15 protein-coding genes are annotated in these 44045 nt (G+C 67.8%); 12 read left to right on the forward strand and 3 right to left on the reverse strand.

Features of this window, described 5'->3' with window-relative positions; translation table 11 throughout:
* Window positions 1-38: 38 nt before the first annotated feature.
* From CEK69_RS10615 to CEK69_RS10650, 8 genes are all read left to right on the forward strand, one after another.
* Window positions 39-10328: a non-ribosomal peptide synthetase gene (locus tag CEK69_RS10615; RefSeq protein WP_152245471.1), complete on the forward strand. Its 10290-nt coding sequence runs from the start codon at window positions 39-41 to the stop codon at window positions 10326-10328.
* Entirely contained in the window at window positions 10325-23968 is a 13644-nt protein-coding gene (locus tag CEK69_RS10620; RefSeq protein ID WP_152245473.1) for a non-ribosomal peptide synthetase, read from the forward strand. The genes CEK69_RS10615 and CEK69_RS10620 overlap by 4 nt, the downstream gene beginning before the upstream one ends.
* 156 nt (window positions 23969-24124) lie before the next feature.
* Complete coding sequence (locus tag CEK69_RS10625) at window positions 24125-25369, forward strand: HlyD family efflux transporter periplasmic adaptor subunit (protein ID WP_152245475.1); 1245 nt, start codon at window positions 24125-24127, stop codon at window positions 25367-25369.
* A 1-nt stretch (window position 25370) separates the two neighbouring features.
* Window positions 25371-26096: an ABC transporter ATP-binding protein gene (locus CEK69_RS10630; protein WP_152245477.1), complete on the forward strand. Its 726-nt coding sequence runs from the start codon at window positions 25371-25373 to the stop codon at window positions 26094-26096.
* Complete coding sequence (locus CEK69_RS10635; RefSeq protein ID WP_152245479.1) at window positions 26093-28519, forward strand: ABC transporter permease; 2427 nt, start codon at window positions 26093-26095, stop codon at window positions 28517-28519. The genes CEK69_RS10630 and CEK69_RS10635 overlap by 4 nt, the downstream gene beginning before the upstream one ends.
* A 69-nt stretch (window positions 28520-28588) precedes the next feature.
* Window positions 28589-29590, forward strand: coding sequence for a TauD/TfdA family dioxygenase (locus CEK69_RS10640; RefSeq protein WP_152245481.1), 1002 nt, complete (start codon window positions 28589-28591; stop codon window positions 29588-29590).
* On the forward strand, window positions 29587-30357 hold the full coding sequence (locus CEK69_RS10645; RefSeq protein WP_193313957.1) for an alpha/beta fold hydrolase: 771 nt from the start codon (window positions 29587-29589) through the stop codon (window positions 30355-30357). Before CEK69_RS10640 ends, CEK69_RS10645 begins: the two co-directional genes overlap by 4 nt.
* 79 nt (window positions 30358-30436) lie before the next feature.
* Complete coding sequence (locus CEK69_RS10650) at window positions 30437-32038, forward strand: MBL fold metallo-hydrolase (protein ID WP_152245485.1); 1602 nt, start codon at window positions 30437-30439, stop codon at window positions 32036-32038.
* Window positions 32039-32110: 72 nt separating this feature from the next.
* Here CEK69_RS10650 and CEK69_RS10655 read toward each other — a convergent pair whose 3' ends face one another.
* Window positions 32111-33871, reverse strand: coding sequence for an oligopeptide:H+ symporter (locus CEK69_RS10655; RefSeq protein ID WP_193313960.1), 1761 nt, complete (start codon window positions 33869-33871; stop codon window positions 32111-32113).
* Window positions 33872-34574: 703 nt separating this feature from the next.
* Here CEK69_RS10655 and CEK69_RS10660 point away from each other — a divergent pair.
* From CEK69_RS10660 to CEK69_RS10670, 3 genes are all read left to right on the forward strand, one after another.
* Window positions 34575-36533, forward strand: coding sequence for an oligopeptide transporter, OPT family (locus tag CEK69_RS10660; RefSeq protein WP_152245489.1), 1959 nt, complete (start codon window positions 34575-34577; stop codon window positions 36531-36533).
* Window positions 36534-37003: 470 nt separating this feature from the next.
* Window positions 37004-39073 carry a S9 family peptidase gene (locus tag CEK69_RS10665; protein WP_152245491.1) on the forward strand — a complete coding sequence of 690 codons (2070 nt, stop codon included), beginning with the start codon at window positions 37004-37006 and terminating at the stop codon, window positions 39071-39073.
* 320 nt (window positions 39074-39393) lie between these two features.
* Window positions 39394-40638, forward strand: coding sequence for a DUF819 family protein (locus CEK69_RS10670; protein ID WP_152245493.1), 1245 nt, complete (start codon window positions 39394-39396; stop codon window positions 40636-40638).
* Window positions 40639-40840: 202 nt separating this feature from the next.
* Here CEK69_RS10670 and CEK69_RS10675 read toward each other — a convergent pair whose 3' ends face one another.
* Together CEK69_RS10675 and CEK69_RS10680 are read right to left on the reverse strand one after the other, a co-directional pair.
* A complete protein-coding gene (locus CEK69_RS10675) occupies window positions 40841-42049 on the reverse strand; it encodes an XVIPCD domain-containing protein (RefSeq protein WP_152181876.1) in 1209 nt (402 codons plus the stop codon).
* Between the two features lie 34 nt (window positions 42050-42083).
* On the reverse strand, window positions 42084-42851 hold the full coding sequence (locus tag CEK69_RS10680) for an ankyrin repeat domain-containing protein (protein ID WP_193313958.1): 768 nt from the start codon (window positions 42849-42851) through the stop codon (window positions 42084-42086).
* 349 nt (window positions 42852-43200) lie between these two features.
* On the opposite strand from CEK69_RS10680, the gene CEK69_RS10685 reads away from it, so the two are divergent.
* Window positions 43201-43887: an HAD-IA family hydrolase gene (locus tag CEK69_RS10685; protein ID WP_017909375.1), complete on the forward strand. Its 687-nt coding sequence runs from the start codon at window positions 43201-43203 to the stop codon at window positions 43885-43887.
* The last annotated feature ends 158 nt before the right edge of the window (window positions 43888-44045 follow it).

Raw genomic sequence — 44045 nt, forward strand, 5'->3', positions numbered from 1 at the left:
TATAGGCGGCCGCGTGAGATGTGTAGAGGAGACGGGTTGTGCTGCGGTCGGTGCTGGAAGGGCAGCGGGTGGACCTGATCGACTGCACGCCGTCGCTGCTGGAGGCGTGGCTGGGGGCGGGGCTGGAGGACTGCCTGCCGCATCTGGTGATCGGCGGTGAGGCGATCGGGGCCTCGCTGTGGCAGCGGCTGGTGGGGTGGCAGCAGCAGCGCGGGCGGCTGGCGATCAACGTGTATGGGCCGACCGAGTGCTGCGTGGATACGACATGGAGCCTGGTGCAGGGTCCGGTGCCGGTGATCGGGCGGGCGTTGGCGAACGTGCAGTGCCATGTGCTGGCCGAGGACGGGCAGGTGCAGCCGATCGGCGTGGCAGGGGAACTGTACATCGGCGGTGCGGGCGTGGGGCGTGGTTACCACGGCCAACCGGCGCTGACGGCGCAGCGGTTCCTGCCGAGTCCATGGGTGGCCGGGGAGCGGGTGTACCGCAGCGGCGATCGGGTGCGCTGGCGCAACGACGGGACGCTGGAGTACCTGGGGCGGCTGGATGCGCAGGTGAAGCTGCGCGGGTACCGGATCGAGCTGGGGGAGATCGAGAGCCAGCTGCGGGCGCAGGCGACGGTGCGCGAGGCGGCGGTGGTGGTGAGCGGGGAGGGCGCGCAGGCGCGGCTGGTGGCCTACGTGGTGCCGGCGACGCCGCTGGAGCTGGAAGACGCGGAAGCATCCTGGACGCAGTCCCTGCAGCAGGCGCTGAGCCAGGTGCTGCCGGGCTACATGCAGCCGACGGCGTACGTGGTGCTGGCGGCGCTGCCGCTGACGGCCAACGGCAAGCTGGACCGGGCGGCGCTGCCGCAGGCACAGGTGCGCGAAGCGGCCTACAGCGCCCCGCGCACGCCGACCGAGCAGGCGCTGGCGCAGATCTGGGAAGCGGTGCTGGGCCAGGAGCGGATCAGCACCGAGGCGAACTTCTTCGAGATCGGCGGCGACTCGATCCTGTCGATCCAGATCGTGGCACGCGCGAACCAGGCCGGCATCGGCATCAGCACCCGGCAATTGTTCCAGTCGCAGACCATCGCCCAGCTCGCACGGCACGCGGACCACGCCAAGGAGGGGACAGGAATGCTGGCGACGCAGGCGGAGGTGCAGGGTGCGTTGCCGCTGTTGCCGATCCAACGGGCGTTCCTGGAAGCGAACGACCGGGATCCTCACCATTACAACCAGGCATTGCTGCTGGAGGCGCCTGCGGCGCTGGACCCGATCGACCTGCATCGCATGGTGGCGGCGTTGTATCGGCGCCATGACGCGCTGCGCCTGCGCTTTCGCCTGCAGGAGGGGCAGTGGCTGGCGGAACACGCGCCACTGGACGACGCCACGCTGGAGGCGGCCTGCGTCATCGAGCGGTTGCCGGACGAACCCCTGGCGTTCGCGCGGGCGGTGAGCGAGCGCTGCGATCACTGGCAGGGCGCGTTCGAACTGGACCGCGGACCGTTGCTGCGCGCGGTGTATCTGCATAACGATGCCCAGGCGCGCCTGTTGCTGGTCGCGCATCACCTGGTCGTGGACGGCGTTTCCTGGCGAATCCTTCTGGCCGACCTGGGCAGCGCCCACGCCCAGGCCGCTGCCGGCGAGGAAATCGTGTTGCCGCCGAAGACGGTATCGCTGCAGCAATGGGCACAGGCGGTGCACGCGCATGCCGGCAGCCATGCGCTTGCCGCCGAGCGCAGCTATTGGCTGGCGCAGGCGCGCAGGACGTTGCCGCCATTGCCGGTGGACCGTGCGGGCACCGACCACGGCCCCGTCTGCAGCGCGGCTCACGTCGGCTTCGCGTTGCCCGATGCGGTGAGCCGGATCCTGCTGCAGCATGGCAACCGCGCCTATCGCACGCAGGTGAACGAACTGTTGCTGGCGGGCGTCTTGTTGGGCATGCGCCGCTGGAGCGGGCATGCCGGCTTGCGCCTCGGGCTGGAAGGACACGGGCGCGGCGGCTTGCCGGACGAACTGGATACCAGCCAGACCGTCGGCTGGTTCACCACGTTGTACCCGCTGCTGCTGTGGAGCGACGCCGACGACGTCGCCAGCACCATCAAGGCCGTCAAGGAGCAGTACCGTGCCGTTCCGGCGCAGGGCCTCGGTTATGCGGTGTTGCGTGAACTGACCGCCGATCCGGAGTTGCGTGCGGCCGAAGAGGGGCAGCCGATCGCGCTGACCTTCAACTATCTCGGGCAGTCCGATCATGCGGCGGAGCAGGCCGGCCCTTTCCGCGCTGCGCCCGAGTCTGCCGGACACAGCATCGGGCCGCACCGATTGCGCCGCCATGCGCTGACACTGAAAGGCGTGGCGGCCGCCGGGCAACTGCGCTTCACCCTGGAGTACAGCCGCGACCGCTACGACGCCGAGACCGCATCGGCGATCGTCGCCGCACTCGAATCGGCATTTCACGCGGTCGCCGGTCACTGCGCGCAATGCGAGCGGCCTGCGCTGACGCCGTCGGATGTGCCGCTGGCCCAGCTCTCGCAAGAACCGCTCGATGCGCTGCAAGCCGCATTCCCGGACATGGTCGCGCTGTATCCGGCCACGCCGATGCAGCAGGGGCTGCTGTTCCATACCCGACTGGATCCGGAAGCCTACATCACCCAGACCTTCCCGATCCTGCGCGGCGCGCTGGATGCGCCACGCTTCCGCGCCGCCTGGCAGTCCCTGCTGGACCGCCACGAGGTGTTTCGCACGGCCTTCGTGGAGGTCGGCGAGCGGCTGTTGCAACTGGTCGGCGCCTCCGCCGCGCTGCCCTGGCACGAGGAGGACTGGCGCGAGTTGGACGCACAGGCGCAGGAAGCGCAGTTCGAGCGCTACCGGCAACAGGATCGTGCCCGCGGTTTCGATGTCGCATGTGCCCCCTTGCTGCGTATTGCGTTGTTCCGTCTTGGCGAGGAGCGCTATCGCCTGCTGTGGACGCACCATCACATGCTGTCCGACGGCTGGTCGCTGCCGATCCTCTACAAGGAGGTGATGCAGGTCTATACCGCCGGCCTGCAGGGGACCTCGGTGCAATTGCCGCCGGCGCCGCGCTACGAGGCCTATGTCGACTGGCTGTCGCGGCAGGACCGCGACGCGGCACTGGCGTTCTGGCAGTCGCAACTGGCCACGATCGAGGCGCCGACACCGCTGGCCATCGACAAGCTGCCCAGCGATGGCGGCTTCGGTCAGCGCGAACGCAGCCTGACCCTCGATGCCGCCACCAGCGAGCGCCTCTCGGCCTTCGCGCGCGGGCAACGGGTCACCTTGAACACGGTGCTGCAACTGGCTTGGGGCTATCTGCTGCACCGCTACAGCGGCGAGGACGAGGTGGTGTTCGGTGCCACGATTTCCGGCCGTCCGGCGGAGATCGATGGCATCGAGTCGATGGTCGGCTTGTTCATCAACAGCGTGCCGGTCCGCATGTCCTTCGCCGAACCGCACAGCGTCGGCACGATGCTGGCGGATCTGCAGCAACGCTTCGAACGCGCCAATGCCTTCGGCTATCTGTCGCTGGCCGACATCCAGCGGCAATCGGGCATCGCGCCGGGCACGGCGCTGTTCGACAGCCTGATGGTGATCGGCAATTATCCGATCGAGGCGGCGATGCAGGCACGTTCGCTGGATGCCGGGCTGCAGGTGGAGGCGACCGGACGCCGCGAGCAGACCGGCTACCGGCTTGCGTTCAACATCGGTGTGCGCAGCCGCATCCACTTGCAGTGCGCGTACCCGGCCGAAGTCTTCGCCGATGCGACGATCGACCGCCTGCTGGGTCATTTCGCCCAGGTGCTGCAGCGCATGCCTGCGCTGGTGGACCAGCCCGTGCACCGGATCGACCCACTCGGCGATGCCGAGCATCGGGACCGAGCGCTGTGGAATGCCGTCCCGGCCGACTATCCGCGCGATGCCACGCTGCACGCGCTGGTGGAGGCGCGCGCCCATGCCCATCCGCAGGCCGTGGCCGCGACATTCGGCGAGCAGGCCATCACCTATGGCGAACTGAATCGTGAGGCGAACCGGGTCGCGCACTTCCTGCGCCAGCGCGGCGTCGCGGTCGATACGCTGGTCGGCCTGTGCATCGAACGTTCCGTGGAGATGCTGATCGGCATGCTCGGCATCCTCAAGGCCGGTGCCGCCTACCTGCCGCTGGATCCGGATTATCCCGAAGATCGCCTGCGCTTCATGCTGGAGGATTCGGGTGCCGAGATCGTCTTGACCTCCAGCGACCTGCTGCATGCACTGGACGTGTTCGACGAGCGCCTCGTGCTGCCGCTGGACGCCACATTGCGGGAGGCCCTGCTCGGCGATTGCGCGCAGACCGATCCGGTACCGGCGGCCGGCGCGCAATCGCTGGCCTATGCCATCTATACCTCCGGTTCCACCGGTACGCCGAAGGGGACACTGATCGAACACCGCAACGTGGTGCGGCTGGTGCATCGGCCGAACTACGTCGTCCTGGCCGAAGGCGAGGTGATGGCGCAAGCGTCCAACAGCTCCTTCGATGCGGCGACTTTCGAGATATGGGGAGCGCTGGCCAACGGCATGCACCTGCATGGCATCGGCAAGGACACCCTGCTCAATCCGGCGGCATTGGCCACCACCCTGCACGAGGCCAGGGTGGCGACGCTGTTCGTGACCACGGCCATCTTCAACCAGATGTCGCTGGTTGCGCCAGGCGGCTTCGCTGCGCTCGATACGCTGCTGTTCGGTGGCGAAGGCGTGGACGTGGAAGCGGTTGGCCGCGTGCTGGCGGCGGGCAAGCCGCGACACCTGGTGCATGTCTACGGGCCGACCGAAAACACCACCTTCAGTACCGCGTTCGAGATCGTGGAACGTCGTTTCGATACCTACCCCATCGGGACGCCGATTTCCGGTACGACGCTGTACGTGCTGGATACCCAGCGACGGCCCGTGCCGTACGGCGCGGTGGGCGAGCTCTACCTCGGTGGCGATGGCGTCGGCCGCGGCTACCATGCGCGGCCGCAACTCGATGCCGAGCGTTTCCTTGAGGATCCTTTCGCGGTGACCGATGGCGCTCGCCTGTACCGCACTGGCGACCTGGTCCGGCAAAGCGCGGACGGCAACGTGCAGTTCGTCGGGCGTGCCGACGACCAGGTCAAGCTGCGTGGCTTCCGCATCGAGCTCGGCGAAATCGAGACCCGCCTGCTGTCGCACGACGCCGTGCGTGAAGCGGTCGTGGTGGCCCGCCGCGATCAGGATGCGACCCGACTGGTGGCCTACGTGGTGCGGACGCTGGCCGACGAACAGGTCAACGAGTCGTTGTTCTCCAAGGAGCTTCGCCGCTATCTGAAGCAGCGCATGCCGGAGTACATGGTGCCGTCCGCCTTCGTCTGCATGGAGGAACTGCCGCTCACCCGCAACGGCAAGGTCGACAAGCGGCAGCTGCCGGTACCCGACTATCAACTGCAGCAGGCCTACTTCGCGCCGCGCACCGAACTGGAAGCGCGGCTTGCCGAACTGTGGCAACAGGTACTGCGAGTCGACCAGGTTGGCGTGCACGACAATTTCTTCGAGATCGGTGGCGATTCGATCCTGTCGATCCAGGTGGTGTCGCGGGCCAACCAGGCCGGTATCCGCATGAGCACGCGGCAGCTGTTCGAGAACCAGACGGTCGCGGAACTGGCGACGGTCGCGGCCTGTGCCGAGGAGGCGCTGGCGCCGCAGGACGAGGTGCAGGGCGAGATGCCGTTGCTGCCGGTGCAGCGCATGTTCCTGGAGGGCGAGGCGGTCGACCGGCATCATTTCAACCAGGCGGTGTTGTTGACCACGCCGCCGGATTTCGATCTGCAGACGCTGGACGCGGTGCTTGCCGCGCTGTATGCACGCCACGACGCGCTGCGGCTTCGCTTCACCGAGGACGCCGACGGCTGGCAGGCGCGGCATGTTCCGCTGCATCCGGACATGGTGCTGGAAAGCCGGGCGCTGGAGCGGCTGGAAGGGTCGGACTCGACCTGGGCGGCCCAGGTCTCCGCGCGATGCGCGGATTGGCAACGCCGCTTCGACCTCGCCGACGGCCCGCTGTTGCGTGCGGTGTATTTCCCGTCTTGGACCGGCGATGGCGGTCGCCTGTTGCTTGCCGTGCACCACATCGTCGTGGACGGTGTGTCCTGGCGGATCCTGCTGGATGACCTGCAATTGGCCTACAGCCAGATCCAGCGTGGCCAGTCCATACAGCTCGGGCGCAAGAGCGCCTCCTTCCAGCGCTGGGGGCAGACGCTGGAAGCATATGCGTGCGATCCGGCGCTGCTGCAGGAAAAGGCCTACTGGGCTGCCGCTGCGGCAGTGCCAGGGCTGCCGGTCGATCGGCCAGGCGTCGGCGCAGGAAGCAACGCCAGTACGCGCCTGATCGGGTTCGGCCTGTCGCCCGAGGAGACCCGGGCGCTGCAGCAGCAGTGCCATGCGGCCTACCGGACCCAGATCAACGAGTTGCTGCTGGCTGCGGTGTATCTCGGCGTGCGCCGCTGGTGCGGCCAGACCGCGTTGCGCATCCGTCTGGAAGGGCACGGCCGCGAGGCGCTGGACGAGGACATGGACCTGACCCAGACCGTGGGCTGGTTCACCAGCCTGTATCCGCTGCGCCTGAGCAGCGACGGCCAAGCGCTGGGCGATGTGATCAAGGCGGTCAAGGAGCAGTACCGCAGCGTGCCGCGCCGCGGCATCGGCTACGGTGTGCTGCGCTACCTGCTTCGCGATCCGGACCTCATCGCCGCCGCGCACGATGAACACGACGGCCTGCTGTTCAACTATCTGGGTCAGTTCGACCAGGTGTTGAACGATGACACCGCGTTTCAGCCGGCGCCGGAGTCGATCGGCCCGCAAACGAGCCTGCGTCGTCAACGCGCGGCCTTGTTGTCGCTCAGCGGCAAGACGTTCGCCGGACAACTGCAGTTCACGCTGTCCTACGGCAGCGATCGCTACGAAGCGGCCAGCATGCGGGCCCTGGCCGATGCCATCGAGGGGGCGTTGCGCGAGATCGTGGCGCACTGCCGACACGCGCACGGTGCCGGCTTCACCCCGTCCGACTTCCCGCTGGCGCGGGTCGGTCAGGCCGAGCTGGATCGCTGGCAGCACCGTTATCCGCGGCTGCAACGGCTGTATCCGGCCACGCCGATGCAGGCGGGTCTGTTGTACGAGACCCTGCTCGACCGGTCGGCCTACGTCATCCAGAACTACCCGGTCCTGCGCGGCGACCTGGATCTTGCGGCATTCCGCCAGGCATGGCATGCGGTGGTGGCGCGGCACGACGTGTTCCGTACCGCCTTCGTCGGCGATGCTGCAGACTTGCAGCAGTTGGTGCTGGAGCAGGCGCCGCTGGAGTGGCAGGAAGAGGACTGGTCCGTTTTCGACGATGCCGAACAGGCGCGGCGTTTCGAGGCGTTCCGCCAGCAGGATCGGCAGCGTGGCTTCGACTTCGCCCAGCCGCCGTTGATGCGCGTGGCCGTGTTCCACCTGGGGGCGCAGCGCTACCAACTATTGTGGTCGTTGCACCACATCCTGCTGGACGGCTGGTGCCTGCCGCTGGTCTACCGCGACGTGATCGAGCTGTATCGCGCCGCCCTGGAGGTGCGCGCGCCACAGCTACCGGCCGTCCCGCCCTACGAGCACTACATCGCCTGGCTGCAGGCGCGCGATGCCGCGGCCGCGCGGGAGTACTGGCGGCGCCTGTTGCAGCACGTCACTGCGCCGACGCCGTTGCCGATGGCCCGTCCTCCCGTCCCGCTGGCCGGGCAGCGCGAGCACTGGCTGGAGCTGTCCGAAGCGCAGACCCAGGTGCTGCTCGCCTTCGCCCAGGCTCACCGGACCACGGTCAACACCTTGCTGCAGTGGGCCTGGGCGTATCTGCTGCACCGCTACAGCGGTGAGGCAGACGTCGTGTTCGGCGCCACCATTTCCGGCCGCGCCGGACAGGTGGCGGGCATCGAGGACATGGTCGGCCTGTTCATCAACAGCATCCCGGTGAAGGTGTCGTTCGGCAACGACAGCGGTCTTGCCGCGGCGCTTTCCGCCCTGCATGCGGATTTCCAGCAGGGGAGCGAGTACGGCTATCTGGCCCTGAGCGAGATCCAGCGGCAGTCCGGGGTACGCGCGGGTACCGCCTTGTTCGACAGTCTGCTGGTGTTCGAGAACTACCCGATGGATGCCCTGGCCGACGATGCCGGCACGTCCGCGAGCACCACGCTGGAAATCGAACGGCCGGGCAACAGCGAAGCGACCAGCTTTGCGTTGACCCTCACCGCCGGACTCGGACGCACGCTGCGGGTGAAGTTCGGCTATCGCGGCGACCGCTTCTGCGATATGGCGGTGCGGCGCACCGCCGAGCACCTGGCGCGGGTCCTCGACCAGATGTCCCTGCCCGAACGCGCGGCCGACTGCAGGTTCGATCTGCCGACCGATGCCGAGCGCGCCCAGTTTGCGGTGTGGAACGAGACGGACGCGCCGTTCCCGCGCGAGACCTGCGTGCACACGCTGTTCGAGGTGCAGGCGGCGCTCACGCCGGACGCGGTGGCCTTGGAGGCCAGCGATACCACACTGACCTACGCAGCGTTGAACATGCGTGCCAACCAGCTCGCGCACGCACTGATCGGCCTGGGTGTGGCGCCCGACGACCGGGTCGGGCTGCGCATGCACCGTTCGATTGATCTGGTGGTCGCGATCCTGGCGGTGCTGAAGGCCGGGGGAGCGTATCTGCCGCTCGATCCGGAACATCCGCCGGCGCGTACCGCGTACATGGTGCGCGACTCCGGCGCCCGCATCGTGGTGACCACCGGCGACCTGGAACGGCCGCTGCTCGATGAAGGCGCGACCGTGCTGGCGCTGGATGCGGAACCGACCCTGGCGTCGCTGGCCGAGATGCCGGTGCGCAATCCGGAGGCGCGCGAACGCGGGCTTGGCGCACGCAATCTGGCGTACGCCATCTATACCTCCGGCTCCACTGGGGAGCCGAAGTGCGTGCTCAACGAGCACGAGGCATTGGTCAATCGGCTGGACTGGATGCAGAAGGCGTATCCGCTCGGCCCCGACGACCGCGTGCTGCAAAAGACGCCGTTCAGTTTCGACGTGTCGGTATGGGAGTTCCTGTGGCCGCTGCTGGCGGGCGCTCGCCTGTCCATCCTGGCGCCTGGCGCGCACCAGGATCCAGCGGCGGTCTGCGACGCCATCCGGCGCCACGGGATCACTACACTGCATTTCGTGCCATCGATGCTGTCGGTGCTGTTGGCGATGGAGGACTGGGCCAGTTGCCGCAGCGTGCGCCAGGTGCTGTGCAGCGGTGAAGCGCTGAGCGTCGAGCTGGCCCAGCGCTTCTTCGCCACGGGAACTCAGGCGCGCCTGCACAACCTCTACGGTCCCACGGAAGCCGCGATCGACGTCTCGGCATGGGAGTGCAGGCCGGGGGACACAGGTGCCACCGTGCCCATCGGCCGCCCGATCCAGAACCTGCGGTTGCACGTGCTCGACGCGTCGGGTGCGCTACAGGTGCTCGGTGTGCCCGGCGAGCTGTGCATCGGCGGCGTCGGCCTGGCGCGCGGCTACTGCAACAAGCCGGAGCTGACCCGCGAGCGCTTCATCGCCGACAGCGTCGACGGGTTGCCCGGGGCGCGGTTGTACCGTACCGGCGATCTCGCCCGCTGGCTGCCCGACGGGAGCCTGGAATTCCTCGGGCGGCTCGACCATCAGGTGAAGCTGCGCGGGCTGCGCATCGAGCTGGGCGAGATCGAGGCCCAGTTGCGCCGCCAGGCGGGCGTGGACGATGCCGTCGTGGTCGTTCGCGGCGACGCCGAGGACAGTGTGCTGGTCGCCTACCTGGCCATGCAGGACGCAGGCGACCCGGCAGGTCATGCTGCCGTCGCAGACCGCCTGCGCGCGGCGCTCGCCGACGCGCTCCCCAGCTACATGCTGCCCGCTGCCTTCGTGGTGATGGCGCGTTTGCCGCTGAACGCCAACGGCAAGCTGGACCGGGCGGCGTTGCCGGAGCTGCAGACAGCGCAAGGCGGCACGGACGCGGCGACGCCGACCGAGCGCGTGATCGCCGAGTTGTGGCAGACCTTGCTGAAGCGCGATGCAGTGGACGTGACGGCGAGCTTCTTCGCGCTGGGCGGCCACTCGCTGCTGGCGGTCCGCATGATCGGCGAGGTGCGCAGCCTGTTCGATCTGGACATCTCGATTCGAGACGTGTTCGAACGGACCAGCGTGCGCGCACTCGCCGCCCACGTGGATGCGTGCCTGCAGCGCCGCCGATTGCACGATGCCCTTGCCTTGGATGTAAGCAACAGCAACCCTGAGGAGTTGATCGAGCTATGACGTTTCTAGACGTGCTGCAGGCATGCAGCGAGGCGGGCATCCGTCTCGCCGCCAAGGATGGTCGCTTGCTGGTGGGCGGCGCCGAGGGTGGGCTGACGGCCGCGCTGCGCGAACAGCTCACACGGCACAAGGCGGAAATCCTGGATTACCTGGCGCAGCCGGCAGCCGCGCCGCAGACGCCGGGCATCCGCAGGAACGCAGGCGCCAGCGACTACCCGCTCTCGTTCTCGCAACGGCGGCTGTGGTTCCTCGATCAACTGGGTAGCGGCAGCGCCGAATACAACCTGCCCGCGGCGTTCCGCGCCATCGGTGAGCTGGATGTGCAGGCGTTGCAGGCGACGCTGGATGCCATCGTCGCCCGCCACGAAGTGTTGCGCACCACCTACGTGCTACGTGGGCAGGAACCCGTGCAGGTCGTGCAGGCACCGCATGGCGTTGCGCTCGCGGTGCACGACCTGTCCGCGCAGCCGCAGGCGCGACGCGAGCAACAGGTCCAGCAGCTGGCCGTCGCGGAAGCGGCCACGCCCTTCGATCTGGAGCGCGATCCGCCGCTGCGCTGCACGCTGCTCAGGCTGGGCGAGGCCGAGCACGTGGTGTTGTTCACGGTGCATCATATCGCCGCCGACGGTTGGTCCATGGCCGTGCTGGTCCGCGAGTTCCTGGACGGCTATCTGGCGTTCCGGCGTGGCGCCGCGCCGCAGTGGGCGCCGTTGCCCGTGCAATATGGCGATGTCGCCGTCGCCCAGCATGCCGCGCGTGCAGACGGGCGCCTGGATGCCGCGCTGGAGTACTGGCGGCAGCGGCTGCAGGACGCCCCGCAGGTGCATGCGCTGCCGCTGGACCGGCCACGGCCCGCCCGCCAGCGTTTCGCTGCGGCGCGCCACACCCAGCGCTTGGCCCGGCCGCAGCTGGAGGCGATCAAGGCCCTCGCTGCGGGCGAGGGTGCGACGCTGTTCATGGCCCTGCAGTCGGCCCTGGCCTACCTGTTGGCGCGTTGGAGCGGCGAGCCCGACGTGCTGATCGCCACTCCCACCGCCGGACGCGCAGCGCCGGAGACGGCTCGGCTCATCGGCTGCTTCAACAATACCCTGGCGTGTCGTTTCGCGCTGGACGCGGCGATGAGTGCGCAGACGCTGCTCGCGCACGGCCGCGATGTGGCGCTTGGCGCGTTCAGCCATCAGGACGTGCCGTTCGACCTGCTGGTCGAAATGCTGCGCCCCGAGCGCAGCCTGGCCTACAACCCGTTGTGCCAGATCAAGTTCGTGCTGCAGAACCACGAGGAGCATCTGCTGGAAATCCCCGGCCTCGCCTTGCAGCCGGTCGGGCAGGGGGGCGAACGCGTGCACTTCGATCTGGACCTGACCGCGACCGAGCGCGAGGACGGCCTCTATCTTGCCTGGAGCTTCAAGCAGGAACTGTTCGATGCCGAAAGCATCGACCGTCTGGCGCAGGCGTATGCACGGCTGCTGCAGCGCATGTGCGCCAACCCGGAGATGCCGCTCTCGCGTCTCGGCCTGTTGGACGAGGCGGGCGCGCAGGCCGCCATCGCCCTGGGACGCGGCGCCGACAGCGCCAAGTGGCGCCAGGGCAGCGTGCTGGCCGGGGTTGCGGCCTGTGCGCTTGCCAATGCCGGTGCGGTGGCGGTCCGCTGCGCAGGCGACACGCTCACCTACGCAGCCCTCGTGCGACAGTCGAACCGGCTCGCGCATGCGTTGATCGAGCAGGGGATCGGACCTGGCGATCGTGTCGGCGTGCACATGGGCCGTTCGCTCGGCCTGCCGGTGGCCCTGCTTGCGGTGATGAAGGCGGGCGCCGCCTACGTGCCGCTGGATCCCGGCCAGGGCCTGCAGCGTTTGCGCGGCATCGTCGACGCCGCTGCCGTGGGCCTGGTCCTGCACGATGGCGCCCATCCGTTACTGCTGGCCGGCGTGGATACCATCCTGGTCGACGACCTGGCCGATGGCCACGCATGGTTCGCCGACTACCCCGACCAGGCGCCGCCGGTCGCGGTTGGCGCCGACGACAGCGCCTACGTGCTGTATACCTCCGGCTCCACCGGTGCGCCGAAAGGCGTGGAGGTCGCACACCGCAATCTCGACGATTACTGCGCCTTCGCACGCGAAAGCTACTACGATGCCGGCCTGCGCGGTTCCCTGGTGGCGACATCACCAGCGTTCGACCTGACCTTGCCGGGATTGTTCGTGCCGTTGCTGGTCGGCGGTACCGTGGAGCTTGTGGCAGAGGACGACCTCGCCGCGCTGGCGGCGCGCCTGGCGGAGCCGGCATGCCCGGACAGCCTGTTGCGGCTGACTCCCTCGCATCTGCATGGCGTGCTGGCCCTGCTGGGCACGATCGCCCTTCCGCAGCGGCATGTGTTCGTGATCGGTGGTGAGGTGCTGCCGATGGCGCTGGCGCAGGACGTGCACGCGCGTTTTCCGGCTGCCCGTCTGTACAACCACTACGGCCCGACCGAAACGGTCGTGGGCTGCAGCCTGCACGCGGTCGACTTCCCGCTGCCTGACACGACCGACGGCATGCCGATCGGCCGGCCCATGCACAACACCCAGTTGTACGTGCTGGACCCGGCGCTGCATCCCACGCCGATCGGCGTGCCGGGCGAACTCTACATCGGTGGCGCAGGCGTCGCGCGCGGCTATCTGGGACAGGCAGCGCTTACCGCCGAGCGGTTTGTCGCCGATCCATTCCGGCCCGGACAACTTGTCTACCGCAGCGGCGACCGCGTGCGCTGGCGCGGCGACGGCCAACTGGAGTTCCTGGGCCGCGTCGACGAGCAGATCAAGTTGCGTGGTTTCCGCATCGAGCCGGCCGAAATCGAACTGCAACTGGCCGCCTGCGCCGGTGTGCGGCGTGCCGCGGTCCGTGTGGTCGGCGATGCCGAGCAGGCGCGCCTGGTGGGCTATCTGGAAGCGGCAGCGGCATCGCTGGATCTCCGCGACGTCCTCGCCCGGCTGGCGACCGTCCTGCCGACGTACATGGTGCCGGCCAGCCTGATGGTGCTTGAGGCGTTGCCGTTGACCGGCAACGGCAAGGTGGACAAGCGCGCCTTGCCGTTGCCGCAGGCCGAGGCTGGTCCGGCCGGCGCCGCGCCGCAGACACCGACCGAACTGCGGCTGGCGGGCCTGTGGGCGCAATTGCTCAAGCGCGAGCAGATCGGGCGCGACGATCATTTCTTCGCCAGCGGCGGGCATTCGCTGCTCGCCACGCGCCTGGTGGGCGAAATCGGCCGCCGCTTCGGCAGGACGCTGCCGGTTCGCGCCGTGTTCGAACACGCCACCCTGCGCGAACTGGCCGCAGCGGTGGATGCGCTACCGGTCGCCGCCGCGCACCGGATCGGCACGGCCGACCGCAGCGCGCCGTTGCCGCTGTCCTTTGCCCAGCAGAGTCTGTGGTTCGTCGATCTGCTCGAGGGCGGCAGCCCGCAGTTCAACATGCCCAGTGCAATGCGCCTGGATGGAGCGCTCGACGTGGACGCCCTGCAGCAGGCGCTGGACGCGCTGGTGGAGCGCCATGAAGTGTTGCGTACCCACTATCGCGCGCGCGACGGTGTGCCCATGCAGGTGGTCGCTGCGCCATCGCGATTGCCGATCGCCATGCACGATCTGCGACGCGTCGCCGTCGAGGAGCACGACCCGCGCGTACAGGCGCTCAAGCGCGATGAGGCCAGGCGGCCGTTCGACCTGGCCAATGGACCGGTGCTGCGCTGCACCTTGATCCGCTTGCAGGATCGGCAGGCGGTGCTGTTGCTGACCCTGCACCACATCGCCTCGGACGGCTGGTCCAACGGCATCCTGGCCCGCGAACTGCTGGCCTTCTACACCGCGTTCGCCAAGGGGGAGGTGCCGTCGCTCGAGGCATTGCCCGTGCAATACGCCGATTACGCCGCCTGGCAGCGCCAACGGCTGCATGGCGGCATCCTGCAGCCGCAGCTGGACTACTGGCGCAGGCGTCTGGCCGATCTGCCGGCACTGCATGCCTTGCCGCTGGATTTCCCACGGCCGGCGCAACAGGATTTTGCGGGCGTCGCCTGTCAGCAAGCCCTTGATGCGCCCGATCTGGCGCGCGTGCGCGCATTCTGCCAGGAGCGTGGCATCACCCTGTTCGTGTTGATGCACGCGGTGTTCGCCCTGTGGATGGGGCGCCTGAGTCGAGAACGCGATGTGGTGGTCGGCATTCCGGTGGCAGGGCGGGTACATCCGGATCTGGAAGGGCTGATCGGCTTCTTCGTCAACACGCTGGTCCTGCGGACCGAACTGGATGCGGACCTGCGCTTCGATGCATTGTTGGCTCAGTGCCGCACTGCCGCCGTGGAGGCCTACGCCAACCAGGACATTCCGTTCGAGTTGCTGGTCGACGAGCTGAAACCGGTGCGCAGTCTCAGCCACAACCCGCTGGTGCAGGTCTTGCTCAATGTCTTCGAGCCGGCACAGGAGGCGGCAGCTGCGCCTGACGGGCTGGACGCCAGTGCGCTCGGCGGGCAGGCATCCGACTCGTTGGCCAAGGCCGACCTGACCCTGTACGTGCGGTGCGTGGGCGAGCGCCTGCTGTTCAAGTGGTCCGGCCGTCGCTCGTTGTTCGCGCAGGCAAGCCTGGTCCGGTTCGGGGACGCGTTCCGCCACCTGCTGCTGCAGGCGATCGCCGCTCCTGACGCGCCGATCGCCGACTTCGCATTGCTGGACGAGACGGCGCAACGGCTGGTGCTGGACGCCTGCGCGCCCGTCCCCGTCGCGCTGGACGCCGATTGCGTGCACCAGCGGATCGCGGCGCTGGCCGCGTCCGATCCGGCGGCCGTCGCGCTGCGGCATGGGCAGCAGGTGCTCGACCGCGCCGAACTGGATGCCAGGGTCAGGAGGCTGGCCGCGGCTCTCGCTGCCGCTGGCGTGGGCAAGGGCGACATCGTCGGCATCTTCGCCGACCGCGGGATCGATTACGTGGTGGCCGTCCTGGCAAGCATGCATGCCGGCGCGGTCCATCTGCCGATCGCCACGGAACTGCCGGCAGCGCGTATCGACTACATGCTGGCCGACGGCAAGGCGCGTCTGGTATTGACGACCACGGCGCTGACGCTACGGCTGACGGCAGCCGTGCCAGCCATGTGCGTGGACGCCATCGTGGACGCGGAGCCGCTGCCACGGCCGGCCTCCGACGTCGGCCATGCCGATGCGGTCCACCTGCTGTATACCTCCGGTTCCACCGGGCTTCCCAAGGGCGTGCTCGGCAGCCACCGGGCGTTGTGCAACCGCGTTTCGTGGATGCATCGGCAGTTCCCCTTCGCGTCCGACGAAGTCAGCTGTCTGATCACCAGCACGGCATTCGTTCGCGCCGCGTGGGAGCTGGCGGTGCCGCTGGCCGCCGGTTGCCCGGTGCTGATCGTCGACGCAGAGACCGTGGCCGACCTGCTCGACTTCGCCCGCCTGCTGCACGCACAGGGCGTGACCCGCGTCGTCACCGCGCCGTCGCTGGCGCTGGCGCTGGTCGAGCTGCCCGATGCCGCGCAGTGGCTGGCGGGCCTGCGTCACTGGTTCGTCAGCGGCGAGCCGCTGAAGCCGCAGACCGCAGCGCGGATCCACGCGACACTGCCCTGCGTGGTGCTGTGCAACCTGTACGGTTCCACCGAGACCATGTCCGACGTCAGTTACCACATCGTCGAACGCGGCGTGCAGGCCGATCCGGTCCCGATCGGACGTCCGATCGACAACAGTGCGTTGCTGGTGCTGGACGATCACCTGCGTCCGCTGCCGGCGGGCGTCCCGGGCGAGCTCTGTGTGGCGGGCGCCAACCTGGCGCTGGGCTACCTGGCGCGTCCGCAGCTGACGGCCGAGAAATTCGTCGGTCACCGCTGTGGCGCCGCTTTCGGTGCCGTGCTCTACCTCACCGGCGATCTTGCCAGGGTCTTGCCGGATGGGCGCGTCGAATGCCTGGGCCGGTTGGATTATCAGGTGAAGGTCCGCGGCTTCAGGATCGAGCTCGGCGAGATCGAATCGCGCCTGTTGCGCAGCGGCATGGTGAAGGATGCGGTGGTGCAGTGCAGGGGAAGCGGGGACGACGCGCGCCTGGTGGCCTACGTGGTGCCGGTCGATGACACCGATCCGGAGCTGGTCGCCACGCTGCGAGCCGAGTTGCGCGCATGGTTGCCGGAGTACATGCAGCCGCTTGCCTACGTATGCATGCCGCAGTTTCCGCTGACGGCCAACGGCAAGGTCGATCGCCGTGCGCTTCCCGAACCCGAACGCGATGCGGCGGCGCACGTGCCGCCGTCCACCGCGACCGAGGCGCTGATCGCGGCGATCTGGTCCGAGCTGTTGGGGACATCGCCGATCGGCGGGGACGATGACTTCTTTGCCATCGGCGGCCACTCCCTGCTCGCCACACGCATGGCCAGCGCCATCACCGCCCGGACCGGCAAGGCCGTTCCGGTCCGGGCCGTGTTCCAACTGCCGACGCTTGCCGAACTGGCGCGGCATGTCGATGGGCTCGCCGATGCGGACCACGCGGCGATTGCGGCGGTCTCGCGCGATGGCGGGGTGCCGCTGTCTGCGGCGCAGCGGCGGCTATGGTTCGTCGACCGGCTCGAGGACGGCGGTGCGCACTACAACCTGCCCACGGTGCTGCGGCTGTCGGGCCACCTCGACGTCACCGCCCTGGGCGCCGCGCTCAATGGCCTCGTGCAACGCCACGAGATCCTGCGCACCGTGTATCGCGAGCGCGATGGTCAGGTACTGCAATGGGTCCTCGACGCGCCGCAGGTCGGCATTGCCCAGGTCGACCTGTCCGCCCTCGACCGGCACGCGCAGGACGCTGCCGTCCGCCGGCTGTGTCGTGAAGAAGCCCGCGCGCCATTCGATCTGTCCGCGGACCTGATGCTGCGTTGTACCTTGCTGGCCTTGGGCGACGATGACCACGTACTGCTCTTCACCACCCATCACATCGCCTCGGATGGATGGTCCAAAGGTATCCTGGTCCGTGAGTTCAGTGCGCTGTACGCAGCCGCCGTGGAACACCGGAGCGCAGCGTTGCCGGCACTGCCCATCCAGTACGCCGATTACGCGGCCTGGCAGGCATCGCCGCAGCAGATCGAGGCGGCCGAGCGCGACCTGCGCTACTGGAGGCAGCAACTCGACGGGATACCGCTGGTCCACGCATTGCCGCTGGACCGCGCGCGCCCGATGCGCCAGGACTACCGTGCCGCCAGGGTCACGCGACACCTCGCCGGCGACGTACAGGCCCAGTTGCTGAGCATCGCCCAGGCACAGCATGCGACGCTCTTCATGCTGCTGCATGCCGCCTTCGCAGTCCTCGTGAGTCGCTGGAGCGGGGACGCCGATGTGGTGGTGGGGACGCCCATCGCCGGACGCGTGCGCAGCGAAGTGGAACCGTTGATCGGATTCTTCGTCAACAGCCTGGTGTTGCGCACCGACCTGTCCGATGCGCCGAGTTTCGACACGCTGCTGGAGCGCAGCCGCGAGACGGTCGTGGAGGCGTTCGCGCATCAGCAGACGTCCTTCGACGCCCTGGTCGAGACCTTGCAACCCGAGCGCCATCCCAGCCATGCGCCGCTTTACCAACTGGTGATCGCGCTGCAGAACCACGCGCAATCGACGCTCGCGCTGCCCGGCGTCGAGGCCCGGGCGTTCGGTGCCATGGAGCCCAGCATCGACGTCGACGTGCATCTGAATGTCACCGAGAGTCCGGACGGCTTGCATTTCCGTTGGACCTACGCCTCCAGTCTGTTCGACGCCAGCACCATCGAGCGCCTGGCCGACAGCTTTCTGGTGCTGCTGTCGGCGGTGGCGCGCGACCCGCAGGTGCCGGTGCTGTCGCTGCCGCTGCTGCCCGAGGACGAGGCGCGGACGCTGGCGCAGTGGTCGGCGCCGCGGCCGGCACCGCTGCCGGCGCTGTGCGCGCACGAACTGGTGGAAGCCCATGCGCGGGCCCGGCCCAAGGCGCTGGCGGTGGCCTTCGGCGAAGATCACCTGGACTACGGCACGCTCAACGCGGCGGCCAACCGGGTGGCGCACTACCTGCGCGCGCAGGGCGTAGGCCCGGATCAGCTGGTGGGCCTGTGCGTGGAGCGCTCGCTGGACCTGGCGATCGGCGTACTCGGCATCCTCAAGGCCGGTGCCGGCTACCTGCCGCTGGACCCGACCTATCCGCACGAGCGGCTGCAGGCGATGCTGGGCGAGGCGGGCGTGGCGCACGTGCTGTCGCAGCAGGCAGTGCTGGAAGCGCTGCCGTTCCTGGCCGAGTACACCGTGCTGCCGCTGGATGCGCCGCTGCGAGCGCTGCTGCTGTCCGGCCAGCCGGACAGCGATCTGCCGGTGGCGGAGGTGGGGGTGACGCCGGATCGGCTGGCCTATGCGATCTTCACCTCCGGCTCGACCGGTACGCCCAAGGGCGTGCTGCTGGAACATCGCGGCCTGATCAACCTGGCCGCATACCAACAGCAGGCGCTGGGGCTGACGGCGCGCAGCCGGGTGCTGGGCTTCGCGTCGGCTTCGTTCGACGGGGCGGTGTTCGAATGGCTGATGGCCTTGGCCAGCGGTGCGAGCCTGCACCTGTGTCACGAGGACGAGCGCCGCTCGGTGGAGCTGCTGGCGGAGCGGCTGACGGCGTCGCGGATCACGCATGCGGCGATCCCGCCGGCGTTGCTGCAGCAGCTGCCGCTGGCGCGCGACTATGCGCTGGAACTGCTGATCGTGGCCGGCGAGCGCTGCGACGACGCGCTGGCGTGGGCATGGTCGCGGCGGTGCCGGGTGGTGAACTCGTATGGTCCGACCGAGGCGACGGTGGCGGCCACGCACGCGCAGGTGGTGGATGGCGAGGCGATGACGCTGGGCCGGGCGCTGCCGAACGTGGCGCTGCGGGTGCTCAATGCGGCGGGCCAGCAGCAGCCGATCGGGGTGAGCGGGGAACTGTACCTGGGCGGGGCAGGGCTGGCGCGTGGCTATCTGGGAGCGCCTGGGCTGACCGCGGAGCGGTTCGTGACGCTGCCGGGGCAGGCGATGCGGCTGTACCGCACCGGGGATCTGGTGCGGTGGCGGGCCGATGGCCAGTTGCAGTTCCTCGGCCGCGCCGACGACCAGGTCAAGGTCCGCGGCTTCCGCATCGAGCCTGGCGAGATCGCCTCGCGTCTGCGTCAGCACGATGCAGTGGCCGAAGCGGCGGTGGTGGTGCGCGAGGAGGGCGGCGAAGCGCGGCTCGTGGCCTATGTGGTACGCGCGGCCGGCCTGGATGCGGCGATGCTGCGCAGTCATCTACGTGCGGGCCTGCCGGACTACATGGTGCCCGCGGCCTTCGTCTTCCTCGACGCGCTGCCGCTGAACCGCAACGGCAAGGTGGACCGAGCGCGCTTGCCCGCTCCAGACTATCTGGCAGAGCAACAGCACGTCGCGCCCGAGGGCGACACCCAGCGTCGCGTGGCCGCGATCTGGCAACGGGTGCTGAAGCAGGAGACCATCAGCGCCACCGCCAACTTCTTCGAGATCGGTGGCCATTCGCTGCTGGCGACGCAGGTGGTCAGCCACGTCGCCGAGGCCTTCGGGCGCGAGGTTCCGATCCGCGCGGTGTTCGAGCGGCCCACCATCGTGGAGTTCGCCCGTCACCTGGACGCTGCCCAGGTCGGCCGGCAGATGCACGTGGTGCCGGTGCCGCGCGATCGCGTGCTGCCGCTGTCGTTTTCGCAGCAGCGGCTTTGGTTCATCGACCAGCTGGAAGGCGGCAGCGCGCAGTACAACATGCGTTTCGGCGTCCTGCTGCGCGGCGGACTGGACATGGCCGCGCTGCAATACGCGCTGGATACGCTGGTCGCGCGACACGAAGCGTTGCGCACCACGTTCGCCACCGAGCAGGGCGTGGCGGCGCAGATGGTGCAGCCGCCGCGCTCGCCGATCATCGAGGTGCACGATCTCGTCGGACTGCCGGCAACGGCACAACGGGAGCGGCTGGATGCGATCGTGCGTGCCGATGCGAGCCGGGCCTTCGACCTGTCGGCCGACCTGATGCTGCGTTGCACGGTGGTGGCACTGGATGCGGACGAACACGCCTTGCTGTTCGCGACCCACCACATTGCGTCCGATGGCTGGTCGATGAATGTGCTGGGCAAGGAATTCGCCCAGCTGTACCGCGCATTCCGCGACGGCGTGGCCCCCGAGCTGCCTGTGCTGTCGCTGCAGTATGCCGACTACGCGTGCTGGCAACGCGCCGAAGCACAGGCGCCCGTGCTGCAGGCCCAACTGCGCTACTGGCAGCACGCACTGGCCGATCTGCCAGCTGTCCACGCCTTGCCGCTGGACCGGCCGCGGCCGGCGCGGCAGCGTTTCGACGGGGGCGTGCTTCCGCGGCAGGTCGGCGCAGCGATCGTGCAGCCGCTCAAGCGGCTGGCGCTGCAGCACGAAGCCAGTCTGTTCATGGCCTTGCATGCCGCGCTGGCGGTGGTGATCGGGCGCTGGAGCAACGAAACCGATGTCGTCATCGGCAGTCCGGTGGCCGGGCGCACCCAGCGGCAGTTGGAGCCGCTGATCGGATTCTTCGTCAATACGCTCGTGTTGCGATCGGATCTCTCCGGCGATCCGAGTTTCGTCGAGATGCTGCGCCGCAGCCGCGCCAGGGCGCTGGACGCTTTCGCCAACCAGGACCTGCCGTTCGAGATGCTGGTCGAGGCATTGCGTCCCGAACGTACCCTCAGCCATACGCCGCTGTACCAGATCAGTTTCACGTTCCACAACCACGAACAGCAGGAGCTGGTGCTGCCGGGCCTGGACATCGAGCGCCTGCAGGCCGGGACGCAGCTGGCACGGTACGACATCGAAGTGCACATGACCGAATCCGACGCCGGCTTGCATCTGCGCTGGGTCTACGCCACGCACCTGTTCGACCGCGCCACGATCGCGCGCATGGCCGACAGTTTCGAGCTGTTGCTGGCCGGTGCGGTGCACGACCCGGAAGCGCCGGTACACGCCTTGCCGATCGTGTCGGCCGAGGTGGCTGCGCAGCGGATGCAGGCCCCCAGCGCAGTGTCGCTGCACGAAGTGCTGGCGCACCGGCTGTTCGAAGCGTGGGCGCAGCGAACGCCCGATGCCGTGGCGCTGGTCTACGAAGGCGAGCAGCTCAGCTATGCGCAGCTCAATGCCGAAGCCAACAGGGTGGCGCACCTGTTGCGCGAGCGCGGCGTGCGCGCGGATCGGCTGGTCGGCTTGTGCATGGAGCGGTCGCTGGACATGATCGTCGGCCTGATGGGCATCCTCAAGGCCGGGGGCGCCTATCTTCCGCTGGATCCGAGCTACCCGGAGGCACGGCTGCGCAGGATGCTGCAGGACTCGGCGGTCGACCTGGTGCTGACCCAGAGCGCGGTCCTGGAATCCCTGCCGATGCTGGGCGAGGTCGCCGTGTTGCCGCTCGATCCGGAGTTCCGCTCGATGTTGCTGGCCGGACAGCCGGACACGGATCCGGCACCGGACGCGGTGGGGCTGAGCGAGGCGTCGTTGGCCTACGTGATCTATACCTCCGGGTCCACAGGCGAACCGAAGGGCGTGATGCTCGAACACCGCGGCCTGGCCAACCTCGCCATGGCGCAGCAGCAACGCTTCGCAATCACGCCCGATTGCCGCGTGCTGCAGTTCTCTTCGCTCAACTTCGATGCCTCCACCTGGGACTGGCTGCTGGCATTGGCGCACGGCGCGACGCTATGGGTCTGTCCCCAGGAAGTACGCCTTTCCGCCGATGCACTTTCGGACTATCTGGTCGCCGCGCAGATCACCCATGCCTTGATACCGCCGGCGATGCTGGCGCACGTGGACAGCGAGCGCGACTACGCCTTGCGGGTGCTGACGGTCGGCGGTGAGGCCTGCGACGACGCCCTGGCCTGGCGATGGGCGCGCAAGTGCAGGGTGATCAACGCCTATGGCCCCTCCGAGAACACGGTGGTTGCGACCAGCGGCGAGGTGACGGCCGGCGTGCCGGTGACATTGGGACTGCCACTGCCCAATTGCTCCGCCTACGTGACGAATGCGCACGGTAGCCTGGCCCCTACCGGCGTGGCCGGCGAGTTGCGCCTCGGTGGCGTCGGATTGGCCCGTGGCTATCTGCACGCGCCCGACCTGACCGCGCAGCGCTTCGTCGTGGAGGCTGGTGCGGGGCCGCACCCGCAGCGCCTGTATCGGACGGGAGACCTGGTGCGATGGCTGGCCAACGGTGAACTGGAATTCCTCGGTCGCACCGACGAGCAGGTCAAGTTGCGCGGCTTCCGGATCGAACTGGGCGAGATCGAGGCGGCGCTCTCGGCCGAAACGCCCGTTTCCCGAGCCGTGGTGGTCTTGCGCGCTGCAGCCGATGGCGGCGACAAACGGTTGGTCGCCTACGTGGTTCCGGCACAGGAGGCGGACCTGATGGATCCAGGCGCGCTGTCCACCGCCTTGCGCAGTGCGCTCAGGCAACGCCTGCCCGACTACATGGTGCCGTCGGCGTTCGTGGTGTTGCAGTCGCTGCCGATCTCGCCCAGCGGCAAGCTGGATCGGGCGGCACTGCCGCCGCCGGAGGCCTTCGTCGGTGCCGAGTACATCGCGCCGGCGACACCGACCGAGATCGCCCTGTGCGGCCTGTGGGCCGAGTTGCTGGAGTTGGACGCCACGGCCATCAGCGCCAGCGCAGGCTTCTTCGATCTCGGCGGGCATTCCATCCTCGCCATCCGGCTGGTCGCGCGTGTGGCGGCGCGCTTCGCGGTGTCGCTGAATGTACGCGACCTGTTCCAGTATCCGTCCTTGTCCGAACTGGCGCGCTACATCGACGACGGTGCCGTGCGGCCTGCCGACACGGTAATGGCGCGCTCGCAACTGCATGTCGGTTCGGACATGCCGACCTTGTACTGGATTCCGGCAGCGGGCATGACCGCCGCGTCGTACCAGGGTCTTGCGGGTGCATTGCGCGGGCGGCTGGCGATGCGCGTGCTGGATCCCGTGCAGGAGGACGCGGCGATCCCGTCGACGATGGCGCAGACCGTTGCCCATCATCTGCAGGCGCTGCGTGCGCTCGCGCCAAATGGCCCGTATCTGCTGGCAGGTCACTCGTTCGGCGGTGCGGTGGCGTTCGAGATGGCGTGCGTGTTGGAACGCAGCGGGGAGCCGGTGCACCTGTTGTTGGTCGACAGCGGCATCCATCTGCCGTCCAAGCAGCGGGCGCGGTTCGACGCGGCGGATCCACTGCAGGCATCGGCGTCGACGGAGGGGGTGAGGGGGCCATCGCCACGCAGCCATGCGCAGGTACTGGCGACTGATGCCGGGGAGGGCACGGTGTGCGGTGATGCGCAAGCCGTTGACACCGACGTCGACCGGGACGCGCTGGAGGCTGCCGCGGCATTGTTCCGCACGCAACTGGCGTTCTATCGCACTTATCAGCCGCAGGGGATGTACCACGGGCCGGTCACGGCATTGCTCGCACGCGAGGGGCAGATCGTCGGGATCGGCGAGCAGGCATTGCGCCGTCATTACGGGCGCTGCGTCTCCGCGAACGTGGAACTGCGCGAGGTCGCAGGCGGCCATCTGTCGATGCTGTCGGCATCGCATGTGCACGAACTGGCCGAGCGCCTGCTGGCCTGTGCGCAGGCATTCGCGCCGGCGCAGTCGACGTGAGCGCAGCCGTGACTTTCTGCCATTCCCACGTGCCGATGTGCGGTTATGATCCGGTGACGAACACGGATCGTCGCATGGACATGCGGCATCGCGCTCGCGCGTGGGCTTCTCCGGGTCGCCTCGATGGATGGACATTCAGCATGATGGATCGTAAGCATGGATATCGCTAGGAAAGTCGGTAAGAAGCGCTTTTCGAAGCGTTATCTCTGGGGCGGCGCAGCGGCGGTGCTGATCATCGCCGCGGTCATGATCCGGGATGGATTTGGCAGTGCGTCGTATGTCGTAGACAGCGACGACGTGATCATCGGACAAGTCCAGCGTGGCGATTTCGCCGTGCAGGTGCGCGGCATCGGCGTGCTCATGCCCAAGGACCCGCAATTGCTGGCGGTCAATGTCGACGGTCTGGTGCAGAGCATCGAGGTGGAAGCCGGTACCTCGGTCAAGAAGGGCGACGTGATCGCGCAGCTGTCCAATCCACGGCTGAACGAGCAGTTGGAGGAAGCGCGCTGGGAGCTGGAGGCGCAGGTCAAGGAGAATCGTGCCGCGCAGTCGGCGCTGCGTTCGCAGCTGTCCGACCTGCGTGCCGATGCGAAGGATGCCGAGCTCGATTATCTCAGCACCAAGGTCAAGTACGACGCCGAGCAGAAGCTCGTGGACAAGGGCATCGTTTCGAAGATCACGGTGGAACAGTCGCGGTTGACGGTGGAACAGCATCGGCAACGCATGGCCTCGCAACGCGAGCGCATGGCCAGCATGCAGGACAATCTCGCGGCCACCATCGCCGCCAACGAAGCCCGCAGCCTCAAGCTGGAAAAGTCCAAGAACATCATCCAGCAGCAGATCGAGGATCTGACCATCCGCGCCGGCATTGATGGTGTGGTCCAGACGATGAAGCTGGAACTCGGACAACGCGTCACCGCGGGCACCGAAGCCGGTCGGGTCACCCCGCCCGACAGCCTGATCGCCATGCTCGACGTGCAGGATTTCCAGGTCAAGGACATTGCCCTGCACCAGGCGGTGACCGTGGATACGCGCACCAGCAAGATCCCGGGCCGGGTGGTACGCATCGACCCGGCGGTGACCAACGGCGTGGTCAAGGTCGAGGTGGAGCTGACCGGCAAGATGCCGCCGGAGGCCAGGCCCGATCTCAGTGTCGAGGGGGTGATCGATATCGAGAAGAAGCGCGATGTGCTTTACGTGGAACGGCCTGCGTTCGCGCGTAGTCAGAGTCGCGCGGCGCTGTATGTGCTGAACGGGCGCGAGGCGACCCGCCGCGATGTCCAGTTCGGGCGTGCATCGACGCGCTACATCGAGGTCGCCAGCGGGCTGCGGCAAGGCGACCGGGTCATCGTCTCGGACCCTTCCGCCTGGGAAGGGCATGACACCATTCTGGTGAAATAGCATGGATGCGCCTCCGCAAGGCACTGCACCACCGCTCATCCGCCTGCACGGACTGCGCAAGTCGTTCTTCACCGAAGAGGTGGAGACGCGGGCGTTGGACGACATCGACCTGGTCATCGCCAAGGGCGAGTATGTGTCGCTGTCCGGCCCCTCCGGCTGCGGCAAGTCCACCTTGCTGTCGCTGCTCGGACTGCTGGATACGCCGACGGCAGGTCACTATCTGCTTGGCGAGCACGACGTCTCCACCATCGGCCGCGACGAGCGCGCGCGGATCCGCAACCGCGAGATCGGGTTCGTGTTCCAGTCCTTCAATCTCATCAGCGACATGACCATTGAGGAGAACGTGGCGCTGCCGCTGTCGTACCGGCGCGACCTGAGTGCCGGGCAGATGGCCGAGATGGTCGAGCAGGCCTTGCATCGCGTGGATATGTCGCACCGGGCGCGACACTTTCCCCCGCAGCTGTCCGGCGGCCAGCAGCAGCGGGTCGCGGTGGCGCGCGCGGTCGTGGCCCGGCCGCCGCTGATCCTGGCCGACGAGCCCACCGGCAATCTCGATTCCAAGAACGCGCAGGTGGTGACCGCGCTGCTGGAAAGCCTGCATGCGGAAGGGTCGACCATCTGCATGGTGACCCACAATCCCGATTCCGCGGCGCGGGCCCAGCGTCAGATCGACCTGTTCGACGGACGCATCGTCGCCGACAGCGCGGCGCAGCCGGTCAACCGATGAAGCCGACAGCGCCCCTGCTCGCGGACATCCGCTATGCGCTGCGGCTGCTGGCGAAGACGCCGCGCTTCACCTTGTTGACCATCGCGGTGCTGGCTGGCGGTCTGGCCATCAGCATCTATACCTACTCCGTCCTGAACACGATGATCTACAAGGACTTGCCGATCCCGGGCGGTGGAAACGTGCTGCGGGTGCAGGGCAAGAAGGACGGGCGCAACGTCTCCATCGATGCCTTCGAACTCGCTCACCTGCGGCATGCGCGCAGCATCCGCGAGATCGCCGCTTACCAGACCGGACGCTCGGTCATCACCGAGTTCGATGCCACCCGCAGCGTCAAGTCCACGGAAGCCGAGTGGAGCATCTTTTCCTTTGCGCGCACGCGTCCATTGATGGGGCGTGGCTTCCTGCCGGAAGACAGTGTCGTTGGCGCCGAGCCGGTCGCGGTGATCAGCTACCGGCTATGGAAGGCCTTGTATTCGGGCGACCCGGCGATCGTGGACAAGGTGGTGCAGATCAACGGCAAATACACCCGCATCGTCGGCGTCATGCCCAACGGCTTCATGTTCCCGATCAGCGCCGAACTGTGGACCCCCCTGACCGAGCGTCAGCTCAACCCGGCGACCTACGGCACGGCCGCGTACAGCGCATACGGCCGGCTTGCCGCGGGCGCGACCCAGGATCAGGCCAGCGCCGAACTGAGTGCCATGTTGCGCCAGGTCTATGTCGATTACCCGCGCCGCGAGGGCGACGAAAGCCTGCTCGACGGCATGGTGGTCAACACCTTCCAGAAGGCGCAGACCGGCCCGGAAAGCGCTTTCATCTTCGCCATCCTCAATGTCGTCTCGATCTTCATCCTGCTGCTGGCGTGCGTGAACGTCGGCAACATGCTGCTGGCCAGGACCAACGAACGCATCAAGGAAATCGCCATTCGCATTTCTCTGGGCGCACCGCGGCGGCGGCTGGTCCTGCAGATGATGATGGAGAGCACCATCATCTGCCTGGTCGGCGGCATGCTCGCCCTGGGGCTCGCCGGGCTGGCACTGCGCGCGACCAACCGCTTCCTGGCGTCCACGTTCGAGGGCGATCTGGCGTTCTGGTGGAACTGGGGGCTGGACAGCGGTGCGGTGCTGTCGGCCGTCGCATTCGTCGCCATCGCGATCGTGCTGGTGTCCGTGCTGCCCACCTGGAGCGCAACCAACATCAGTTCCAGCGCCTTGCTGCGCGACGGCACCCGCGGCGCACAGGGCCGGACCACCGGCCGCATTTCCAGGGCGCTGGTCGTCGTGGAGATCGTGCTGATCTCCGTGGTGCTGATCATCGGCAGCATGATGGCGATGGTCGCCTATCGTGCCGCCCGCGTGGATTTCGGTATCGATACGCGCAATCTGCTGACCATGCCGGTCACGCTGACCGGCGAGGCCTACAGCACGCCACAGAAGCAGTTGCAGTTCTATGAGCGCCTGCTCGCGGAACTGCGGCATAGCCAGAGCCTGGAAGCGGCCGGGATCCTGCAGGAGCTTGGCGAGGTCCGCTTCGGGCTGGATGGCGTCGAATACCAGCGCGACCGCGACTATCCGGCCGGGACGCTGGTGGTGGTGTCGGCGCTGCCGCAGCCGTTGGGCGTGCGGCTGCTGGAGGGGCGCTACTTCGATTCGCGCGACAGCGCCACCGGCCTGAAGACGGTGGTGGTCAGCGAGAGCGTCGCCAAGACCCATTGGCCCGTACAGGGTGCGCTGGGTCAGCGCATGCGGATCTTGCAGGACGGGCTGCCGGCCGAGACGCGTACCGTGATCGGCGTGGTCACCGATGCGCGCCGCGGCGACCTCCTCAAGACCAGTGCCAAGAGCTTTTCCTCGCTGTATGTGCCGTTGCCCCAGGCCGTGCTGCCCAACGCCACGGTGGTGGTCAAGCACACCGGCAACGTCGAGAATGCCAGAAGCACCATCTACCGTACCGTGGCCGGCATCGATCCCTACCTGACGCCGAGCCGGATCACCAGCTACGAAGAAGTGCAGCAGCGGCTCACGCTGATGGCAACGACCATGACCGATCTGTTCGTGCGCTGCGGCATCTTCGCCATGCTGCTGGCGATGACCGGCATCTACGGTCTGAGCAGCAATGCGGTCATTCAGCGTACCCATGAGGTCGGGCTCAGGCGCGCCATCGGCGCCCGCGACCGCGACATCATCGCGCTGTTCCTGAAACAGGGTGTGCGCCAGTTGAGCGTGGGTCTTGGCATCAGCATCCTGCTGTCGGCGGCGATTCTGTTCGCCGTCTCGCGCTTCGTCGGCGTGGGGGCGCCGGTGCTGATCTTGATGGGGCTGGCGGTCATGATCGGGATTTCCGCGCTGGTACTGGGGGCGATCTTCATCGCCACACGGCGCGCGGTCCTGCATGAGCCGTCGGTGGCGCTGCGCTACGAGTGATCGCCGGGCGGCGGTCGCGGCATTGATGCACGGAATGGTGCCGGCGGGGTCCGGCTTAGGAGACGATGGATGACGACGCTGGCTGACGTGGGGTGCGAGGATCTGCAGGAGGTGCAAGGCACGCGCCTGCTGTTGGAGGTGGACAGCGAGGGCGTGCGCGCCACCGAATGGGCAGAGGAAAATCGCGAGCAGGTGCAGCGGCTTCTGCGCGATAACGGCGCCTTGCTCATTCGTGGATTGAAGTTCGTCGGCAGTCACCAGTTCGGCAACGTCCTGTCCACACTGTTCGGCGACGAGTTGATCCACTATGCCTACCGCTCGACGCCACGCACGGAGCTGCGCGGAAATGTCTATACCGCGACCGAGTATCACCCCGATCAGGTCATTCCGCAGCACAACGAGAATTCCTATTCCAATCGCTGGGCGATGCGCATCGGCTTCATGTGCACGATTCCCGCGCCGGTCGGTGGCGCCACTCCGATCTGCGACAGTCGCAAGGTCTACCGTGACATCCCCGATGCCATCCGGGCCCGGTTCGAACGCGACGGCGTCATGTATGTGCGCAACTACTCGGAGATCGACATTCCCTGGACCGAGGTGTTCCAGACCGATCAGCGTGCAGATGTGGAAGAATTCTGCCGCCTGAACCAGATCGAATTCGCCTGGGGCGAGGGCGATCGGCTGCGAACTCGCCAGGTCAACCAGGCGTCAGCGGTGCACCCGGGCCGCGACGAGGTGGTGTGGTTCAATCAGGCGCATCTGTTCCATGTCACCAACCTGCTCCCCGAGATCCGCGACGCCCTGCTGGCGGCCATGGACGAACAGGAACTGCCCAGAAACACCTACTACGGCGACGGCGCGCCAATCGCGCCGCGCGATCTGGATGCCATTCGCACGGTCTACGACCGGCATACGCTGCGTTTCGAGTGGCAGCGCAACGACTTGATGCTGCTGGACAACATGCTCTATTCGCATGGACGCGATCCCTACAGCGGCAACCGCCAGGTGCTGGTGGGAATGTCCACACCCCATGCCGCGGACCTCGCGCAGGCGGCAGGGGGGCTGGCGTGAGCCGCTCCTGGTTCGTGCGCTTCCCGGGTGTCTCGACACCTGCGCACCGCTTGTTCTGCTTTCCCTACGCCGGTGGCAACGCGCATCTGTTCCGGACCTGGCCGACACGCCTGCCGGCATCGGTGGAGGTGATCGGAATCCAGGCGCCGGGCAAGGGGCCACGCCTGATCGAGACGCCGCATGCGTCCATGCGGGCGCTGCTCGACGACCTGGTCGGGGCGATCCGGCCGTTGCTGGAGGAAGGAGAGTTCAGTTTTTTCGGGCACAGCAACGGCGCCATGATTGCGTTCGAACTGGCATGCCAGCTGTACACGCTCGGTCTGCCGCTACCGCAACGGCTGTTGCTGTCTGCCAACCCCGCACCCTGGCGGCGCACGCTGGCCCGCCCCTACAGCAGCATGTCCTCGGCCGACTTCAAGCAGATGTTGCGTGAACTCGATGGCACGCCTCCCGAACTGCTCGACGACGAGGAGCTGTTCGAACTGGTATTGCCGGGACTGCGCGCCGACTTCGCGTTGATCGAGACCTATCAGAAGAGCTTGAAGCCGGTGTTGCCGGTGCCGGCGACGGTGTTCTACGGCACCCGCGACGCCATCGACGAAGACCACGTCTATGCCTGGCAGGAGCGGTTCGCCGCGCCGGTGGATTTCAGGGAGGTCGATGGCGGTCATTTCTTCATCCATACCCACGAAGACGAACTGCTCGGGCATGTCGCGGCGATGTTCCGTGGTCGCGGCGCCGGGGCGAGCCAGCGCAGCGTCGCCTAGGCGCGATGCAGGGACAATTACAGATCAGACTCGTTTGGCGCGATAACCGTCGCGTCGCCACATCAAGGAGAGGTGCAACATGAGCGCGCAGACGCTGCTGTATTTGCGGGAAGACGCCTATTTCGAACCGCTGGTCAACCAGTGGTATGCCTGGCCCTACCTGTTGCCGCCGGTGACCGGGGCACGGCACATGGTCAATACGCATCGCCGGATCATGAGCTCCTTCGTCAAGAACTATAAGCTGCACATCATGGCGGTGAACCAGCCCGGCATGGCAGGAGCGGAGTTCCTGGACTGCAGCGAGGACCAGGTCGCCGATATCAAGGCGCTGGTCGACCACATCGACGAACAGCATGCCGATCTGGTCGAATTGTCCGACGCGGTGCGGCAACTGGACGAGCTATTGCGCACCCACACGTCGGGGGAGTCGATCGAATACCTGTACGAAAAGGTGCCCGAGCCGCTGCGCGGCTACGTCGAGCTGTTCATGGACCTTGAGCATCATCCGTCGTATCGCCTGCTGGAGAGCCTGCTGTACCGCAGCCCGTACTACAAGCGTTCGCTGCAGAGCGTGTCGTTCGGCATTCTCAACGAGGAGGGCCAGCGGCCGTTCGTCCTGAGCACGCCGCGCCTGCCAGATGCGCGCAACCTGCAACTGCGCATCGACTACAACGATCCGCTGCTGGATACCTTGTTCCGCACACGCACCCAGCCGATCACCGCCGAGGCGCTGGATGCGTTGTTCGCCGGCCGCGAAACCGCGGGTGGGTTGTCCTATCGCGATCTGTTCACCGAAACGGCGCCGTCGCAGCGCCACGAGCCGGTGGGAGCGGGCGTGCGCCTGGATTATCTGGGGCATGCGGGCTTCATGCTGCAGACGGCAGACGTCACGATCCTGGTGGACCCGGTCATTGCCTCGCGCGGCGCCAGCTTCTCGGATCAGGTGGTCAGCTTCAGCCAACTGCCGGATCATATCGATTACGTCTGCATCACCCACAATCACCAGGACCATGCCAACCTGGAGTCCCTGCTGCAGTTGCGACACAAGATCGGCAAGGTCCTGGTGCCGAAGAACAACGGTGGGACGCTGTCCGATCCGTCGTTGCGCCTGCTGCTCAAGCAGTTCGGCTTCGACGTCATCGAGATGGACGACATGGACGAGATCATGGTGCCTGGCGGGAGGATTGTCAGCGTCCCCTTCCTGGGCGAGCACGGCGATCTCAACGTGCGATCCAAGACCGCATGGTTCTACGACCTGTTGGGGAAGAAGATCTTCATGGGCGCGGACTCGTCCAATCTGGACCCGCGGATGTACCGCCATATCGGCGATTGCCTGGGCGAACTGGATGTGATGGCGATCGGCATGGAATGCGTCGGCGCACCCTATACCTGGCTCTACGGCGCCCTGCATACCAAGCTGGTCAGCAAGAAGGTCAAGGAGTCGCGGCGCCTGAACGGATCCAACTTCGAACAGGCCTACAACATTGCGCAGATCTTCAATCCTTCCCAGATCTACCTGTATGCCCTGGGCATGGAGCCCTGGTACAAGTATTTCATGGGGTTGGACTACGACGAGACCTCCGAGCAGATGATCCAGACCGGCAAGATGTTGGAGGTCTGCGAGGGCAATGCCATTCCAGCCGAACGCCTCTACGGCAAGAAACGCCTGGAACTGGCTTGACGGACAAGGCTCCTGCACGAAGCGGGAGCCGCTTTTCGCGGCATTCGAGCCGATCCGCCTAGGGCAATCCGCTCAGCGCACCCCGTGCATCATCCGCCGCAGCAGCGGCGCGGCGAGGAAGGCCAGCACCGCACAGCCCACGCCGATCCACAGCAGCAGCCAGAACAGGTGCGCGTACTTGGCCGCGGCGTCGGCGATGTTGAGGGTCTGGCCATCCGGCACCTCGATCGCGGCCAGCTTGCCGAACAGCGCCGCCAGCGCCTCGGAGAACGCCGTGGCCAGGAACCAGGTGCCCATCATCAGGCTGACCACGCGCGGCACCGCGAGTTGGGTCACCGCCGACAGGCCGACCGGCGACAGGCACATTTCGCCGGCCTCCAGCACGAAGTAGGCCAGCACCAACCACCACACGCTGGCCATCTGTCCGGTGGCGCCGACCTGTTGCGCGGCCAGCGCCAGCGGCACGAAGGACAGCCCGGCCAGCAGCAATCCGAGCGCGGACTTGGTCGGCTTGGACGGCTCGCGTCCGCGTTGCGCCAGCCATGCCCACAGCGCGGCGAACAGCGGCGCCAGCAGCACCAGGAACAGCGCGCCCAGGTAGGTCAGCGAGCCGGCGGTCTGCGGCAGCACCAGGCAGTCGCGGATCAGGAACAGCAGCATCAGCGCGCTGACCGCGACGAACAGCCGCCGCGGCGCCGACGAGGCGGGGCGGCGGTCGGACAGCGAGGCCGCCAGCACGAAGCCCAGCGGCGCCAGCAGCAGCGAGGCGATCGACCAGGGCAGGGGCGTACCGCCGCGGATCACCAGCGACGGCACGATGTCCTTGGTCATCAGCCGGTCGGTGAAGGTGACCCAGGAGCCGTAGGTCTGCTCGTACAGGGTGAAGTACACCAGCGCCATCGCGATCAGCACCATCAGCGCGATCATCTGCTGGCGCTGCACCGGCGTGCACTGGGTGCCGGTGAACCAGGCGAACCACAGCAGCACCGCGCCGAGCACCAGCAGCATCAGCAGCAGGGCCAGGGAGATTTCCCCGCCCAGGCTGAAGGCGCCGTTGGCCGCGGCCCACATCAACGCGGCCACCGGCAGCACGCCCAGCACGGCGCACAGGTAGATCGCCCATTCGCGCGGCACGCCGAGCACGCGCTCGCGCAGCAGCGCCGGCTGCGCCGGTTCGGCGTGGCCGTGCAGGTATTTCTGGCCCCACAGGAACATGCCCAGGCCGAGCAGCATGCCGATGCCGGCCGCGCCGAAGCCGTAGCGCCAGCCGTAGGCCTCGCCCAGGAAGCCGCAGACCAGCGAGGCGAACAGCGCGCCGAGGTTGATGCCAGCGTAGAACAGCGAGAAGCCGGCGTCGCGGCGCGGGTCGTCGGCCGGATACAGCTTGCCGACGATGGTCGAGATGTTGGGCTTGAGGAAGCCCACGCCCATGATGATCAGTGCCAGCGACAGGTAGGTCACGCCCAGGGATGCGGTGTCGCGGACCACTTCGCCGTTGACCCGGGTGGCGGCGTGACCCTCGAAGGCCATGCCGATGTGGCCGAGCACCAGCAGCAGGCCGCCGAACACCACCGCCTTGCGCATGCCGAGCCAGCGGTCGGCGAGCAGTCCGCCGAGTACCGGCACGCAGTACACCAGGCCGCCGTAGGCGCCGAGCAGGTCGAGCCCGGCGTCGTCGCCGAACAGGTGGTACTTGGTCAGGTAAAGCAGCAGCAGCGCCTTCATGCCGTAGAAGGAGAAGCGCTCCCACATCTCGGTGAAGAAGCAGACGTAGACGCCCTTGGGATGGCCGAGGAAATCGTCGCGCGCGTCGCGCAGCGGCAGGGAGGACACGGACACGGCGACTCTCGGCGCAGGAAGGCAGCGGCGGAGTATAGGCGCGCGGACGCCCGCTCGAATGGCGGCGCGCGGCATGGGTGGTTCGGCGGCGGTCGTACCCTCACCCCAACCCCTCTCCCGGTGGGAGAGGGGCTAACGCCGTTCCTTCTCCCCTCGGGAGAAGGTGCCCCGCAGGGGCGCATGAGGGTCGGGCTGCGCCTGCATGGCTGGGGCGCGCTGCATGCGCCTCACCCTCACCCCAACCCCTCTCCCGGTGGGAGAGGGGCTAACGCCGCTCCTTCTCCCGTCGGGACCACGGCCCCCTTCTCGGGGGGAAGGTGCCCCGAAGGGGCGGATGAGGGTCGGGCAGCGCCTGCATGGTTGGGGTTTGCTGAGTGCCGCCGTACCCTCACCCCAACCCCTCTCCCGATGGGAGAGGGGCTACTGCTGTTCCTTCTCCCCTTGGGAGAAGGTGCCCCGAAGGGGCGGATGAGGGTTGGGCAGCGCCTGCATGGCTGGGGCGCGCTGCGTGCCGCCGTACCCTCACCCCAACCCCTCTCCCGACGGGAGAGGGGCTATTAGCTGCCTCAGCCTCTGCAAATCCCAAATTCCCAATCCCCGCCCCCAGGCATGTGCCACAAGCTGGGCACCGCGATGCTGGACTTGCCCGGCCCCAGACGCTAGCGTGCAAAGCGTTTTTGTCGTTTCAGGGGTAACCATGAACAACGCTGCCGCGCCGCGCCAGCTCACGTTCCGTGCCGTGGTGCTGGCGATCGTGCTGGCCGTGGTGCTGTCCGCCGCCAATGCCTACCTCGGTCTGTTCGCCGGCCTGACCATCGCCACCGCGATTCCGGCGGCGGTGGTGTCGATGGGGGTGCTGCGCCTGCTCGGCGGCGGTTCCATCCTCGAGAACAACATCGTGCAGACCGGCGCCTCGGCCGGTTCCTCGATCGCGGCCGGGGTGATCTTCACCATCCCGGCGCTGGTGATCATGGGCTACTGGCCGGAATTCAAGTACTGGTGGGTGCTCGGCATCGCCGGCATGGGCGGCCTGCTCGGGGTGCTGTTCTCGGTGCCGCTGCGGCGCTCGATGATCGTCGAGGATCCGCTGCCGTTCCCGGAGGGCAAGGCCGCCGCGGAAGTGCTCAAGGCCGGCGAGAATCCCGGGCCGGGGCTGAAGATCCTGGGCCTGTCGGCGGCGATCGGCGGGCTGGTCAAGCTCGGCGCGGCCAGCGGCCTGAAGGTGATTCCGGATACCTGGGCGCAGGCCGCGTACATCGGCAGCAGCAAGATGGTCGGCTACGTCGGCACCAATCTGTCGCCGGCGTTGCTGGGCGTGGGCTACATCGTCGGGCTCAACGTCGGCATCGTGGTGCTGTCCGGCTCGATCCTGTCATGGCATCTGGCCATCCCGCTGTACCAGCAGTTCTTCATGGGCTCCGACCCGGCGCTGGCGCAGAGCCTGGTCAATGCGCCGGCGGCCGAAGCGGCGTTCGGCATCTGGGCGGCCAAGGTGCGCTATCTGGGCGTGGGCGCGATGCTGATCGGCGGCGTGTGGACGCTGTTTTCGCTGCGCAAGTCGCTGCTGTCGGGCGTCAAGAGCGGCTTCGCCGCGGCGCGCAAGAGCACCGGCGGCGCCGCGGTGGCCGAGACCGACCGCGACCTGCCGATGAAGTGGATGCTGGTCGCGCTGCTGCTGTGCACGCTGCCGCTGCTGGGCCTGTACCAGGCCATCGTCGGCCAGTGGCACGTCAGCGTGCCGATGACCCTCATCATGATCGTCGCCGGGTTCCTGTTCGTCTCGGTGTCAGGCTACCTGGCCGGCCTGATCGGCTCGTCGAACAACCCGGTCTCCGGCATCACCATCTCCACCATCCTGTTCGCCTCGGCGGTGCTGGTGCTGCTGCTCGGGCGCGATTCGCCGATCGGCGCGGTCGCCGCGATCATGATCGGCGCGGTGGTGTGCTGCGCCGCCGCGGTGGGCGGCGACAACCTGCAGGATCTGAAGGCCGGCTACCTGGTCGGCGCCACGCCGTGGAAGCAGCAGCTGATGCTGGCGATCGGTGCGTTCTCTTGCGCGTTGATCATGGCGCCGGTGCTGAATCTGCTGGCCCAGGCCTATGGCATCGGCGCAGCCACGCCGCAGCATCCCAATGCGCTGGCGGCGCCGCAAGCCACGCTGATGGCGTCGGTGGCCAAGGGCCTGTTCGGCGGCGAGTTGCCGTGGACCATGATCGGCATCGGTGCCGGCGTCGGTGCGGCGATCATCGCGCTGGACGAGTGGCTGAAGAAGACCGGCAAGCGCTTCCGCGTGCCGGTGCTGGCCGCGGCGATCGGCATTTACCTGCCGCTGGAGCTGATGGTGCCGATCTTCCTCGGCGGCCTGCTGACCCACCTGGTCGAGCGCTTCCACAAGATCCGCGCTGATGACGAGGAGGGCCGCGATCGTGTGCACCGCCCGGGCACGCTGTTCGCCGCGGGCCTGATCACCGGTGAGGCGTTGATGGGCATTGCGATCGCGGTGCCGATCGTGGCCTCGGGCCGCGCCGACGTGCTGGCGCTGCCGGACGCGTTCCACCTCAACCAGTGGTACGGGCTGGCGCTGCTGGCCTTCGTCGGCTGGCTGCTGTACCGCACCGGCCGCAAGGGCGAAGCCGCGGCCGCGCCGCGCACGTAACCGGCGCAATCGCCTCCTGCAACGCAACATCCGAAGCCCGGCCCCGCGCCGGGCTTCGCTTTTCCGGCCGGGCCCGCGCGCCGCACGTGCCGATCCCATCAGCTTCTCGCTGGCTGCTCCGCGCCGCGTGGGTCGCAAAGACCGAATCTTGCCCCGGCCGCGTGCGCCTCCCGCGGTCCGCCTCACCACCAAGGCCAGCTTCGGCACCGGCCTGCTGCACTTCGCCGTATCAGTGCCTCGCGGCCACTCCCGATCCATCACGCTCATCCGGTCGCGGTATGGCCACGGTCCGCTTGCTGTCCGAAACCGGGTCAGTGCGGGTCTTCGTAATCACAGCCGAGCCAGCACCTGGCTCTTCCCAATCCCCAATCCCGACTCCCCAATCCCGGCCCCTCCATGACTTCAGTCCTTTGCGCCACGCCCACTACGGCCCCTACCATCGACGTTTTGCCGTGTTCCGGAGACGCCCGATGACCCTGCGCTACGCCTTGCTGCCCCTGGCCCTGCTGACCGCGCTGCCCGCGCTGGCCGCCACCCGCGGTTTCGAAGTTCGCGACATGGTCGCGCTGGACCGGGTGTCCTCGCCGCTGCTGACGCCCGACGGCGGCACGGTGATCTTCGCCAAGCGGCAGATGGACAAGGCGCTGGAGAAGTCCAGCACCAGCCTGTGGCTGCGCGACCTGCGCACCCGCGATGCGGCGCCGCCGAAGCGGCTGACCCCGGAAGGCTGGAACGTCAACTCGCCGGAACTGTCGGCCGACGGCAAGACCGTCTACTTCCTCAGCGCCAAGTCCGGCCGCCAACAGCTGTACGCGCTGCCGCTGGCCGGCGGCGCGCCGCGCCAGCTCACCGATTTCGCGCTGGACGTGGACAGCTACCGCATCGCCCCGCAGGGAGACCGCGTGGCCTTCAGCGCCGGCGTGTTCCAGGACTGCGGCTCGGACCTGGCCTGCACGCAGAAGCGCCTGGACGCCAAGAAGCAGTCCAAGGCCACCGGCGTGGTGTTCGACCAGTTGTTCGTGCGCCACTGGGATACCTGGAACGACGGTCGCCGCAACAGCCTGTTCGTCGCGCCGCTGCCGGCCGGCGCCAAGGCCAAGCCGGTGGCCGGCGCCTCTGCGGTGAGCGTGACCCTGGCCGGCGACATCCCCTCCAAGCCGTTCGGCGGCAGCGAGGACTACACCTGGGCGCCGGACGGGCAGTCGCTGGTCGCCAGCGTGCGCGTGGCCGGCCGCGAGGAACCGTGGTCGACCAACTTCGACCTGTACCGGCTGGACGCCGCCGGCAAAGCCGCGCCGCTCAACCTGACCGCGTCCAACCCGGCCTGGGACGCCGGCCCGGTGTTCTCCGCCGACGGCAAGACGCTGTTCTACCGCGCGATGAAGCGCCCCGGCTTCGAGGCCGACCGCTTCGGCCTGATGGCGATGGACGTGGCCAGCGGCAAGACCCGCGAGATCGCCCCGCAATGGGATCGCTCCGCCGGCGAGATCGTGCTGTCGGCCGACGGCAAGACCGTCTACACCACCGCCGACGACATGGGCCAGCACCCGCTGTTCGCGGTCGACGTGGCCGATGGCAAGGTCCGCACCGTGGCCGCCGACGGCAGCGTTGGCTCACCGGTCCTGGCCGGCACCACCCTGGCCTTCACCCGCAACAGCCTCAAGAGCGGCGACCAGATCATGGTCGCCGATGCCGACGGCCAGCAGCCGCGCGCCATCACCCCCAGCGCCAGCGAGATGCTGCCGGACGTGAAATTCGGCGACTACGAGCAGTTCTCGTTCAAGGGCTGGAGCAACGACACCGTGCACGGCTATGTGGTCAAGCCGTACAACTACCAGGAAGGCAAGACCTATCCGGTGGCGTTCCTGATCCACGGCGGCCCGCAAGGCAGCTTCGGCAACGGCTGGAGCTACCGCTGGAATCCGCAGACCTATGCGGGGCAGGGCTACGCGGTGGTGATGATCGACTTCCACGGTTCCACCGGCTACGGCCAGGCCTTTACCGATGCGATCAGCCAGCACTGGGGCGACCGCCCGCTGGAAGACCTGCAGAAGGGCTGGGACGCGGCGCAGAAGCAGTACGGCTTCCTCAATGGCGACAAGGCCTGCGCGCTCGGCGCCAGCTACGGCGGCTACATGGTCTATTGGATGGCCGGCAACTGGAACAAGCCGTGGAAGTGCCTGGTCGACCACGACGGCGTGTTCGACAACCGCATGATGGGCTATGCCACCGAGGAGCTGTGGTTCAGCGAGTGGGAGAACGGCGGCACGCCGTGGCAGAACCCGGCCGGCTACGAGAAGTTCAACCCGATCCTGCACGTGGACAAGTGGAAGGTGCCGATGCTGGTGATCCATGGCCAGCAGGATTTCCGCATCCCGATGGAGCAGGGCCTGGCCGCGTTCGGCGCGCTGCAGCGCAAGGGCATCGAGTCCAAGTTCCTGTACTTCCCGGACGAGAACCACTGGGTGCTGAAGCCGCAGAACAGCATCCTCTGGCACGACACGGTCAATGGCTGGCTGAAGCAGCATATCGGGCAGTGAGGGGACCTGGGGCCTGGGTTTTCCGGGCCCCTTCTGGGATACGGCCCAGGTCCCGGGATTCGGGATTCGGGATTCGGGATTTTCCCGCGATCCCGGTAATCCGATGGCCCTTGTGGGAGGGGCTTCAGCCCCGACGCCTTACCGCTAAAGCGTCGGGGCTGAAGCCCCTCCCACAAAAACAACAGGCGCTTGCAGCGCATCGCTCCTGCGAATTCACCCGTCCTTCGGTGTTTCTTTCGATCTTTGTTGACACCTCCAAACCTCCAACCGCGGCGCACGAATCCCGAATCGCCACTCCCGAATCCCCGCCCTAAAGCCCGATGCCCTCGACGCCCCTGATCACCAACGACATCGTCATCTTCGGCCTGATCGCCGCCACCCTGGGCGCGGTGTTCTGGACCGCGGCGCGCCCGTCGGGAGTCTGGAAGCGCTTCTACGGCATCGTGCCGGCGCTGTTGCTGTGTTATCTGATCCCGGGCATCTACAACACCGTCGGCCTGATCGACGGCCAGCACAATTCGCTCTACAACCCGGTCGCGCGCGACGTGCTGCTGCCGGCGGCGCTGGTGCTGCTCACCCTCACCATCGATCTCAAGGGCATCCTGCGGCTGGGGCCGAAGCTGGTGGCGATGTACCTGGGCGCGTCCTTCAGCATCATGCTCGGCGCGGTGGTCGCGTTCCAGGTGATGAAGTGGCTGCATCCGGTGACCGTGGCCGGCGACACCTGGGCCGGCATGGCCGCATTGGCCGGCAGTTGGATCGGCGGCGGCGCCAACATGCTGGCGATGCGTGAGGTGTTCCAGGTCGATGCCACCACCTTCGGCCAGTTCGCGGTGGTCGACGTCGGCGTCGGCTACGTGTGGATGGCGCTGCTGATCTTCTTTGCGCAACGTGCGCCGGCGATCGACGCGCGCACGGGCGCCGACACCCGCGGCATCGACGACCTCAAGCAGCGCATCGCCCACTTCCAGGCCCAGCACGAACGCGTGGCCAGCCTCACCGACCTGATGCTGATCGTCGGCGTGGCCTTCGGCGCGGTCGGCCTGGCGCATGCGATCGCCACCCCGACCGCGGCGTGGTTCGACGCGAACGTGAGTTGGGCCAAGCAGTTCAGCCTCGGCTCGCCGTTCGTGTGGGTGGTGGTGCTGGCGACCACCTTCGGCCTGCTGCTCAGCTTCACCCGCGCGCGCACCCTCGAGGGCGCCGGCGCCTCGCGCATCGGCACGCTGCTGCTGTATTTCCTGATCGCCTGCATCGGCATGCAGATGGATCTGCTGGCGCTGTTCGACCGGCCCTGGATCTTCGCGCTCGGCCTGATCTGGCTCATCGTGCACGTCCTGCTGCTGCTGGCGCTGGGCAAGCTGCTGCGGGTGCCGTTCTTCTACTTCGCGATCGGCTCGCAGAGCAACGTCGGCGGCCCGGCCTCGGCGCCGGTGGTGGCGGCCGCGTTCCACCCGGCGCTGGCCCCGGTCGGCGTGCTGCTGGGCACGATGGGCTACGCCACCGGCACGTACCTGGCCTATCTGGTCGGCATCACCCTGCGCGCGATGGCCGGCGCTGGCTGAGCCGCGGCGGCGTGACCGCCGCAGCCTGTTCGCGTGCGGCAGTGCGATGTGGGGGCCGGCGCTGGGACTGCCGCCGTACATCGCGGGCGTGGATCTGGGGCGCTGCGTCCGGCGGTGTGTTTGCGAAACTGCTGGTCTGGGTGGTGGACGCCACGGCAGGCGTCGGCGTGGACGCCTGCCGTGATGCAGTCGCAGGCGGCGACTACTGCATCGCCACGCTGCGCTGCCGTTCTTCCTGCTGCTGTGGCGGCGCCTGCAGGTTCTGTTGCTGCAACTGGCCGACGTTGGCCTGCGAGGGCTCGTGGGCCGCGGCCGCGGTCTGGACCTGGCTGCGCAGGTGCGCCGGGTTCTCCGGTTGCCCCTGGACCGCGAACAGTCGGTCGCCATCGCGGCTGGGCAGCACCTGGTCGATGCGCTGCAGGCCGTCCTGGCCGGCGCGCGCGGCGACGCTGGCGGCGGTGTTGAGGAAGGCTGCGTCGTCGTGCAGGCCGAGCCGGTCGCGCTGGCCGTCCAACTGCACCACCGCGTCGTTGAACAGGCGGCTGCCGGTCGACAGCGAACCCGATTGCCCCTGGCTCTGGACCTGACCCTGGCTCTGGTTCTGCGCCAGGTCCTCGGCCTTCATCACCGAGTCGATGCCGTGCAGGTCCAGGCGATGCTTGAGCATCATCCCGGGGATCAGGCGCTGGCCGAACGACAGCGGGTCCGGTTCCGGCAGCTGGATCTGGTGGCCGGCGGCGTCGGGCATCAGGCCGCGGGTCAGCAGGTTGTCTTCCTGCAGGTAGGTCAGCAGTTCGTTCTTGACGTGATAGCCGCGGATCAGCCCGTCGGCGGCATAGGCCTTGGCCGCGTCGGCATCCAGCCCCTCGCGCTCGAGCGTCTTGTTGTTGACCCCGGCGGCGTTGAAGGTCACCGCCGGCACGTCGTTGACCATCGACGAGGCCGCGGCCAGGCCGCCGCCCAGCGAGTGCCCGGAGATCAGCAGGTTGTCGCCGAAGGCCTGCTTGGCCTGGCTGCCGAGCTGGATCGCCGAGGCGTACTGTGAGTCGGAAAAGCCCAGGCCCTGGCCGAGGTTGTGTTTCCAGTCCTTCAGTTCGTCGGTGCCGCAGAAGCCCAGCACCACGTTGCCCTGCGGGTTGCGGTAGAACGCGGCATCGAAGCCGCTCTTGGCATCGTGCTGCAGGCTGGGATCGATGCCGGCGCGCTGCAGCGCGGCGTCGTCCATGCGCGACCAGCCGTCGGGCAGCGCGGCGAAGGTCTCGGCGCCGCCGGCGCGGCGTTCGGCCGCGGTGTGGTAGAGGTCCTGAAGCAGCGGCGGCAGTTGCCGGTCCACGGCCTGCGGCTGCTGGCCGCGGACGGCGTCGGAGAAGGAGGTGGACGGATCGGACGGGGAAAGCTCGTTCTGGTTCATGCGCGGCTCCGTGCGAATGTGGCGACCGACCGCGTCAGCGGCTCGCTTCCAACGGGATGGCGTGGGCGCTCAGCCAGGCGCGCACGTCGTTGCGGACCTGCTGCGCGTTGGCGTTGAGCAGGCGCTCGGGCGTGTTGAAGAAGTACGCCTGGAAGGTCTTGCCCTGGGCATTGCGTAGGGCCGGATCGACACCGGCCTGCAGCAGCCTGGGCACCCACGGATTGCCGGCGCTGCTCTGCGCGGCCAGGTGCAGCAACGAGTTGCCGGTGGCGTCGACCCGCTTCGGGTCGGCGCCGGCCTTGAGCAGCAGTTCGATCTGCGCGTCGCGCTTGCTCTGCACGGCGCGGAACAGCGGCGTCCAGTTCGCACGCGCGCTCACCGGGTCGACCGGGGCGCCGTGCTGCAGCAGGATCTCCAGGTATTGCGGATCCTTGGCCATGGCGGCCATGTGCACCGCGGTTTCCTGATCCATGCCGGGCAGCGACGGGTCGGCACCGGCGTCGAGCAGCGCCGCCAGCGCGCGCGGCTGTTCGTTCCAGATGGCCCATTCGAGCAGGGTGACGTTCTGGTCGCCGTGCGCGGACAGGTCCGTGCTGGGCGCCAGGGCGGCGATGCGGGCGACGTCGCCGCGCGCGATGGCGGCGGCGATGTCGGCGAGTGCGGGGTCGCGGAACGCGACCGAATGATCCTGCAGCGAGGCTGACATGGCGGAATACTCCTTGGCGCCGGACTGTGCGGCGCAACTGACCGAGAAGAACAGCGAGGTCGCGAGTGCGATCAGGGCGGGGACGGGCGTACGCATGCAAGGCTCCTTTCCTGTTCGCGGTCCTGGGATGACGGCGCACGTCCTGGCGCCGTTGCCGATGCTAGCAGCGGATCGCAGTGGTGTTGTGCCAGTTTTGTGACGCGGTCTGCGAATCTCTGGTGGCATCCCGCCAGGCGGTCCATCGTTTAACCAGAAACAAACGCTTGGCGGCCGGGATATCACCGAGATGCGATCGCTGCCGCGAGCGGGCAGGGCGAACAGGCAGCGCCGCAGGCGTGTGCAGCGCGTGCGCATGGGATTGGCCGCGCTGCCGCGACTGCAGGCGCCGCACAGGCGAGGGACATGTGCGCAGCGGCATAATGGACGTTTTCCAAAGGAGCGCGCAATGACGGCGACCCCCTTCGACCTGTTGATCAGCGATTGCGACGGCGTGCTCGTCGACAGCGAAGTGCTGGCCGACCGGGTGATGCTCGACGCGCTGGGCGCCTATGTGCCGCGGACCGAACTGGAACGCTTTCTTGCGGGCAGCTTCGGCCTCACCGCACAGGAAATCGTGCAGCGCGTGCAACGGCAGTACGCGCTGGCGCTGCCGCCGGGCCTGTGCCAGGAGATCCGCACACGCTCGGAGGCGCTGATTGCCGCCGAGGTGCAGCCGATCGACGGTGTGCGCGAGGCCTTGCTGGCGTTGCCGCTGCCGCTGGCGGTCGCCTCCAACAGCATGCGCGAGAGCGTGGTCGCCTCGGTGGCGCGCGCCGGCCTGCATGAGCGTGTCGGCGAACGCATCTTCAGCGCCGACATGGTGGCGCGGCCCAAGCCCGCGCCGGACGTGTATCTGCTGGCCGCGCGCACGCTGGAGGTGGCGCCGGAACGCTGCCTGGTGATCGAGGACAGCGCCACCGGTGCCAGCGCCGCGCTGGCCGCGGGCATGACCGTGATCGGCTTTACCGGCGCCGCGCACATTCCCGCCGGGCACGCCGCGACCCTGCGCCAGCTCGGCGTGGCCGCGGTGATGGAACACATGCGCGAACTGCCGCAGACCTATGCGGAACTGGTGCGCGCCGCGGCGGCCTGAAGAGCCGGGATTGGGGAATCGGGATTCGGGAATGGGAGCGGCGCCGCGAGTGCATGGCATCCGCGTGCTTCTCCGTAAGAGCGGGTTTAGCCGCGATGCCTTGTCGGTAATGCGTCGCGGCTGAAGCCGTTCCTACGGAGAAGCACGCGGATGCCATG

The sequence above is a fragment of the Xanthomonas sp. LMG 12462 genome (assembly GCF_009192885.1).
Taxonomy (GTDB): domain Bacteria; phylum Pseudomonadota; class Gammaproteobacteria; order Xanthomonadales; family Xanthomonadaceae; genus Xanthomonas_A; species Xanthomonas_A sontii.

Coding starts and splice junctions, on each gene's coding strand:
- CEK69_RS10620 (WP_152245473.1), top strand. CDS start 10,325: ATGACGTTTCTAGACGTGCTGCAGGCATGCAGCGAGGCGGGCATCCGT.
- CEK69_RS10625 (WP_152245475.1), top strand. CDS start 24,125: ATGGATATCGCTAGGAAAGTCGGTAAGAAGCGCTTTTCGAAGCGTTAT.
- CEK69_RS10630 (WP_152245477.1), top strand. CDS start 25,371: ATGGATGCGCCTCCGCAAGGCACTGCACCACCGCTCATCCGCCTGCAC.
- CEK69_RS10635 (WP_152245479.1), top strand. CDS start 26,093: ATGAAGCCGACAGCGCCCCTGCTCGCGGACATCCGCTATGCGCTGCGG.
- CEK69_RS10640 (WP_152245481.1), top strand. CDS start 28,589: ATGACGACGCTGGCTGACGTGGGGTGCGAGGATCTGCAGGAGGTGCAA.
- CEK69_RS10650 (WP_152245485.1), top strand. CDS start 30,437: ATGAGCGCGCAGACGCTGCTGTATTTGCGGGAAGACGCCTATTTCGAA.
- CEK69_RS10660 (WP_152245489.1), top strand. CDS start 34,575: ATGAACAACGCTGCCGCGCCGCGCCAGCTCACGTTCCGTGCCGTGGTG.
- CEK69_RS10665 (WP_152245491.1), top strand. CDS start 37,004: ATGACCCTGCGCTACGCCTTGCTGCCCCTGGCCCTGCTGACCGCGCTG.
- CEK69_RS10670 (WP_152245493.1), top strand. CDS start 39,394: ATGCCCTCGACGCCCCTGATCACCAACGACATCGTCATCTTCGGCCTG.
- CEK69_RS10675 (WP_152181876.1), bottom strand. CDS start 42,049: ATGAACCAGAACGAGCTTTCCCCGTCCGATCCGTCCACCTCCTTCTCC.
- CEK69_RS10680 (WP_193313958.1), bottom strand. CDS start 42,851: ATGCGTACGCCCGTCCCCGCCCTGATCGCACTCGCGACCTCGCTGTTC.
- CEK69_RS10685 (WP_017909375.1), top strand. CDS start 43,201: ATGACGGCGACCCCCTTCGACCTGTTGATCAGCGATTGCGACGGCGTG.